The organism is Arcicella rosea, assembly GCF_040543805.1.
In the GTDB taxonomy this organism is placed as follows: Bacteria; Bacteroidota; Bacteroidia; order Cytophagales; family Spirosomataceae; genus Arcicella; species Arcicella rosea.
Window position 1 is genome coordinate 288,357 of sequence record NZ_JBEUMS010000007.1, and the last position, 49,359, is coordinate 337,715.

General features: G+C 33.7%; 41 protein-coding genes, 3 tRNA genes and 1 pseudogene (1 of these 45 cut by a window edge). 32 read left to right on the top strand and 13 right to left on the bottom strand.

Annotated features, from left to right (window positions below):
* A pseudogene (locus ABID42_RS11615) lies at window positions 1–404 on the bottom strand (4Fe-4S binding protein); its annotated part reaches 670 nt to the left of the window's first position; the annotation flags it as partial.
* Between the two features lie 5 nt (window positions 405–409).
* Entirely contained in the window at window positions 410–1,750 is a 1,341-nt protein-coding gene (locus tag ABID42_RS11620; RefSeq protein ID WP_367283790.1) for an NAD(P)/FAD-dependent oxidoreductase, read from the bottom strand.
* A gap of 169 nt (window positions 1,751–1,919) precedes the next feature.
* Between ABID42_RS11620 and pyrR the strand changes: the two genes are divergently transcribed.
* The 3 genes from pyrR to glgB all read left to right on the top strand — a co-directional run bounded on the left by pyrR (window position 1,920) and on the right by glgB (window position 5,743).
* Window positions 1,920–2,456 (top strand): bifunctional pyr operon transcriptional regulator/uracil phosphoribosyltransferase PyrR, encoded by a 537-nt coding sequence (gene pyrR / locus ABID42_RS11625; RefSeq protein ID WP_367283791.1) that lies wholly within the window; start codon window positions 1,920–1,922, stop codon window positions 2,454–2,456.
* A 1-nt stretch (window position 2,457) separates the two neighbouring features.
* A complete protein-coding gene (locus ABID42_RS11630) occupies window positions 2,458–3,384 on the top strand; it encodes an aspartate carbamoyltransferase catalytic subunit (protein ID WP_323328936.1) in 927 nt (308 codons plus the stop codon).
* Between the two features lie 340 nt (window positions 3,385–3,724).
* Window positions 3,725–5,743: a 1,4-alpha-glucan branching protein GlgB gene (gene glgB, locus ABID42_RS11635; protein WP_367283792.1), complete on the top strand. Its 2,019-nt coding sequence runs from the start codon at window positions 3,725–3,727 to the stop codon at window positions 5,741–5,743.
* A gap of 859 nt (window positions 5,744–6,602) precedes the next feature.
* Here glgB and ABID42_RS11640 read toward each other — a convergent pair.
* From ABID42_RS11640 to ABID42_RS11650, 3 genes are all read right to left on the bottom strand, one after another.
* Window positions 6,603–7,274, bottom strand: coding sequence for an acetoacetate decarboxylase family protein (locus tag ABID42_RS11640; RefSeq protein WP_367283793.1), 672 nt, complete (start codon window positions 7,272–7,274; stop codon window positions 6,603–6,605).
* Window positions 7,275–7,300: 26 nt separating this feature from the next.
* Window positions 7,301–8,128 carry an orotidine-5'-phosphate decarboxylase gene (pyrF, locus tag ABID42_RS11645; RefSeq protein ID WP_323261174.1) on the bottom strand — a complete coding sequence of 276 codons (828 nt, stop codon included), beginning with the start codon at window positions 8,126–8,128 and terminating at the stop codon, window positions 7,301–7,303.
* Window positions 8,129–8,415: 287 nt separating this feature from the next.
* Window positions 8,416–9,999 carry a putative maltokinase gene (locus ABID42_RS11650; RefSeq protein ID WP_367283794.1) on the bottom strand — a complete coding sequence of 528 codons (1,584 nt, stop codon included), beginning with the start codon at window positions 9,997–9,999 and terminating at the stop codon, window positions 8,416–8,418.
* Window positions 10,000–10,269: 270 nt separating this feature from the next.
* Between ABID42_RS11650 and ABID42_RS11655 the strand changes: the two genes are divergently transcribed.
* The 4 genes from ABID42_RS11655 (at window position 10,270) to ABID42_RS11670 (ending at window position 12,661) form a co-directional block, all read left to right on the top strand.
* Window positions 10,270–10,341, top strand: a tRNA-Glu gene (locus ABID42_RS11655).
* A 99-nt stretch (window positions 10,342–10,440) separates the two neighbouring features.
* Window positions 10,441–10,512: transfer RNA gene (locus ABID42_RS11660), tRNA-Glu, on the top strand.
* 62 nt (window positions 10,513–10,574) lie between these two features.
* A tRNA-Glu gene (locus ABID42_RS11665) sits at window positions 10,575–10,646 on the top strand.
* A 257-nt stretch (window positions 10,647–10,903) separates the two neighbouring features.
* Complete coding sequence (locus ABID42_RS11670) at window positions 10,904–12,661, top strand: hypothetical protein (protein WP_367283795.1); 1,758 nt, start codon at window positions 10,904–10,906, stop codon at window positions 12,659–12,661.
* Between the two features lie 71 nt (window positions 12,662–12,732).
* Here the strand turns inward: ABID42_RS11670 and ABID42_RS11675 are convergent, their stop codons facing one another.
* On the bottom strand, window positions 12,733–14,403 hold the full coding sequence (locus tag ABID42_RS11675; RefSeq protein WP_367283796.1) for a dihydrolipoyl dehydrogenase family protein: 1,671 nt from the start codon (window positions 14,401–14,403) through the stop codon (window positions 12,733–12,735).
* A 431-nt stretch (window positions 14,404–14,834) separates the two neighbouring features.
* On the opposite strand from ABID42_RS11675, the gene ABID42_RS11680 reads away from it, so the two are divergent.
* From ABID42_RS11680 to ABID42_RS11715, 8 genes are all read left to right on the top strand, one after another.
* Entirely contained in the window at window positions 14,835–16,100 is a 1,266-nt protein-coding gene (locus ABID42_RS11680; protein ID WP_367283797.1) for a hypothetical protein, read from the top strand.
* Window positions 16,101–16,168: 68 nt separating this feature from the next.
* Window positions 16,169–17,212, top strand: coding sequence for a DUF6807 domain-containing protein (locus ABID42_RS11685; RefSeq protein ID WP_435521474.1), 1,044 nt, complete (start codon window positions 16,169–16,171; stop codon window positions 17,210–17,212).
* A gap of 48 nt (window positions 17,213–17,260) precedes the next feature.
* Window positions 17,261–17,926 carry a CAP domain-containing protein gene (locus ABID42_RS11690; protein WP_367283798.1) on the top strand — a complete coding sequence of 222 codons (666 nt, stop codon included), beginning with the start codon at window positions 17,261–17,263 and terminating at the stop codon, window positions 17,924–17,926.
* Between the two features lie 135 nt (window positions 17,927–18,061).
* The gene (locus ABID42_RS11695; protein ID WP_367283799.1) at window positions 18,062–19,489 is read left to right on the top strand and encodes an MBL fold metallo-hydrolase RNA specificity domain-containing protein; all 1,428 of its coding nucleotides are present in this window, start codon (window positions 18,062–18,064) and stop codon (window positions 19,487–19,489) included.
* Between the two features lie 166 nt (window positions 19,490–19,655).
* On the top strand, window positions 19,656–20,606 hold the full coding sequence (locus ABID42_RS11700) for an acetyl-CoA carboxylase carboxyltransferase subunit alpha (RefSeq protein WP_367283800.1): 951 nt from the start codon (window positions 19,656–19,658) through the stop codon (window positions 20,604–20,606).
* Window positions 20,606–21,226: an HAD family hydrolase gene (locus ABID42_RS11705; RefSeq protein ID WP_367283801.1), complete on the top strand. Its 621-nt coding sequence runs from the start codon at window positions 20,606–20,608 to the stop codon at window positions 21,224–21,226. Before ABID42_RS11700 ends, ABID42_RS11705 begins: the two co-directional genes overlap by 1 nt.
* Window positions 21,216–22,406, top strand: coding sequence for a site-2 protease family protein (locus ABID42_RS11710; protein ID WP_367283802.1), 1,191 nt, complete (start codon window positions 21,216–21,218; stop codon window positions 22,404–22,406). Before ABID42_RS11705 ends, ABID42_RS11710 begins: the two co-directional genes overlap by 11 nt.
* 84 nt (window positions 22,407–22,490) lie before the next feature.
* Entirely contained in the window at window positions 22,491–23,048 is a 558-nt protein-coding gene (locus ABID42_RS11715; RefSeq protein ID WP_367283803.1) for a 1-acyl-sn-glycerol-3-phosphate acyltransferase, read from the top strand.
* A 44-nt stretch (window positions 23,049–23,092) separates the two neighbouring features.
* On the opposite strand, the gene lpxB is transcribed toward ABID42_RS11715, so the two are convergent.
* Both lpxB and ABID42_RS11725 read right to left on the bottom strand, forming a co-directional pair.
* Window positions 23,093–24,202, bottom strand: coding sequence for a lipid-A-disaccharide synthase (gene lpxB, locus ABID42_RS11720; protein ID WP_367283804.1), 1,110 nt, complete (start codon window positions 24,200–24,202; stop codon window positions 23,093–23,095).
* Window positions 24,203–24,291: 89 nt separating this feature from the next.
* Complete coding sequence (locus ABID42_RS11725; protein WP_323261197.1) at window positions 24,292–24,714, bottom strand: 6-pyruvoyl trahydropterin synthase family protein; 423 nt, start codon at window positions 24,712–24,714, stop codon at window positions 24,292–24,294.
* Between the two features lie 352 nt (window positions 24,715–25,066).
* On the opposite strand from ABID42_RS11725, the gene rfaD reads away from it, so the two are divergent.
* Window positions 25,067–26,032, top strand: coding sequence for an ADP-glyceromanno-heptose 6-epimerase (gene rfaD / locus ABID42_RS11730; protein WP_367283805.1), 966 nt, complete (start codon window positions 25,067–25,069; stop codon window positions 26,030–26,032).
* 122 nt (window positions 26,033–26,154) lie between these two features.
* Here the strand turns inward: rfaD and ABID42_RS11735 are convergent, their stop codons facing one another.
* From ABID42_RS11735 to ABID42_RS11745, 3 genes are all read right to left on the bottom strand, one after another.
* Entirely contained in the window at window positions 26,155–27,165 is a 1,011-nt protein-coding gene (locus tag ABID42_RS11735; RefSeq protein ID WP_367283806.1) for a glycosyltransferase family 2 protein, read from the bottom strand.
* A gap of 109 nt (window positions 27,166–27,274) precedes the next feature.
* The gene (locus ABID42_RS11740; RefSeq protein WP_367283807.1) at window positions 27,275–27,547 is read right to left on the bottom strand and encodes a hypothetical protein; all 273 of its coding nucleotides are present in this window, start codon (window positions 27,545–27,547) and stop codon (window positions 27,275–27,277) included.
* Window positions 27,548–27,715: 168 nt separating this feature from the next.
* Complete coding sequence (locus ABID42_RS11745) at window positions 27,716–28,108, bottom strand: hypothetical protein (protein WP_367283808.1); 393 nt, start codon at window positions 28,106–28,108, stop codon at window positions 27,716–27,718.
* Window positions 28,109–28,283: 175 nt separating this feature from the next.
* On the opposite strand from ABID42_RS11745, the gene ABID42_RS11750 reads away from it, so the two are divergent.
* From ABID42_RS11750 to ABID42_RS11780, 7 genes are all read left to right on the top strand, one after another.
* Complete coding sequence (locus ABID42_RS11750; protein WP_367283809.1) at window positions 28,284–29,087, top strand: Cof-type HAD-IIB family hydrolase; 804 nt, start codon at window positions 28,284–28,286, stop codon at window positions 29,085–29,087.
* 258 nt (window positions 29,088–29,345) lie between these two features.
* On the top strand, window positions 29,346–29,975 hold the full coding sequence (locus tag ABID42_RS11755; RefSeq protein WP_367283810.1) for a hypothetical protein: 630 nt from the start codon (window positions 29,346–29,348) through the stop codon (window positions 29,973–29,975).
* 65 nt (window positions 29,976–30,040) lie between these two features.
* A complete protein-coding gene (locus tag ABID42_RS11760; RefSeq protein ID WP_367283811.1) occupies window positions 30,041–30,316 on the top strand; it encodes a hypothetical protein in 276 nt (91 codons plus the stop codon).
* Between the two features lie 7 nt (window positions 30,317–30,323).
* Window positions 30,324–31,526: a hypothetical protein gene (locus ABID42_RS11765; protein ID WP_367283812.1), complete on the top strand. Its 1,203-nt coding sequence runs from the start codon at window positions 30,324–30,326 to the stop codon at window positions 31,524–31,526.
* Between the two features lie 310 nt (window positions 31,527–31,836).
* Entirely contained in the window at window positions 31,837–32,634 is a 798-nt protein-coding gene (locus ABID42_RS11770; RefSeq protein WP_323261207.1) for a hypothetical protein, read from the top strand.
* 608 nt (window positions 32,635–33,242) lie between these two features.
* Window positions 33,243–33,947 carry a hypothetical protein gene (locus tag ABID42_RS11775; RefSeq protein ID WP_367283813.1) on the top strand — a complete coding sequence of 235 codons (705 nt, stop codon included), beginning with the start codon at window positions 33,243–33,245 and terminating at the stop codon, window positions 33,945–33,947.
* Window positions 33,948–33,991: 44 nt separating this feature from the next.
* Window positions 33,992–34,810 (top strand): N-acetylmuramoyl-L-alanine amidase, encoded by an 819-nt coding sequence (locus ABID42_RS11780; protein ID WP_367283814.1) that lies wholly within the window; start codon window positions 33,992–33,994, stop codon window positions 34,808–34,810.
* 220 nt (window positions 34,811–35,030) lie between these two features.
* Here ABID42_RS11780 and ABID42_RS11785 read toward each other — a convergent pair whose 3' ends face one another.
* Window positions 35,031–36,200, bottom strand: a complete 1,170-nt coding sequence (locus ABID42_RS11785; protein ID WP_367283815.1) for an acetyltransferase domain-containing protein — start codon at window positions 36,198–36,200, stop codon at window positions 35,031–35,033.
* A gap of 170 nt (window positions 36,201–36,370) precedes the next feature.
* On the opposite strand from ABID42_RS11785, the gene ABID42_RS11790 reads away from it, so the two are divergent.
* The 9 genes from ABID42_RS11790 (at window position 36,371) to ABID42_RS11830 (ending at window position 47,242) form a co-directional block, all read left to right on the top strand.
* Window positions 36,371–36,862 carry a YMGG-like glycine zipper-containing protein gene (locus ABID42_RS11790; RefSeq protein ID WP_367283816.1) on the top strand — a complete coding sequence of 164 codons (492 nt, stop codon included), beginning with the start codon at window positions 36,371–36,373 and terminating at the stop codon, window positions 36,860–36,862.
* A 118-nt stretch (window positions 36,863–36,980) separates the two neighbouring features.
* On the top strand, window positions 36,981–37,358 hold the full coding sequence (locus ABID42_RS11795; protein WP_367283817.1) for a TY-Chap domain-containing protein: 378 nt from the start codon (window positions 36,981–36,983) through the stop codon (window positions 37,356–37,358).
* Window positions 37,359–38,462: 1,104 nt separating this feature from the next.
* Entirely contained in the window at window positions 38,463–39,164 is a 702-nt protein-coding gene (locus tag ABID42_RS11800) for an NUDIX hydrolase (protein WP_367283818.1), read from the top strand.
* A gap of 115 nt (window positions 39,165–39,279) precedes the next feature.
* Window positions 39,280–40,926 carry a ribulokinase gene (locus ABID42_RS11805; RefSeq protein WP_367283819.1) on the top strand — a complete coding sequence of 549 codons (1,647 nt, stop codon included), beginning with the start codon at window positions 39,280–39,282 and terminating at the stop codon, window positions 40,924–40,926.
* A 154-nt stretch (window positions 40,927–41,080) separates the two neighbouring features.
* A complete protein-coding gene (locus ABID42_RS11810) occupies window positions 41,081–41,779 on the top strand; it encodes an L-ribulose-5-phosphate 4-epimerase (protein WP_323261224.1) in 699 nt (232 codons plus the stop codon).
* A 134-nt stretch (window positions 41,780–41,913) separates the two neighbouring features.
* Entirely contained in the window at window positions 41,914–43,458 is a 1,545-nt protein-coding gene (locus tag ABID42_RS11815) for an alpha-N-arabinofuranosidase (protein ID WP_367283820.1), read from the top strand.
* A 46-nt stretch (window positions 43,459–43,504) separates the two neighbouring features.
* Window positions 43,505–44,998, top strand: a complete 1,494-nt coding sequence (araA, locus tag ABID42_RS11820) for an L-arabinose isomerase (RefSeq protein WP_323261228.1) — start codon at window positions 43,505–43,507, stop codon at window positions 44,996–44,998.
* A gap of 207 nt (window positions 44,999–45,205) precedes the next feature.
* Window positions 45,206–45,865, top strand: a complete 660-nt coding sequence (fsa, locus tag ABID42_RS11825; protein WP_367283821.1) for a fructose-6-phosphate aldolase — start codon at window positions 45,206–45,208, stop codon at window positions 45,863–45,865.
* A gap of 225 nt (window positions 45,866–46,090) precedes the next feature.
* Window positions 46,091–47,242 (top strand): aldose epimerase family protein, encoded by a 1,152-nt coding sequence (locus ABID42_RS11830; protein WP_367283822.1) that lies wholly within the window; start codon window positions 46,091–46,093, stop codon window positions 47,240–47,242.
* 759 nt (window positions 47,243–48,001) lie between these two features.
* On the opposite strand, the gene ABID42_RS11835 is transcribed toward ABID42_RS11830, so the two are convergent.
* Window positions 48,002–48,736: a hypothetical protein gene (locus tag ABID42_RS11835; RefSeq protein ID WP_367283823.1), complete on the bottom strand. Its 735-nt coding sequence runs from the start codon at window positions 48,734–48,736 to the stop codon at window positions 48,002–48,004.
* Between the last annotated feature and the right edge of the window lie 623 nt (window positions 48,737–49,359).

Consider the following 49,359-nt stretch of genomic DNA (forward strand, 5'->3'; position numbering starts at 1 on the left):
TAATCAAAAAAGAAGGCATAATCTAAAGGGAATATATTTTTAAAGTCTTGATAAGGTAAATTCAAACGAGCAAGTAATTCTGGAATTAAAAAAGCGAAGCAGGTTTGAAAGAACATCACCGAAATGGTTCTTATTTTCTGATAATTGTTGTGGCGATATTTACGAATCATTCTGATTCCCATTCCTAAAATGGCAATCGTGTAAATGAAGCCATAAAAAAACCACTGATCAGCCACTTTTCCTTTAATGATTAAACTTATCGGGTCTGTCAAGGAAATAAGCCCTTGAATGGATGCAGGAAACCAGTAAAGAAGTATGTAGAAGATAATTAGCAGACTGCCTATCAGCATTCCAAGCCATCCTCTATTTGTTGCTGGATTTTGAAAAATATAATTATTATTCATTGCGTCTAATTAAAAATCCTTGAAATAAGATTTGCGATATTTTTCTTCTTTTTTATCAAAATGGGCTTTTCAGGATGCTCCAGATTGTACTTTTCAAGTATAGCATTAATAAAAGGTTTTGAAAACTCTGGATTAAAATTGGCTTCGTCTAAATGTTCTAGCACATATTTGATTGTACTTTTATTTCGAATCCATTTTTCACAAGTTGCTTGTCTCAAACGAATGCCCAAAGCATGAATTCCAATAATCCTTTCACTTTCAGCATCATAATTAATTCTTAAACAATTATTATTCTCTGGATTCTCCCAATAGAATGTTCGTTCATTCGCAGTTAATATCTGTGCTATTTTACCATAAACTTGGTATTCTATCTCGAAAAACTTGGCAGAATTGTAAAAAATGTTAGGTTCGTACTTCGTTGGACTTCCGCAAATGCTTTTAGCGACAGTTTCTCCCATTAATTTTCCGGAATACCAAATCTGCTCAATCGCCTTTCTTTCATTCGGAGGATTTCTGTGTTCTACACAATCGCCGATGGCAAAAATATCTGGCTCACTCGTTTCTAAATACTCATTCACTAAAATACCTTTTCGACTTTCAATTGAAGTATTTTTCACTAAATCAATATTTGGACTTACTCCTATTGTCAATCCAATAAATTCACAATCTATCTTTTTATCTTTTGACGTCAAAACACCAATAACACACTGATTTACAGAACAATAAACCTCCTTTAATTCAGTATTTATTAATACTTTAACACCCTTTTTTGTTAGATGTTGAGTAACAACATTAGCCTCTTCAATCGGCAGTACATTTCCCCAGAAAGTATTTTCACGGATTAGAAAAGTAACTTCAATATTTCTAGAAATCAATATTTCTGCTAATTCTACTCCAATCAAACCTCCTCCTACAATTACTGCTTTTTTAATGTTTTTAGTATTCTCTTCTAACTTCTCTAAATCTTGTAAATGATAAAGCCCTTGTACTCCTTTTATAGCAGGATTAATATTGGGCAAAGTATTATAATTTGAACCTGTTGCTAAAATCAATTGATCGTACTCAAGTAATTCTTTAGTTAACTGAAGATTTTTTCTTTCAATATTGATTGATTCTACTTTATCATACTTTAATTCAATGCGATTTTTCTCCCAAAACCAATCTTCATAAGGTTTAGTATGTTCGTACTTCATTTGTCCCATATAAACATACATGAGTGCTGTTCTTGAAAAAAAATGTGTTGATTCTGATGAAATAACCGTGATTTTGTAATCGCTTAGTTTTCTGATGTGCCTAGCCGCAGTAATTCCCGCAATTCCATTTCCTACAATGACAATATGTTTCATACTTGATTCTTAAAAATCTTTTTCGAATTTACAATAAATTGATGGCTAGTGATTGTTCAGAAGTATCATAAAATAAAAATTTCTACTTCCATCATTCAGCAATCCGCAAAGGATACTATCTTTGTGCCACGATTCTCTGGCATCGAGGTCAATTAATCACAAAAACTCAATGCAACACAAACTCATCCTATCCAGTCCTCTACTAGGTATTACCATTAGTCGTCTCTGTCAAGAATTGATTGAGAATCATCAGGATTTCGAAAATTCTGTGATTATTGGCTTACAACCAAGAGGTATTTTCTTTGCTGAAAGAATACATCAAGAACTAGAATCAATTACTGGTGTTAAAATTCCTATTGGTTATTTAGACGCAACTTTCTATCGTGATGATTATCGTCGCCGTGAATTAGTGAAAGCCAATGCTACCAAAGTACCTTTCATCATTGAAAACAAACAAGTAATTTTAGTTGATGATGTTCTGGCAACTGGCCGAATGGTAAGAGCAGCACTAGATGCTATGACAGCTTTTGGGCGTCCAAGTAAGGTTGAATTATGTGTATTGATTGACAGAATTTACAACCGAGATTTACCCATAAATCCTGATTATGTTGGTAAAAAAGTAAATACCCTTGCTACCGAAAAAGTATTAGTAGAATGGAAAGAACAAGGGCATGAAGCCGATAACATTTGGTTAATTACAAAATAGCATGCAAAAACTAAGTACTCGACATCTTTTGGGGATTAAGGATTTAACACCCGACGACATCGAACTCATTATGGCTACTGCCAAGGAGTTCAAAGAAGTAATTAATCGCCCCATCAAAAAAGTACCTTCCCTACGTGATGTAACAATTGCAAACGTATTTTTTGAAAACTCAACTCGTACTAGGCTTTCTTTTGAACTAGCAGAAAAACGCTTATCTGCTGATACTATCAATTTTTCCGCTTCTGGAAGTTCTGTTAAAAAAGGAGAAACACTTCTTGATACTGTAAACAATATTTTGGCAATGAAAGTAGATATGATTGTGATGCGTCATGCTAGTCCTGGCGCTCCTCATTTTCTTTCAAAACATATTTCTGCCAATATTGTCAATGCTGGAGATGGAACCCACGAACATCCAACACAAGCATTGTTAGATTCTTTTTCAATGCGTGAAAAGTTAGGAACAGATTTAGCTGGAAAGAAAATCGCAATTATTGGTGATATTTTACATTCAAGAGTAGCCTTATCAAATATTTTTGCGCTTCGCAAACAAGGAGCCGAAGTAACACTTTGTGGACCATCAACCTTGATTCCACGTTATGTGAATGAATTAGGCGTAAAAGTTTCACATAATGTAAAAGAAACCTTAGCTTGGTGCGATGTAGCGAATGTACTGAGAATTCAATTAGAAAGACAACAAATAAAGTATTTCCCTACGCTTAGAGAATACTCTTTATATTTTGGTATCAACAAAAAGATGTTGGATGATTTAAATAAAGAAATCATCGTAATGCACCCGGGACCAATAAACCGTGGGGTTGAACTTACTTCTGATGCCGCAGATTCTCATCATTCAATTATCCTTGACCAAGTTGAAAATGGTGTTGCTGTAAGAATGGCAGTACTTTATTTATTGGCTGGTCAAAACTAATTTCTATTCTTACTCATAGTATTCCTACAATGCTATGAGTAAGCTTCTTTCTTCCTGTTCCTTTTCTCATTTCTTTTTTTCTATTTTTTATAAAATTACCATTCAAGCTCTAAAAAAGGCAAAATATTGTATATTTGATAAAAAAATAGACTATTCCACGAAATTGTAAACAAAAAAGGACAATCAAACTCATTTCAATTTTATTATCGGTATTTTACGCTTCACTAACTAATGATGAAATAAAATTCTATGAGCTTAACCGAATCTATTTCAAAAGAAATTTTATATTTACAAAAAGACATCAATTCGCTTTGCAAAAAATCCATTAACCATAATTAAAATGGCAAAAACGTCCAAAACAACTACTCAACCAACCGAAACAACTAAGAAAAAAGTAAGTAAAAAAGAAGTTGTAGAAGTACCAGAAGTAATCCAGACTCAAAGTGCTCCAGTAATTCTTAAAAATGTAGAAGTATTCAGTCGTTTTTCTGATTTCGACATTGATCTCTTTAAAGCTGGAAAACATTACCGATTATTTGAAAAGTTTGGCTCACACATTACAGAATGTCAGGGCGTACAAGGTGTCTATTTTGCAGTTTGGGCTCCTTCAGCAAAATCAGTATCTGTCATCGGGAATTTTAACTATTGGGATAAAGGTAGCCATCATTTATTTGTACGTTGGGATGCTTCAGGTATTTGGGAAGGCTTTATTCCTTACATTGGTAAAGGAGAAACCTACAAATTCTGTATCCAAACTCAGGATAACCGTTTTATTGAAAAAATGGACCCTTATGCTCAACACTTTGAAACACCTCCACGCACCGCTTCAGTAGTTTGGGACAACTGGTATGAATGGACAGATTCAGACTGGATGGCAAAGCGTCATACAAAAAACTCTTTGACTTCCCCGATGTCTGTTTATGAAGTACATGTGGGTTCTTGGAGAAGAAAAGAAGGAAATGAAAAACTTACCTTCGTAGAATTAGCAGACCAATTGGTGAATTATGTGAAAGAAATGGGCTTCACGCACATCGAATTCATGCCAATTATGGAACACCCTTATGAGCCTTCGTGGGGTTACCAAGTACTTGGATATTTTGCTCCTTCGTCTCGCTTTGGAACACCTCAGGATTTCATGTATTTGGTAGAAGAATGCCATAAAAACGATATTGGAGTATTACTCGACTGGGTTCCTTCTCATTTTCCGGGCGATGCACACGGGTTATACGAATACGATGGAACTCATTTATTCGAACACCCAGATATGCGTAGAGGCTATCATCCAGATTGGAAATCTTATATTTTCAATTATGGTAGAAACGAAGTGCGTAGCTTTTTGATTTCTAATGCTATTTATTGGTTAGAACGCTACCATGCTGATGGTTTAAGAGTTGATGCCGTTGCTTCAATGCTTTATTTAGATTATTCTAGAAAACATGGTGAGTGGGAACCTAATATTTTTGGAGGAAATCACAACCTTGAAGCCATTTCTCTTTTCAAAGAATTGAATGAAACGATTTACTCTCAGTTTCCAGATATTCAAATTATCGCAGAAGAATCTACTTCATTTACGGGCGTTTCAAGACCGATTTATGCTGGAGGTTTAGGCTTTGGTCAAAAATGGATGATGGGATGGATGAATGATACATTAAATTACTTCCAAAGAGACCCAATGTATCGTCGTCATCATCAAGACCAATTAACATTCTCTACGGTTTACGCATTCACCGAAAATTTTATGCTTCCGCTTTCTCATGATGAGATTGTTTATGGCAAAAAATCTTTAATAGGAAAAATGCCAGGCGATGAATGGCAAAGATTTGCGAATTTAAGGCTTCTCTTTTCATACATGTTTACTCACCCAGGTACAAATCTGATTTTTATGGGTGGAGAGTTCGGTCAAACATCTGAATGGAATTTTGAAAAAGGATTAGATTGGTGGTTATTAGATCATGCCCCGCATATAGGTATCCAAAACCTTATGAAAGCACTAAATAATTTATACAAAACAGAGCCTGCTTTATACGAAAAGCAATTCTCACATGAAGGTTTTGAATGGATTGATACTTCAGATAGAGATAATTCAGTTGTTGTATATGCAAGAAAAGGAAATGTCAATAAAGAACAGCTTATCATTATCTTGAATATGACGCCAGTTCCTAGAGATAATTACAGAATTGGCGTACCAATGCAAGGAATTTGGAATGAAGTTTTGAACTCAGATGAACACCATTTCGGAGGAAGCGGAAAAACCAATAAATCAGTAATTATGGCTGAAGAAATTGCTTGGCAAGGAAAAGCCTATTCCATTTCTTTAACGATACCTCCACTCGGAGCAAGTATTCTTAAAGTTAAATAACGTAAAAAGGGATGATACGAAGAAAGTATCATCCCTTTTTTTTTATAGAGTATAAACAAAAAAAAGACCTATGAATCCGCCAATTCAAGGGTCTTTTCAAAATCATCATACAACAAATAAAATAAATTTACTTGTCTGTAAATAATATTTTAGAACTCTTTTTTACCGCCATAAAATAGAATCTAAAAATATTACTGTAGTAATCAAATAGTAAATTACCGCCATAATTTTGTTATTTGATTAAGTAAAATTAACACAAATCCACCGATGTTGTATTTAAAATGCTATGATTTTTACAAGAATTACACGAAGTAAGAATTTAGCCATTCCAAGCTAAAATTTTGATGTGAATTTTAAGAATTTGTTGTTTGAGCGAAAAAATATGATGATTTAAGTGTCTTTTAATTTAGATTTCTTAATCAAATATTCATCAATAAGTCTATTAGTGGTTGTGAAATTTATAAAAAAATAAAGACTCGATGCATTGCTCCGAGTCTTTACACAATCCGCCTAAGTAGTAATCTTTAGGGCATAGCCCAATATTTTTTCTCGTATTTTTAGATGAAATACTTTATAAGTAAATCACAGAAAATTAATTGTTCGTAATGTTAGATTGAGACCGCAAGTTGAGAGGATTCTATAAAAGAAGAAATCAATAAAGCTATCAAAATGATGTAAGCTTTTTCTTATCTTTTCCTAACACTTGGCGGAATGTTATTAAGTACAAGTATAGAGAATATTAACTACTCTTAATTGTCAACCATAACTTGATTAATAATCTCTTTAACAAATATATAACTCATTTTACAATCAACAAAAATTTCAGGGATTATTTATTAGATAAAACCAATAAGTATTATCAAAAATAATTTTCTTTCATCTTCGCTGCCTCAAAGTTCATCTTAAAATTACTTACTTGAATAGTTAATAATGGTGATAACCGTGAAACATCAGGAAAGTGAGTTCCATCAACCAATACTTTATTAACTTTTGAAAGTTTAATTTTTCCATTAAAACTAAAAGGAGTAATCATTAAATTATTCTCTGATTTTTGAGCCAATTTAAAAGTGAACCAGTTATTTTTTAATGGAATAGACAAAAAGTTTTTATTAAATTTTGCTTCAAAAATAATTTTATTATCTAACCTTACCTTTACACTTGTTTTACCATCTGCTTCATTTAACCATTCAAAATCAGCTTTTTCTTTTGGAATTCCCCAATTTTTTCTTCCGTTTAAAACACTTTCATCAGAAGAAACATATATTTTGCTGATTGAAAATACTTTTGCCCAATCAAAAGTAAACATACCAGGAATAAAAAGTAATTCTTGATATTTACCAACATTTGAAGATTGGTAATCGACTAACATTACTGTTCCAAAATATCCTAGAAATCTACTTTTTTGAAAATCTTCCATAAATCCATTTCCAATAACAAACTCTTTCGGAAACTTATAAATCATTGCGTAAGCATTCCCTGTTAAATGCCAAGGAGCTTCAGCAAGAAGTTTTATTTCACTTTGATTTTGCATATTGATAGGTTTAATGTCCAGTTTTTTTATAAATAAGTAGCCAAATACGTTTGCATTTCTGTTTGTACTTTTTTCGCTTCTTGAGCTGCCTTCTCAGCAAAATCTTCACCAGATGAAGCATAAATAATTGCTCTTGATGAATTAACTAATAAACCGCATTGTTTATTCATCCCAAATTTAGATACTTCTTCTAAACTTCCTCCTTGTGCTCCAACACCTGGTACTAATAAAAAGTGTTCAGGAACAATACTCCTAATTTTCTGTAACATTGCTGCTTTAGTAGCACCCACTACATACATTAATTGTTCTGAACTGCCCCACTCCTGAGATTTTGTAAGAACTTCCTCAAAAAGTTGTTTTTCATTGGTTAACGAAAGTGTTTGAAAGTCTTTACTCCCAGCATTTGACGTTAGTGCTAGCAAGATAACCCATTTATCAGCGAATTCAAGAAAAGGTTTTACAGAGTCTTCGCCCATGTATGGTGCCACAGTAACAGAATCAAAGTTTAATCCCGATGATTGTTCATCAAAAAATGCTCTAGCATATAAACCTGAAGTATTTCCAATGTCACCTCTTTTTGCATCAGCAATAGTAAAGCATTCTTTTGGAATGTATTCTAATGTTTTTTGAAGACTTTCCCAGCCTTTGGCACCAAAAGCCTCATAGAAAGCGATATTGGGTTTATATGAAACCGCATATTGATGAGTAGCATCAATAATTTGTTTGTTAAACTCAAAAATTGGGTCTTTTGTTTGAAGTAAATGTCGGGGAATCTTCTGAATATCAGTATCTAAACCAATACACAGATATGATTGTTTTTGTAAAATTTGCTCAAAAAGCTGCGACTTTGTCATTTATAAAATCTTAGTTTTCTTTCTAAAAAGTGCTAAGTTTAATTGGAGAAAGAAATTTGCTTAATCTTCTGAAGAAGCAAATTTTGTGGACAATATTAATCTGTTCGTGGTCAAAAAACAAAAAAACTTACATATCTAATCTTTTTTTTACTTAATACAATTTAAAAAACACCAATTACAAGCCTTGTTTAAAGGAATTATGAAACAAAAGTCAAAGTACTTTGTCTTCAAAAACACTAAAAAAACCTAAGCTTGTTTGAGGCTTAGGTTTTTTGCAGTTAAATATCTTACATTTTTAATTTCTCAATTTCACGAATCACATTCACAATTCCTTTCAATGGTATTTTAACCCAATCGGGTCTATAATTAATTTCATAGCCCAATTCGTAAACGGCTTTTTCTAATAAGTAAATCAACATTAAAAAATTTATTTCATTATTATTCTTGAACAATGGATGTGGATGCCCAAAAGTATCCAAATACTTATCCATAAAAGTTTGCTGAATCAATTTATACCAGCGGTCTGCTACAGTTTGTACTAGATGAGGTTCAAATTTTAATGCAATAGCATCATTCAACATTTTTGCTGAAATAGCATAATGATAGCTCCTAATCATTCCAGCTACATCTTTTAAAGGAGAATGTTTAATTTTCCTGTCGGTAATAGAGCTTTCTGGCTCTCCTTCAAAATCAATAATTATATAATCGTTTTGTGTAGCTAATACTTGTCCTAAATGATAATCTCCATGAATTCTGATTCTTTGAGAAAGAATTGGTTTGGTTAAAATTCCATCTGCAAATTCATCAATCAATTCTCTGGCTTCCATAAAATCCCAAGCTAATTTTCGGGTCACGACATCTGTGATTTTTGTATAATTATCAATGAGTAAATTATATCTTTTATCTAAAAGGTTGGTTAATCTATCGTGCAAAAACTTCCGATAAGTATCATCAAAATTTACAGGAACAAACATTTTTTCAGCTTCAGTATTGTACAAAGCCAAGTGCATTTCAGCGGTTCGTTGCGCCAGTAATTCTACTTGTTGAAATACTTCCTCCTTAATTGAAAATGATTTTGCCATAAAAGCTTCAACAAAATCTTCCAATTGTTCGCCCGTTTGTATCCAACTATCTGCTTGGTTTTCTACCATTCTCTGCATCATACCAAGCGTAATATCTGGATTAAGGTCTTCTTTCCATACCAAACTCCCTGCAAAAGCAGGAATAAAAGCAAAATTGGAATGTTCAGTAATAAATTCAACCATATCTACTTCTGGATTGGTTTCTGTAAACAATTTCCTGTAAAGCTTCAAAAAATATTTATCGCCAAAAACAATCGCAGAATTTGAAGAATCAACAGGCAAAACTCTTGAAGAAATCGGTGCATTGATATCTTCTCCTAAAAAACCCTTGCCACGAGTAAAATCTACTTTCCCTTTAGCTTGTCCAATATTTTCTGCATGTGCTAAATGATAAAAAATAGCTTGTTGAAAACGTTCATCATAAATCGCATCCACAATAATTCCTCTTTTATTATTGATATATGCCAAAGTGATGATTCCTTTTGGAGCAATATCTTTATTATGGCTAGCATCAATAAATGAAACAGGTAATAAATAATTTTCAATCTCACCATCTTCATAAGAAACAGTAACAATCATCAACAATGCCATTGATTCTTCAATTGGAATTTCCAAAGCTGTTGTTACTTTAAAAGCCTTTTGAATTCTGGCTTTTCCAGCAAACCATCTACAAGTATTCATGTAAGCCGGTAAAACATTTTTTTCAAAATTGTCGAAAAGCTCTGTGTCTGCACGGATTTTTTCCCAAGCAATCTTTGAATTTAGTGAGTTTATTTTTGACTGAATCATTATTTAGGAAGGAATTTTGATTTATAAAAATGGTATTTTCTGAGTTTAAATTTAGAATATATTTATATTTAAAAAAAGTAGAATATTGGTTTCATTATCATAAAAAATATTTTTCAAAAAAAATACCCTACAATGTTTTGATTATCAACAACTTTAACAATTTGTTTGCTTTTTTTTCATTTTGTGGTTGTGTATTCTAAATATTCTCTCTACCTTTGCACCACGAAAAACGAACAGCGATACCAAATATCGAAAAAGTTTTAACCCAATGGTCCGTTCGTCTAGGGGTTAGGACACGTCCCTTTCACGGATGAAACACGGGTTCGATTCCCGTACGGACTACAAGAAGTTAACAAGCCCTTCATATCAATATGGAGGGTTTTTAATTCTAATCACAAAAAATGTTTTGTGATAGTAAAGTAAAAATTATTATAACCCAATGGTCCGTTCGTCTAGGGGTTAGGACACGTCCCTTTCACGGATGAAACACGGGTTCGATTCCCGTACGGACTACAAAAACAATGATAAACATTGTTTGAAGTTCATTAAAAGTAAATTTTATTATAACCCACAATGGTCCGTTCGTCTAGGGGTTAGGACACGTCCCTTTCACGGATGAAACACGGGTTCGATTCCCGTACGGACTACAAAAAATAGCTATTTTAGCAAAAGCGACATTTTCAAGGCGAAGATGTCGCTTCTTTTTTACTATAGTTTTGAAACTCTTCCTTACATATCAAGTATTCTTCAGCCTCCTTTTCCCCCTTAAAAATCTTATTTCTAGAAAATCTATTTCTAATATTTAATAAAATACGCTAGTTTGTCTTCTTGTTCGTTATCAGTAAAATTTAAGCTTACATTATAAGGCTATTTTAGTTATGAATTGAATCTAATTCCTTTAAAAATGAAAAAAACATTCTCGCTATTCTTTCTCATTTCTTTTGTTTCATGTGCACAACAATCGGATAAAAAGATTAATGATGTTTCAAAAAAGACACTGCCACTTCCTACAAAAACAATCACCAATACTCTTTTATCAATTAGTAATGTAGCAAAGGAAATTGCCATCCAAACAAAAGTAAATGAACTTCCTCTACACCTAATCGGTACTTTTAAAATACCTAGTTATACAAATGCCCAAGGTTATATCAGACCCAAATGGGCTGTATGGTGGAATTTTTGGGGAAAACCTTTTTCAGATAATCACCTTAATCCTTGGGAAGTTGGTTTGATGGGCAATGCTACTATTGTACCAGAATTTTATCATGGAAATGGTAAAAGAGGTCTTGAATACATTCACTCTTATGACTTGGAACATGGAAGAGCTTGGCAAAAAGACATTGACCCTGTAGTTGGCAAAAGTTATCAAGAGTTTATTAGTACAATTCCTTATCAGCATAGATTTTTTGAAGGAAGCTTAGAAGGTGGTAAAAAATTGTCTAGTATTGGTATAGAAGGTGCTTATGATTTTGGGCGTTCTACTGTTTTTGATGCTACTATGGGTTGGGGAGATAATATCAAAGGAAAATCACACAGAGGATTGGTGGCGATTGATGTTGAAGATGGAACAGCCGATTATGGTGATGAACTTCACAGAGCATTACTTATCGGCATGGCTGAAAATACTACAGGCGATATTTCTTCAGATTATGGTGGTCCAATAAATACTTTAGGGTATATCCATGATAGAGATACTGGCGAAAATGCAATGTTCTATTATCCAGATAGTGAGGGCAATTATACCAGTAGAAAAGCTAAATTCTCTGAAGATTGGCAAGCTTCCACCCCTCCTATTTCAATTCCTTCAAAGGGAGTTGTCAATAAAAGACCGATTGATTACCCCAATATTATTCCAAGTAACGAAGTTTCGTTTTATTCGAATGAATTTTCAAGACAGGGTGAAAATTTTGATTTAGGCAATGGAAATAGCATCATTATTAATAAATACGGAGTAACGAGAAACACTGAACATTTCTTAGCCAGAGCAGGGACTTTGCTCGAATGGCAATCTTGGTACTGTAGATACAAACTTAATAATCGCCGAAATAAGATGTTAACGAAAGTGATTGCTGATAAAGGTCCAATAGGCTTAAATCCTTATGTAAAATTAGCTAATGGGAATATTGTTCCAGATGCAGTAATGGGGCATAGAGGCAGAATGGCAGGAAGACACTATGCTTTTGATATTGTTACAATCAATTACATGAATAATGTTGATTTACATCAATGGGATAAAAATTCATTTATTGATAATAAAGCGCATGACACTTATATTGGTTTTTTTGCAGGAATAAAAATGTTAATGACAAATGGTGGTGCTGATGCTTATCTTGACATGGTTCCTCAATATTGGGAAACCGAACAAAGTTACGACCATGTTCATTGGGTTAAACATAAGGCTGTAGAATGGGCAGATTCACCAAATATTCTACCTTGCCGTACAAAAGTAGGAAAGAAAAAACTAGAGGCTATGTGTTGGAGAGCCGAAGGTGTCGAACCAACTGAAGTATGGCTCAGAGCTAATGTAGATGGTGTTTACCAAGAAATACACATTACTCCAGACGCTTGGGAAACAACCAATCCTACTTATAAAAACACAGCATTAAAACAAATTCCCAAAGCTGATAAAGATTATTTTTATACTTTCCTGAATTTTAAGTAACAGAATCTCATAAAAACAAAGCGGGTGAAGAAATAAATCTTCACCCGCTTTTACTATATTGTATCTAAAGACTAGACTAACAATTTGTATGGATCTTCCAATAATTGTTTGAAAGTCTGTAAGAAAGCAGCTCCTGTTGCACCATCAACTGTACGGTGGTCGCAAGTAAGTGTTACTTTCATTACGTTAGTAGCATAGAATTGTCCGTTTTTCACACCAACAGTTTCCTTGATACCACCAACTGCCAAAATACAAGATTCTGGTTGGTTAATGATAGACGTAAACTCGTCGATACCGAACATCCCCAAATTACTTACCGTGAAAGTATTTCCTTCCCAATCCTTAGGCTGTAATTGTTTATTTTTAGCTTTTCCACCTAAATCTTTGGCTTCAGCAGAAATCTGAGAAAGTGATTTAGTGTTAGCAAAACGAATTACTGGTACTAATAAACCATCTTCAACAGCCACAGCCATACCGATATGTACGTGGTGATTGATTCTGATTTTATCTCCTAACCAATAAGAATTTACTTTTGGATGTTTAGTCAATGCAGCAGCAGCAGCTTTGATTACCATATCGTTAAATGAAATTTTTACTGGTGAAATTTCATTCATTGATACTCTTGCTGCCATTGCTTTATCCATGTTGATTTCCATGGTTAAATAGAATTCTGGCGCAGAGAATTTAGATTCTGATAAACGACGTGCAATCGTTTTACGCATCTGATTCACTGGGAATTCTTCATAACTTTCTTCGCCAGTAACTACTGGAACAAAAGCTGGTTTAGCCGCAGCAGCTTTTGCTGGTGCTTCTGCTTTCGGAGCAGCCGCAGCTGGAACAAAGCTATCAACATCGGCTTTAACTACTCTTCCGTTTTCACCAGTTCCTTTTACTTGTGCAATATTAATACCTTTATCTTTCGCTAAAGCTTTTGCTAATGGAGAAGCTTTTACTCTTCCATCTGCATCAGATACAACTACAGCTTCTTCCGCTTTTGCTGCTGGTGCAGGCGTTGCCGAAGCAACTGGAGCCGCCGCCGCTGGAGCAGAAGCTGTTTTTCCACCACTTAATAAAGCTTGGAAATCAGCACCAGGTTCTCCGATTACTGCAATAACATCATCTACATTTACTGTTTTACCTTCTTCAATACCGATGTACAATAAAGTACAAGGATTGTATTTAGTAACATCAATGAAATTATCTAAATCAAATTCCATTGTAGCTTTATCGGTTTCAACTTCAGCCAAAAGAGCATCTCCCGCTTTAATTGAGTCACCAACTTTCTTTAACCAAGTAACCAAAGTACCTTCCATCATCGTGTCCGACATCTTAGGCATTCCAATTACTTCTGCTTTAATATTAGAAGTATCTACAGCTGGAGCAGCTGTTTCAGCCACTGCCGCTGGTGCTTCTGGAGTAGCAGGAACATCCGCTTTGGCAGGAGTACCGCCAGTCAAAAGATGTTCGTAAGCTTCACCGTTTTCACCGATAATAGCGATAATGCTATCTACTGGTACGGCCTTACCTTTCTCTAAACCAATGTATAAAATTCGGCAATCTTTGAAATTGCTCAAATCCATTCTTTCGTCCAAATCAAGCTCCATAGTCGCTTTATCTGTTTCGATTTCTGCAATCAAGCCGTCACCAGTCTTTAAAGGGTCACCAACTTTTTTGAGCCATTCTGCAACAACACCTTCTGTCATGGTGTCGCTCATTTTGGGCATGGTTATGATTTCTGCCATTTTTATTATTATAGGAAAATTTACTGTTTTTGGTAAATGGTTAAATAGCTATTTGCCAAATTGTGATTAACTCTGATAAAATTTGGGTAAATCAACAACTAAAAACTAATAAAAACAACTACACAACCAATTTAGAATTCAAAAATAAGGCTAAACACTTGCTTTCAAAAGCTATCTTGAAAAAATATAATTTTGTCTTCATTTTTCAATGTTTATTTATTTTATTTAGTCTTCCAATAAAAGCAGTCAATGTATTTTTATTACTTGAAACTTATTAAAATTCAATTTTTAAATAAAACAGCCCTAAATTTGTCTATGCTTAAACAAGTAATTTATTTAAAATCTTTCCTTACCCATTATCTTTGATTTCCCTCAAATAAATCAAAAGCCTAAAAAGAAACCCTATCGGTATAAATAATAATATTTAAAATATGATGGACATCTCTACTTATGGAATTGTTTACCTTAAAGTACTAATCGCCTCAGGACTTTGCTTTCTTGCTTTCTTATCGTTCAGATTCAGAACAACCCTAGAACAACTTTTTAGTAATCTGGGAAAATTAAAATCTTTCCTGCTAATATCAGTCTTGTTTAGGATAATTCCATTTGTTATCATTTATATTGTACTTCATCTAAAGGCACAATCTGATGTTTATATTTTCTGGAAATCAGCACAAGAAGCCAGTAAATTCAAATTAGTTTACAGAGATTTTGAATCCTTGTACTCGCCTTTCTTTCCATATATTACTGCTTTGTTATTATATATTTGGGATACTGCCGAAGCCGTAACTTTAACAATGGTTTTAGTAGAATTATTGACTTTATGGCTTACTCTGCATACTTTCTCTTCTAAAAACCAAGCTTCTGATTTATTTAAAACATTAATTTATTTACTATTACCAGCTCCTTTTATTTTTTGTATTATTGGTGGACAAGAAGATATTTGGATGTGGGGCTTCGCTTGTTTGATGATTTATTGTTGGCAAAGAAAAAAATCTGATTTGATATTAGGCATTATCACAGGTTTAGGATTATTAACCACCAAAGCCTTTTTTGTTTTATTTATTCCTTTAGTATTTCTGAAGGTCAATAATAAAATAAATTTTATCATTGGTAATTGCATCGTTGGTTTGCCAGTACTTATCTTTTTATTTTACTATGGTGGTACTTCTTTCTTGATGCCTATTCGCCTTGCTCAAGAACCGATGGCGCCTAATTTCTGGTCGATCGCTAATCCTTTTATTTGGTCATTAAATCTTACTAATAATATCAAACTTCTTAATTGGCTTGGGCTTTTCGTTATTCTTTCTTTTGCTTTATGGCAAACGTATTTAAGTAAGAATTTAAATATTCAGCAATTTGTACCAAAAATCTGGATAGTAATTTTTGGTTTGATGATGATTATTCAAATTGGTTCTTATGCCAATTATATTTTCATCTATGCAATGCCTTTACTTTTCGGCTTTAATTTTTTTAAAGATAAAAAATTCTTAATCATTACTTTTTTCATACAATTTGTCGCTGCTTTTCAACCTTCTTTATGGTTCAGAACGGGCAAACCTTTCCTTCAATTTAAAGATTTTGCTGAAATACGTTTCACCTTAGAATACGCTTTTGAAATTATTATTTTCATTGGAGTATTATATTGGCTGAATTTGGTCATTAGAAAAGAGGGAAGTTTTGACTCTTTCAAGTAAAAAAAAAGCATTTTTTGCTTTGAATAGCATAAAACAATTAAATGAAATAACTCTCAAACAAAATACACATGAAAAAAAACGTTTTATTGCTTTGTTCACTTTTATTTGGCTATCAATTCGGAATGGCTCAACAGAAAAAAGACCAAATCAAACTTGTTGTTAAAGAAGCTGAAAACAAAGTAGATGTATTGGTAGATAACAAACCTTTTACTTCTTATTTCTATCCAAGTGATGCTATTCTAAAAAAACCAGTATTATTTCCTATTCTCACATCGAAAGGAACGACCATTACACGTGGATATCCTTTTGCTACTCGTGCTGGTGAAAGAGTTGACCACCCGCATCATGTTGGAATGTGGCTTAATTATGAATCAGTAAATGGATTCGATTTTTGGAATAACTCTACAGCAATCAAAGACCGTTCTAAGTATGGAACAATTAAACATACTGGCATCGTAGAAAGTAAAGGTGGAAATGGCAAAGCTAGTTTAGCTGTTACGGCAGATTGGATTGATAATGACGGAAAAGGCAATTTATTATTGAAAGAAAAAACGACTTACGTTTTCCATTCGAAAGGCGACCAACGTATTATTGATAGAATTACGACTTTAACGGCTCAAGATAAAGAAGTTGTTTTCAAAGACGTAAAAGATGGCTTCTTTGCCATCAGAGTAGCTCGTGAATTAGAACATCCATCAGATAAACCTGATGTTTTTGTTGATGCAAGTGGTATTGAAACCAAAGTTGATAAATTAGACAATACGGGCATTACTGGTAATTACAGAAGTAGCGAAGGCATCGAAGGTGAAAATGTTTGGAGTACTCGTGGAAAGTGGACAAACTTAGCTGGAAAAATCAAAGATGAAGATATTTCTATCGCTATTATCGACCATCCAAAAAATGTAAATTATCCCACTTTTTGGCATGCTCGTGGTTATGGTCTTTTTGCCGCCAATCCTTTGGGTGAAAAAGTTTTCAGCAAAGATAAAAAAGAATTAAATTTTACTTTAGCGCCAAAACAATCGGTTACTTTCCGTTATCGCACCGTGATTACTTCTGGAAAAGCTTCTGATGAAACGTTAAATAAATTAGCGGCTGATTTTGCAAAATAGACTATCATAGATACTTCATACGTTTAAATAATAAAACATTTAATAGGTATGAAGTATCTTTTTTTAATCGCAATCTGTTTTGAAAGTATCTTTTTCCAATCAGATTCTTCTTTTTATGAAAGCAATGCCGACGCTTTTCTGAAATCTGCAATTGCCAATCAAGTCATTGATGCTCGAAATCCGAATTATGAATTATTAGATGCTGCTCTATTTCAGGCTAGTAATTTGCAAAGAAAGAAATATCGTCTCCCGCTCTTTTCATATTCTCCGATATTACACCGTATCGCTAGTGAACATTCAGAAGCCATGATTTCCAAGAATTTCTATAGCCACGAGAATCCTTACAGTAAAAACAATAGAAATTTATCGAAAAGAGTATTGAGCCAAACCAACGAGTTTTCTCAAATGGCTGAAAATATTGCGGAATTTGACATTATCCAGTCGAAGTACGATACTTTTTGTATTATTGAACCCAAAAGAAAAGGTGGAGATTTTCAATATATTGATTGCGACACAGAAAAAGTAATCCCAATGCAAACCTATAAAGAACTGGCAACCAATATTGTAAACGAATGGATGAGTTCGCCCGGACATCGTGCCAATCTTTTAAACAAAAATTATAAAGTAATGGGATGCGCCATTCGTCTTAGTAAAAATCCATACAAAACTGAAAACAGTCCTTTTAGTAGAATCACACAAAATTTTGGAGGATAAATCACAGATTGACAAATACTTTCGGTTATATTTTCAATTTTGAGAAAATACATCCATGACTTTTGAAGCTCTTTTTAATATCTTTGTAGGATTGCACTAATTACCAACAAGGATTTAAAACATAAAATACATATAATGAAATTAACTTTTTGGGGAGCTACGAGGCAGGTGACGGGTAGTATGTATTTACTTGAATTAGATGATGAGTTTAAGATTCTAATTGATTGTGGAAGAAATATGGGGCGAGAAGTTGATTATACACAACCTGTTACCAATAAAGCATTTTTCCCTTTTGAGGCCTCTCAAGTAAATTTAGTTCTACTTACACACGCACATATAGATCATTCTGGAAATATACCCATGTTATATCGTGAAGGTTATGAAGGACAAGTACTTTGTACTTCAGCAACCGCCGATTTAACTAGTCTTTTATTATACGATGCGGCTAACTTAAACTTAAAAAAAGTAAAACAAGCCGAAGGAGATAGCAAGAAGAAGAAAAAAAAGATGGATAGATTGCTCATCAAGGGCGATTTATATTTACAAAAAGATGTTGAAGATGCCATGACAAATTTTGTCACACTTCAATTTCATAGACGTTTCAGAGTTGCAGATAATGCTTGGGTGACCTTTATTCCTGCTGGACATTTACTTGGTGCAGCACACATTATCGTTGAAGTGCAAGAAAATGGTGAAATGAAAAGTATCTGTTTTTCTGGAGACATTGGTAGAAAAGATTATCCACTTCATATTGACCCTTCTACTGAAATTCCAGAAGTAGATTATTTACTCTGTGAAACTACTTATGGTGGCAGATTGCACGAAGATAAAAAAACACCTGAAGATGCTTTAGCGGAAATTATTCAACGTACTTGTATTGATATTCCGGGAAGATTAATTATCCCAGCTTTTTCAATTGGTAGGACGCAAGCGTTACTTTATACTTTAAACAGATTGTATTCTGAAAAAGGCTTTACTCCTATTAAAGTATTCAGTGATAGCCCTTTAGCTTATGCTTCGACTAAAGTTTATCAGAAAAATATCAAGCAACTCAACAAAGAAGCCAGAGATTTTCAAGAAGAAAATGATTCTTTATTTGATTTTGAAAATTTACAATACATTCAAAGTGAAAAATCTAGTAAAGCCATTTCGAATTATGCCGAGCCTTGTATTATTATTTCGGCTTCAGGAATGATTTCTGGTGGTAGAGTTGAACAGCATATTGCAGCCAATATCAACAATGTATATTGTACTATTTTATTGGTAGGTTATTCTTCTGAAGGAACTTTAGGTTGGCGTTTAATGAACGGACAGAAATCCCTAAAAATCAAGGATGTAGAATATCCAGTACTAGCAAATGTTGAGAAAATAGATATTTTTTCGGGTCATGGAGACCAAACAGATTTACTTAATTTTGTCAAAAAACAATCGCCTAAAAAGCTTAAAAAAGTATTTTTAATTCATGGCGAAGAAGAAAGTATGAATACTTTCAAAGCTTTGCTTGAAGACGAAGGATATTCTGATATCGAAATTCCAGAAATGGGACAAGAATATATTTTATAGTAAAAGAAAAGACTGCTCAAATCTCAAAAATTTGGTCAGTCTTTTCTTTTAGGTTGATATTTGTCTAATTTTGCGAGAATATTTTTTAAACTTCAGTTAAAATCACTGAAATTTACCTTTCCTAAAAATAGTCAACGGATAATTTCATAACCGTAAAAAACTAAATATGCGTACTTTATTAGATTTTGAAAAACCCATTGCCGAGCTAGAGTCGAAACTAGCTGAAATGAAAAAATTGGCAATTGATAATAATGTTGATGTTACTGTTGCGGCTTCGCAATTGGAAGCAAACATCGAACAATTAAAAAAAGAAACTTTTACAAATCTAACCCGCTGGCAAAGAGTACAGCTTTCTCGTCATCCAGAACGCCCTTACACTTTAGATTATATCGAAAATATCTGTGATGAATTTATCGAAATTTATGGCGATAGAAACGTTGCAGACGATAAAGCAATGGTTGGTGGTTTTGGTAAAATTGATGGCGAAACGGTCATGATTATCGGTCAGCAAAAAGGTAGAAATACCAAACAACGCCAATTACGCAATTTCGGAATGCCAAATCCTGAAGGTTATCGTAAAGCACTTCGCTTAATGAAAATGGCGGAAAAATTTGGAAAACCTATCGTTACTTTAATTGATACTCCAGGTGCATTTCCAGGCTTAGAAGCCGAAGAACGTGGTCAAGGTGAAGCAATCGCAAGAAATATCCGTGATATGTTCATGTTGAAAGTACCCGTAATTTGTATCATTATTGGTGAAGGAGCTTCGGGTGGTGCATTAGGTATTGCCATTGGCGACAGAGTATTGATGCTAGAAAACACTTGGTATTCTGTAATTTCTCCAGAATCTTGTTCTTCAATTTTATGGCGTTCTTGGGATTTCAAAGAACAAGCAGCAGAAGCATTGAAACTAACAGCAACGGATATGTTGAACAATGGTTTGGTTGATGGAATTATTCCTGAACCACTTGGTGGCGCACATCTTGATTATGCAACTGCCACACAAACCGTTAAAAAAGTAATTCTAAATACTATTTCTGAACTTCAAAAACTTAGTCCAACTGAAAGAATCAATCAAAGAGTTGACAAATTCGGTGGCATGGGTGCATACAATTAGTGAAAAATATCATCTTCGATTTAGGAAACGTAATCATTGACATTGACTTTGAAAGAACATTCAAAGCTTTTACTGAAATCTCTGAAAATGTAAATTGGCGAGAAAGTGAAAGAATTTTGAAAGAAAAACAAATCTGGTCGAGATACGAAAAAGGGCAATTGACTGATGCTGAATTCAGAGCGGAGATTCGTGAAGAACTCAAAATCAGTGCAAGTGATGAACAAATTGATACTGCTTTTTGTGGTTTATTGATGGACATAGACCCTGCGAGAATTGAACTCATCAAAAAATTAGCAACAAAATATAAAATCTATATCCTTTCAAATACTAGTCATATCCATTTTTTGGAAGTTGAAAGAATTTTAGAACGTTGTGCAGGCGTAAAACACTTCAGTGAAATTTTTGATTATGTTTTTCTATCTTATGAAATGGGAAAACTAAAACCTGAAGTGGATATTTATGAAGAGGTTCTCAAACAAGCAAACCTTGTTGCTTCTGAAACCTTATTCTTGGATGACCTGTTAGCAAATTTAGAAGGAGCAGCTACTTTAGGTATTCAAACCAAGCAAATTGTTCCCCAAGAATTTACGATTTTAGATTTATTTTCAAATGAAGTATAAAAAAGAGATTATTCAAGCGGTTCTTTTCATCGTTACTTTAATCACAACAACCTTGGCAGGCGCAGAAGCAATGACTGCCAAGGCTTTTTTCTTTGTACCAGAACCCTACCTCCTTCATTTTCCTGACGATTTCTGGCAAGGATTAAATTTCTCTCTACCCTTCTTAGGCATTCTTACTTGTCATGAATTTGGTCATTACTTCACCGCAAGGTATTACAAGATTAAAACCTCGTTACCTTACTACATTCCAATGTTTCTAAGCGTTTTTTCTGCCATAAATATTGGTACTTTAGGTGCTGTTATTCGCATTACAGGAAAAACTCGTTCAAGAAAACAATATTTTGATATTGGTATTGCTGGCCCATTAGCTGGTTTTGTGGTGGCTTTAGTTGTTCTATACTATGGTTTCACACATTTGCCCCCATTTGAACATATTTTTTCAATTCATCCAGATTATCAACAATTTGGAAAAAATTATCCGAGTGAGGTAATGAGAATTCCGAAGTTTATGAATGGACAAATGGTTTTGGGTGATAATTTACTTTTCAAATTCTTCAAAAATTACGTTGCTGACCCCAATCTTTTGCCTCCTAATTTTGAAATCATGCACTATCCTTTGATTTGGGCTGGATATTTGTCATTATTTTTTACGGCATTGAATTTGTTCCCAATCGGACAATTAGACGGCGGGCATATTTTGTATGGATTAATTGGTAAAAAGAATTTCAATATTGTTTCTCCAATCATTTTTGTAGCTTTTGCCTTTTTTGCTGGTTATGGAATGTTCACGATTGAAGACATTAAAAACATCGGAGCAACAGGTTATTATCAATCTGAGTCAGATTTTTTTACTTGGTTATTGGCTTATGTACTTTTCCTAAGAATTTGTTTTTCAAGAATTTCCGATAATCAACTTACTTCTTGGGTATTAAGTTTAAGCGTAGTTGTTGGTCAATTATTGTTAACTTACATACCATCTGTTGCAAGCATACAAGGTTTTTCAGGCTTTTTGCCATTTTTATTTTTACTTGGTAGATTTTTGGGCATTTACCATCCAGAAGTTGAAATTGATGAACCTTTAGATTTCAAAAGACAATTATTAGGTTGGCTTTCATTGATTATTTTTATCCTTTGCTTTACCCCTTATCCATTTATGCAAATTGATTTTTCTGCTAAATAATTGACTATTGGTTTTGAAAGCATTAATTTCAAAACATAGCCAATCGTTATTGAACGCAAATATTAATTTTCAATTCATATTAAAATGTTTAATTTTTTATTCAAATTTCTTTTCAAACTAGCTGGCTGGAAATTAGTTGGTGAGTTTCCCAAACATATTAAAAAAAGTATTTTGATTGTTGCTCCACATGCGCAATCAGTTGATTTTCCAGTAGGAATTGGTGCTCGTGCTGCGATTGGTGTAAAAATGAGCTTTCTTGGCAAAAAAGAATTATTTGAAGGTCCGTTTGGTTGGATGTTCCGTTGGCTTGGTGGTTATCCTGTCGATCGTTCAAGTAATAATCAAGTAGTAAAAGCTGTGACTACTTTATACAATTCTAAAGAGGAATTACATTTAGTAATTGCACCAGAAGGAACAAGAAAAGATGTCGATAAATTAAAAATGGGCTTTTACTTTATTGCAAAAAACTCAGAAATCCCAATTGTAATGATTGGTTTTGATTACTCTATTAAAGGAATTGTAATCAGTGAACCTTTTTATACAAGCACTGATTCTCATGCTGATTTAAAACAAATTGCGCTATTTTTCGATAAAATAGGTGGCTACAAAAAAACTTGGGTGAGCAATTACTTAAAATACTAAAACAAAAAAGGCTTCATCGAAATGAAGCCTTTTTTGTTTGAAGATTACTGTTTCAGATAATTCACCATCAAAGCGCCAGCTTTTTCGGATGCGCCTTTTGTGCCAAGTAGATTTCTGATTTCTTCGTAGCCTTTCAATTGTTCTTCTCTACTTTCTTTATCAATTGTGATTTTTGTCAATTCTGTTTGAAGATTTTCTTTCGTCAAATCATATTGGAGTAATTCAGTAACAACCTTTCTCTCAGCAATTAAATTCACTAAAGAAACAAAAGGTACTCTAATCACTCTTTTGTAAACTTGATAAGCCGCCCATCCTCCTCGATAACAAACTACTTGTGGCACATTAAACAATGCCGTTTCTAATGTTGCTGTGCCAGAAGTAACCAAAGCGGCATCAGCTACAGATAGCAAATTATAAGCATCATCCACCACAATTTTCACTGGGAAAATCGATTGCCAACGGGCGTATAATTCCTTGGGCAAATTAGATACTGCCGCAATTACAAACTGATATTCAGGAAATTGATATACTTGTGTCAGCATCATCGCCAACATTCCTTCAATTTCTTGTTTCCTACTTCCCGGCAAGATGGCAATGATTGGTTTTTGTCCTAATCTTGCTTCTTTTCTAAAATCTTTGGCTGGCGTAAAATCTGCAATGGCATCAAATAATGGATTGCCTACATAATCTACTTCATAATCATACTTTTTAAAAAAATCTTTTTCGAAAGGAAAGATGACGAATAATTTATCGACATACTTTTTCAAATTCAAGGCTCTCGATTGATTCCAAGCCCACACTTTTGGAGAAATATAATAGAATGTTTTGATGCCTTTGAGCTTCGCAAATTTGGCAACTCGCATGTTAAATCCTGCATAATCAATCAGAATCACAACATCGGGTTGAAATTGCAAAATATCTTTTTTGCAAAAAGAAAGAAATCCTAAAATGGTTGGAAGATTTTTTACGACCTCGAAGAAGCCCATAAAGGCAAGGTCTCTATAATGTTTTACGATTTCTGCACCAGCATGTTGCATCATATCGCCACCCCAAGCACGGATTTCTGCAGATTCATCGTGCTTTCGAATACCTTTAATCAAATTCGAGCCGTGTAAATCTCCCGAACGTTCACCAGCAATGATATAATATTTCATTTGATTTTGGATTTCGGATTTTGGACTTCGGAACTTTTCCCAAAATACATCGAATTTCGTATTTCCGAAATCCAAAATCAATAGTATCATTACTCTTCACCGAAGTACTCTACAAAATTCTTTTGTGTTTCGTATAATTGAAGACTATGCAATTTAGCTGTAGCCGAAGCTTCTAATACTTTTGGTGCTAATATTTTCCAGATTTCCATCACAAAAATTTCACAACTTGCCATTTTACCTTGCATAAAATCTACGTCAAGATTCAGGTTTTTATGATCTACTTTTTCAATGACTTCTTGTTTGATAATATCGCCTAATACTTTTAAGTCAATCACAAAACCAGTGTCTGGGTCTGGTTTACCTTTTACTGTAACAATTAATTCAAAATTATGCCCATGCCAATTAACATTAGCACATGGTCCAAATACTTCACGATTTTTCTCCTCAGACCAACTCAAATTATACAATCTGTGCGCAGCATTAAAATGCTCTTTACGACTTACATAAACCATTGTTTTCAGTGTTTACAAGTGAAGGTATTATTGGGAAAACAATAGCAATAAGTACCTATAAATATGAATAGGGTGCAAAATTACGATGAATTTATTCTCAAAAAAATTAAATCAAAGAATATGCGCTTTTCATGAATAAATTCAATCTTCATCAATAAGCATTTTTACTTAGCGATTTTGAACAAAATCAGTAAAGAACTTAATTATAAAAGTAAAAAACTCACACAAATCTTGGAAAGATTATATTTTTTCCAAAATCAGTGTATAGTTTAAATGGAAACTTAATTTTAATTTTGATAGTTTTTTAAAATTACCTAACACGTATAAATACAATTTTAATAATTGCTACTCTATGATTATTGTTACGGGTGCCGCAGGATTTATTGGAAGTTGCTTGATTCAGCGTTTGAATCAAGATAATTTCAATTATATCATCGCCGTTGATGATTTTTCTGACGAACAGAAAAATAAAAATCTTGATGGTAAAAAAATTCAGGAAAGAGTTGATAGAGAACACTTTTTTGAGTGGCTAGATGCAAATTATCAGGAAGTTGAGTTTTGTTTTCACATCGGTGCGAGAACAGATACTACTGAATTCAATATTGATATTTTCAATAAATTGAATTTGAATTACTCAAAGAAAATCTGGAAGAAGTGTCACGATTACCAAATTCCATTAGTGTATGCCTCGTCGGCTGCTACTTATGGGTTGGGTGAATTTGGCTATGATGATAACGAGTCTTTAATTCCACAATTAAAGCCTTTGAATCCTTATGGCGAATCTAAAAATGATTTTGACATTTGGGCATTGAAACAAGAAGAGCAACCTTTCTTTTGGGCTGGCTTAAAATTCTTCAATGTGTATGGACCAAACGAATTTCATAAAGGTAGAATGGCATCAGTGATTTGGCATACTGTTAACCAAATCAAAAATACTGGCGAGATGAAGCTTTTCCGCTCGCACAATGATGACTTCAAAGACGGTGAGCAAATGCGTGATTTTATTTACGTGAAAGATGTAGTAGAAGTATGTATTTACTTAATGCACCATCGCCGTAATTCTGGTATTTATAATCTTGGTTCTGGTAAAGCTCGTACTTTCTTAGATTTGGTAAAAAATACTTTCAAAGCATTGGATGTTCCTGAAAACATTTCATTTATCGATACTCCTGAAGATATCAGAGATAAATACCAATACTTTACAGAAGCAAATATGTCTAAATTACAATCAATAGGATATGATAAAAACTTTACAACATTAGAAGAAGGCGTGAACGACTATGTACAAAACTATTTAGTCGCTGAGAAATATTATTAGTAGCTATCAGCTTTGAGTTTTGAGCAATGAGCGAATATAAATATAAAGACCAGATTGAAATTTCAATCTGGTCTTTATATTTATATTCGAAACTCAACATTCATCATTCACAATTCACCACTTTAAGAAGGGTATTCTATCTTTTCTCCCGTCTGTTTAAAATCTTTTTCTTCAAATAATTTCTTCCAGCCTTCTGTGATAAAACCGATACCGTAACCAATTAATTGCACAAATACTGCCACAATACTCAGCAAGCCAACTTCAATACTTTTATTTTTTATCGTTGAATCTAGGAAATTCAGTAAAACATAAATACCTAATATCACAATTCCTAAGTAAAAGAATGGCGTAAAAATGAAGTACCAAATCGGAATCGAAAAGCACCCTAGCGTAAAAATCATTGGAAAAGTATGTACAAGCTTTAACTCTTTCGGAAAATAACGGCTAATGTTAATTCTTGCTTTACCAAAAAATCTCAACTGACGATAAAACTGTACAAAACTGGTTCTACGTTTATGATAAATAAAGGCTTCTGGAATTAAGCCCGATTTAAAACCTAAAGAAATAGCCCTGATACTAAACTCTATGTCCTCTCCCATTCTGGTAATGATAAAACCTTTAGTTTTTTCATAGACTGCTCTGGAAAGTCCCATATTAAAACTTCTTGGATGGAATGTCCCTCCTAAATTATTTTTACTTCCTCTGATTCCTCCTGTAGTAAATACCGAAGTCATAGAGTAGCTAATGGCTTTTTGGATGGGCGTAAAATTAGGATGGTCACGGTCTGGGCCACCGTAGAGGTCTAAAAATTCAGTATTTAGTTGTTGCTCAACAATTGCCAAATAATCATTTTCTATCAAAGCATCAGAATCTAAAATGATGAAGTACTCGCCCGTAGCTTTACTAAAACCTGTATTTCGGGCAAAGCCTTGTCCTGTGTTTTGTTGATAATAATAATGAATGTCTAAGCTATCTTTAAAAGTATTTACTACCTCCTCGCATTTGTTGACAGAACCATCTTCAATAATTACTACCTCAAAAAAAGAGTAAGTCTGCTTTACAAGACATTGAAGTAATTCCTCCACTTCGTCGGGACGATTATAAACAGGAATGATAATAGAATATTTGCGCATCAAGGGATTTTAAATTTGTTGGCAAATTACAAGCTTTTTTAGAGAAATGAACCTTTAACAAAGATAAAGTACTTGAAAAAATAGCTAGCTCTAAATTGCAATGATAGATTTAAAATCTACTTAAAAACATTATATTGTAGATTTTAGGCGCTTTCCTTTTATCTGTTTTTACTATTTTAATATCATGCACACAATGTTTTAAAAATACTTCATATTTATTGATGATATTATCCTTTAAATCATTTCCCTCTGGATATGAAATATTCACTTTTCCTGAAAGCTTAAGTTTTAACAATGTTATTTGTTTTAGCTTGCCTGAATGCAATGTTATTTTAAACCCTGCAAAACCTTTTACATCTTTACCGCCTAAACTATCAGGCAATGTTATGTAAGGACTTTTCCTTTGTATGATATAATATGGAATCTCAGTAGGACAAACAATGGCCTGTCCTACTGAAGATTGTATTGTAAAAAAGAAAATTATAATTCCCAGAAATCTCAACATTGTATAAGTAATAAAAGAATACTACTCTATTTCTATTTTATAACCTCAAGGCTTCCCTTCCCTCACCTCTTTTTCTTTCACCGTCATCTCCCAATCTCCAAAACTGCCATACAAAACAAAAGAGCCAAACCTGAATTTATCAACTAGCTCTGTGCCTTCTGAGACAGAATCAAAAAATTCTTTATCTACAGGCAACTCAAATTCTACAGCATTCACAGCGTCTTTAATATGCTTCTTGATACTTAATGAAAAATGTGATTGCTTTAAACGTATCTTCAAAATATACTTGGGTGCATTTGCCACGCCATTTGCCTTCAAGGCTTTTAACTCAGCAATTAGTGCTTCGTTTTCTTGTCTTAGTGTTTTTACTTCGGCATTATTCCCACAAGAACTTACTAATAATGCACTAATGAGTAATAGATAAATAGGATTTTTCATAATATTGGATGAAATGGTTGATAAGGTTTTTCCTTTTTTATGATATTTTTCTTTTCATGAAATATAAACAATAACTGATTGATAATCTATCAATATCAGGAAAGTATATAATCTTTTTGAGATTATGGCTAGTCTTCAATACTTCAATCGTAATTTGCAGAAAAAATCCTTACGAATGAAATATAAAATGCTGGTGTTGGATATGGACGACACCCTTCTTAACGACGACCATCAGATTTCTGAGAAGAACAAAGAGATGATTTTGAAAGCCCAAGAAAAGGGCGTTTATGTAGTACTTGCTTCTGGAAGACCTACTCCTGCCATGACGCATTATGCCAAAGATTTATCCCTGCATACCTTTGGTTCTTATATTGTTGCCTACAACGGTGGTGAGATTGTAGATATGACCAACGAAGAAGTACTCTTTGAACAAAGTATAAGTACTGAACATCTCCATGAATTATACGATTTTAGTGTAGCGCACAATGTACATATTTTAGCCTATCTCGACGGTGCTATCATTACTGAATCGGAATCAAAATATATTGACCTTGAAGCCTATTTGACTGGTATGCCTTTGCGCAAGGTTGAAAGCTTTAAAGAGGCCATTAATAAGCCTTCCATTAAGTGTATCATGTTAGAAGAACCAGACTATCTGGCAACAGTGAGTGATAAACTAAAAGCGCATATCGACCATAAAAGTATTACAACCTCTAAGCCTTTTTTCTTGGAAGTAATGCAAAAAGGCATTGATAAAGCCGCAAGTTTAGCGAGATTAGCCGAAAGACTCAACATTCATCCTGCTGAAATTATTGCTGTAGGAAACGCCAACAATGACTTAACCATGATAGAATACGCTGGCTTAGGTGTTTGGGTGGACAATGTAACACCAGAAATTCGCCATAAAGCTGATGTAATTGTAGCCTCTAATAATAATGACGGAGTAGCTGAGGTTATTGAACGTTATATTTTGAATTAGATATTAATATTCCTCTTCAAAAAGAGCTTACAGGTTTTGTGAAACGCAAAACCTGTAAGCTCTTTTTGGTTATATAAATTTAAAAATATCACTTCGAAGAAGGCCATTGACCGAATAATAAAAAAAAGATTAGATTTTCCCTCAGTTTTTATCAGAATATTCTTCAAAACACTAAGTTTACCTCCACAATTAAATCACTGAAAATCAACCCGTAAAGCCGAAAAGGGGTTTAGAGTAGGCGGTAAACTATTTACATACATGAAAAAAATATTAATTCTTTGTCCCATTATTTTTTTATTAAGCTTCTCCAGTTTTGGGGATAGTACTCAGTCTGATTTTTCTCGAGCAAAACCTGATACGGGCTTAGTTAATTCTGTATTAAAGCTTCAAAAAGAACTTTCATTAATTGGCAATAAGGTAAAAGATATTGCAAAAAAAATTGAAAGCCCAACTGAAATTACCATTGAGGAGTGGCTTATAATTATGCTTCCAGCAATTTTATTCCTTTTATTGTTTTTCTACTTTATGTCTTGGTTAAAAAAGGAAAACTTCAAACTTTCAGATGCACTCTCTGCGGATGAAAGTGTAAGTAAATCTATATCTTCTGAAACAAAACAAGACCCTACTGATTCACTGAAACCAACAACCACAATCACCGAAACTCCCAATTATGCAAGAAGTTCAAGTAGAGTGATAGCATTCTTAACAGGTATTACAGCAATAGTGGTTGCAATAAGCGTTGTGACTATTTATAATTATGCACAAATATCAGGACATACTGCCTTAATTGATTTGGATGGTATTTGGAAAATAATTGCAGGATTAGGAATTGGAGTAGTTCCTTATGTTGCAAAAACGATTAAAGGTACAACTCCCCCTATACAATAAACATTTAAACCATACCCGTAAAGCCGAAAAGGGATTTAGAGTAGGCGGTAAACAAATAAGAAACTATGGAAAATATTCAATTAATAGTAGAGATTCAAGGAGGTACTGGAAGTGTTTTTATTGATTTTGATTCAAAAAACACATTTCATTTCAAAGGGAGTGGTATATTCAAAAAAGAGATTGAGATTAAGGAAGGTGAAAGAGCCATTGTTATTGCAGGCTCAGAACCAAGTGATGGTTTCGTATCAATTACAATAAAAAAACAAGACGAAACATTAGCGACTGCGAAATTTACACAAACTGTTTTTTATGGCATTTTACCATTTACTGTTAATTCTTAATAATATCATGAAGACTTATATTTTACGAGGATGGACATTCATTATAATTTTAATAGCTGTGTTATCAACTATTAGAAATAATAGCTTTGCTCAACAGAGCGACTTCAAAGAAGACTTATATAACTTAGAAAAAAATGCAACAAAAAATAAAGCAAATAAATCCATTTTAACTGAAATACTATCTGAAAAATTACAATTTGCTTTTGACAACAAATTGGTAAACTCAAGTGATAACAAATTAGAGTTCAAGGGTTCTCTTCACGGTTGGAAAACATTATTTAGCCATACTGATAAAGCTAAAACGGCATATTTAGAAAATGTATTTAATAGAAATTTTGAAATTGGTGGTGGTATAACTTTTGACAGCCAAAACCAACAAAAAGTAAAAGGGCTAAATTTAAATTTAAAATATGCCATTATTAATAATAGAGACCCTGAGACATATAGGTTTTATGCAAAGACTGAAAAATTTAGCAAGCTTGTTAAGAATCTATTACCCACATTAATTCAAATAAACTACGATTACCAATCTCTTGCAAATGATCCGTCTATAGATACTACAGTTAAAAATAGGCTTAAAAATAGTTTAATCAAATTCACGGAAAAACAAGATTTTAGTTTGCTAGACCCTTTACTTTTAACTAAAGTTTATAAATCTTCTATTCAGGCATTTGAAGCTAACGTTGCAACTGCTACAAAAAGCTATGATTCGACTATTAACAAAATGAATAACGCTTCTATTTGGACAATAGCATTGAATTCTAACTATGCAAATAAAAAATGGTCTGAAATAACATTACAAACGGAGTTCATTAAAGGTTTGGGAGGTATCGAACAGGAAAGAGAAGATTATCCTTGGGATTTATATGGAGGTGTATTTTTTAAAAATCTCCAAGATACTACCAATCTCGAAAAGTCAATTAATCGAACAGTATTAACTGGAAAATTTGGTGTAAACAAAGTTTTAGCATTGACTAAATCTGACATAAAATCTTCAGCACTTGAAGTCCTATTAAATGTAGAATATAATTACATTCCTAGAGGAAGATATAGTAATGAAGAAGAAAAAACATTTATGTTAGCTTCAACAATTAGTATTAGGCTTGCACAAAATGTATATTTCCCTGTAGAAATTAAGTATGACCCCAAAAATGGAAATTTCTTTGGTTTCCTAAAGATTAAATGGGATATGCTAAGATTTAATCAATAATCATTATCAAACCTTTTAATCACACTACCCCAATAAACCGTAAAATCAATACCGTTTATTGGGGTAGTTTTTTTCCCTCCTCCCCTATTTTCTTTACAAAATCCCCCTCCACAATTCCCTCCATTTACCGTTTAATAAAAATTGGTGTAGATATTTTGTCTTTTATTTGACCTGAATTAGATAAATATTTAGATTTACTCAGCTTTAATATACTGATAATCAAGCATAATAGTACTACATTTTTTCTTTACTTGATTTTCCTGATATTAAGCAATACGCTATCTGATAAACCATTTAACTTTCTCCTAAAATGTACTTTCAATTTCAGTTAAGAGGTATCAAAGCCTTAAAAATTAGCGATAATAGTTTTAATCCTTTCGATAGAGATATTGAAGTATTTCAAACTTGGCAGATACATGCTACTCAGAGTTTAGTGCCTTCTAATGAACCTCCTGTTTATATGACTCGTAGTGGTTTTAGTACTACTGGAGGATATGAGAATGGTGTTAGATTCAGAAAAGGTGATTCCCGACAAAACCTTTTTGACCCTACTATTTCTTTTTCTTTACCCAAAATGGCTACTGACGATGCTCCAATGCAATTTCAGATTGACTTTCATTTTTGGGAGTCTGATAATGCAAAAAGTACTAAGAAAGTAAGGGCTTTGTATTCTAATGATTTGCTAAAACATCTAATCAAAACTTGGGAGGATGCTTCTGAGGATAGTGATAAGGCTTTACAAGATGTATTAGGCTTCTTCTCTGATGAAAACAAGATGATTAAAGCTATTACTAATACGATGTCCTATACTTCTATCGGTAACGCTCCGTGGGTAAGGGTTGCGGAGGAATTGTATCCCTTAGTTCAAAAAATTGGGAAGCTAATTGCTGCCAATTCTACTGATTATATTGCTCAACAAACCTATTGGCTAGAGATTAGGAATAATAATGGTGTTTACGAATGGCGATTTTTTAGCAATGACCTTGATAAAATTGTTTTTGATTGGCAAATCGCCAATGGGAAGTTGGTACTTCCATCTCAGATTATAGGAGATGCTAATAATAATATTGAATTAGAAGTTAGCTTCCAAGGGGTAATTCACGACTAAGTACTTAGAAACAAATGAGTTATTAATTCAAAAACTCATCATCTGTATTTACAAGTAATGGGATATGTCTAAAATTCAAATTTTATATATGTACAAATTCAGACATAGACCTAAAAATTGAATTTCATATATGTACGATTTCAGACACATACCTAAAAATTAAATTTCATATATGTACAATTTCAGACATAGACCTAAAATTTGAATTTTATATATGCACGATTTCAGACACATACCTAAAATTTGAATTTCATGTATGTACGATTTCAGACATAGACCTAAAAATTGAATTTCATGTATGTACGATTTCAGACACATACCTAAAAATTGAATTTCATGTATGTACGATTTCAGACACATACCTAAAAATTGAATTTCATATATGCACGATTTCAGACATAGACCTAAAAATTGAATTTCATATATGTACGATTTCAGACATAGACCTAAAAATTGAATTTCATATATGTACGATTTCAGACATAGATCTAAAATAAAAAATTATATATAGTCGCCTTAAAAAATAGACTACAAAAAAGTTTAAAGACAATTCTATAGTAATAAACAATAATTAAATAAATCAATAACACTTTAAATTTTATTTGCCAATGCTACAACCTTTAAAAATTTTCGAAAACTTTTTTGGAGACAGAAAGATTACTTCTCCTCGTCTCTATGAATTTACAATTGATGTTATTGCTAAACTGCAAGCAGCTAATGTCAACAATCAATTTAATGACTTTATTAATGCTTTGAGTCCTGCCGCAAATGCACTTGGTGATGAAGTTGGTGTCATTAAAACAGCCCTAGCTTTGCAGAAGGGTAAAACATTAGGTTTGAATGAAGTCATTAAAAACTTCAAGACCTATATGAGTTTAAATCATGGTGTAATTGCCAGAGCCGTAGGTGGTACAAATACTGCTGCCTATCAAGCATTTTATCCGCAGGGTATTAGTGAGTATTCTACGGCAACACAAACAAAATTACCAGCCTTATTAATCCAAGTAAGTAATGCCGCAGATTTGTATGCTAATCAAATTGGTGACGAAATCAGGAATGAATTAAAAGCATTTAATAGTCAGTTTCATGATACCCGTAATGCACAATTATTACAAAAGGGAACAGTAGGTGAAAGTCGTGTAGAACGTTCAAGCAATAGGAAAATACTTGAATTAGAGCTATTAAAAACAATTCATAGCATAGCACTGATGTTTCCGGCAGATGTAGAAAAATGTACCTCCTTATTTAATTTTAATTTACTAGAAGCCCCTAAAAAAGGGAAGAAAGTAAATCCAGAAATGGCTAAACCTTAAAAATAGCCATAAGCTTTCCATCATTACTCAAAACTAAAACGCTAATGAAAATTTTAAATCATTTACTTTTTGCCGATGATGGCAAACAAGTGAGCTACCGTGCTACACCCAACAAGGGTAGCAAATACACGCCCACTTACTTAGTAATGCACTATACTGCTGCCACAAAAGCGGCGGGGTCTATTGCATGGTTTCTGAAGCCAGAAGCAAAAGCTTCGGCACATTTGGTGATTGACAGAGATGGCACCATCACACAGTTTGCCCCATTTAATATTGTTACGTGGCATGCAGGTGTTAGTCAGTGGAATGGTTTGAACGGATTAAATAGTTATTCGATTGGAATTGAGTTAGTAAATGGTGGAAGATTAGCCAAGCAAGGTAGCAAATGGGTATGTCCTGTAGATAAAACGACTGTACCAGATGATGATGTGATTATTGCTAAACATAAAAACGAAAATTCAGAAGCAGCTTGGCATGAATATTCAGAAAAACAATTAGCCATAGCAATAGATGTGGCTACTTTGTTAGTGAAGACTTATGCTTTGAAAGATGTAATAGGACATGAAGACATTGCCCCTTTCCGCAAAAGTGACCCTGGACCTGCTTTTCCGATGGGTAGCTTCAAGTCAAAAGCAATGGGTAGAAAAGACGAAACTTTAGACCTCTACAAAACCAGTACCGAAGTAAATATCAGAAAAGGTGCAGGTACACAATTTGAGACCGTGACTAAGATGTTACCAGCCAATACCAAAGTAACTGTACTAAAGCGTGAAGGTAATTGGAGCTTTGTAGAAGTATTAGACACCGTGCATGGGCTAAACGATATAGAAGGTTGGATTAGCTCTAAGTATCTAGTGAAGTAATTGGATTATCACATAATAGAATTGCCTCAAAAATCTTGGTTTTTGAGGCTATTTTGTTTTTATAGTATTCTATACAAAAGACCTCACCCCCGACCCCTCTCCTGTTGAGAGGGGAGATTTAAAACTAAAAAGCCCCCTCTTAACAGAAGAGGGGGTTGGGGGTGAGGTTGAGAGCCAAAAAAGATTTGGTATCGCTTCTTTTTTTAGACAGCCTCTATTGTTATAAATAGCGTAGCCATTTATTTTCTTTGTGTGCCATTTTATAATCTCCGTACCATTTACAAAGTGGAAATAATACGATAACTATTAATAGCCAAATAAGGTAAATCATGGGTAATTCTACGCCTGAAATTCCTTTAGGTCTGCCAAAAGCAAATGGACCAAAGTCCATTTCTTTCCAAGTAAAGCCCTGCAAAAACATTACAATAATCATTGTAATGTGTACTAAATACCAATGAATTAAGTAATAAAACAAAGGTACTTTCCCATAGACAGTAATGATTTGGACAAACTTGTTTTTCAAGCTATCTACACTTGCTAAAACTAACATCATCACTCCCAAAGTCACCAAAGTATAAAATAATGAAGGTGGATACTTACTTAGATTTATAAAAGACAAAAACGTAAATACAGCATCTTTCTGAACCGACCATTTTGCTCCATCTCCATAAATATCTATCCATCTCAATGCGGTAAAGAGTACTAGCATCGAAATCCCTATCTGAAATAATAATTTCTTTCTTTTTTCAGGTGAAAGCTCAAAGATTAATCCACTTGCATAGCCTAACAACATAATTCCTAACCAAGGAATAATTGGATAAGAAATCAAGAAAGTAAAATGTGGCGTAACCTGAAAAAGATTAGAGGCAAAAAGGTATGAAGCAATAAATCTTAAAACAGGGTTTTCGATAGCAAAAGGCAATTGTGTTACTAAATCATGTCCAAAGACAATAATTAAGCCTATAATACCAATTTTTTTAGGGGCTAGTCTTAATAAAGCAGCAAGTAATATAAAACTAAAACCGATTGCACCTATCACTTGCGACATGATGATGCTAAAATGAATATTGAACCAAATACCAAAATTAATAATGGTGTATTCTAAAAGAATCAGCCATAATCCTCGACTTAATAAGAACTTTTGATTCGCCTTAATATCTAATTGTTTTTTAAAAGACAAGTACGCAGAAGTACCTGATAAAAAAACAAAAGTTGGCGCACAAAAATGTGTAATGAAACGAGTAAAAAACAAAAAAGGAGTGGTAGTAGCTAAATTGGTAGGGTCATCGGATAATGAAGAGACGTGCATTAAATCTCTTACATGGTCTATCGCCATAATAATCATTACCAAACCTCTTACAAAGTCTATTGAATGTATTCTTTTGTCCATAGCAAATTTTGTTTAGGCTTCAATTTATCAAATTTTTAATTAAAAAAATATAATTGAATGTGGAATAATTTCCTCACATTTTCCCAGAAAAATTAAAATACGCAATCAAGTAAAGTATGGAATAATTTTTTGAGGAATTATTACAGATTATTCTTAAACAAAAATATAATATGAAAAATACCCTAATTATCTTATCTGCTTTCTTCATCATGGTTTCTTGTAACCAAAATTCTAAAACAGAAGTAGAGCAAGCCAAACAAATGGCGATTGATTCAATGAAAAACCAAGCAGCTTTAGAAGCTAAACAAATGGTGATTGACTCAATGAAACTAGAAGCGCAAAAACAAGCAAGTATTGATTCCTTGAATGCACTTAATGCAACTGCGAATAATAGAAGCACTCCTAGCAAAGTGTCAGCAGGCGGAAGTACAAGTACTAGCAATAATACAGTAGCCTCTGCTCCTACGGTAGCCAAAAAGAAAAAAATGAGCGGAGCCGTAAAAGGTGCTTTGATTGGTGGCGGTGTTGGTGCAGTATCGGGTGCAATTATTTCAAGAAATAACAAACCATTGAAAGGTGCATTAATTGGTGGTGTTATCGGTGCTGGCGTTGGTGCAGGAACAGGTGCAATTATTGATGCTCAAAATAAAAAGAGCAACTAGCATACTTTCAAATTCAGCTTAAAGCCCCAAAACTTTTTCAAGCAATGAAAAAGTTTTGGGGCTTTATATTATACCAATATTCTTGGATTCGACTTAACTTTGGCAAAAAGTTAAAAATATGAACACAGCACTCATTAAAACAGCTATCAATAAAATTCTCAAAGAAGGTGGTGATAGTAATTATTTTGTCATTGATATTACAAAAGACTATTATATACAAGCAGCAAGCTCTAAAGGAGCTGAAGATGTATTTTGTGAAGCAGTTTCTAATCAGTATTTATCGAAAGAAAGTAAGCTTACTGATGAACAATTGGCGAAGTTGAAACAAATTGGTTGGAATACTCCTACCGAAAGTAATGTTAATTTTTTCACAGAACGTCCTGCTAATAACAATGTAGCTATAGAAGCCCTTGCAAACTTTATTGCGACTACTGTTTCTGCTGTTTATTCTTCAAAAACACTCAGTAAAGAGTCCTTTCAATTCCATTTGGAGTAATTTGATTTCTTAGAAAAATCAAATTACCATTATTTTGGATTAAATCACCCAACTAAGCATTTCTTCTATCGCCTCAGCCCAACATAAGCAATATCCTAAGTATTTTATCTTATATTATCTTATTAATTCCTTAACCTCCGAGTTAAAATATTAGCTTAGTTTTGCACTAAAATTCAAGCCCCAAAAAACATTTCTTTGAATATTCAATCTACCCTTTATTCTTAAATAAAACAAATCCAAGATATATTAACACTTTACAAAGCGGCTTATTGCAAAAAAGTACCAGCTAATAAATTCTTGTACTTTTTAGGGCTTTTAAGTCAAAAATTAAACGATTCAATATTGCATTTAAAAAAAAAATATAGAACTTAGCAAAAAATCAAAGGACAAGAAGTTATTGTTAATCATATAAGTTTGAGTATAAACTGTTGATTTTTACTCATTTCCGACAACATACTTTATTTAATATTTCATTGTTGATGAAATATATGAGTAACACATGACAACTTTTGTCTTTAATATAACTGCCACTTAAATTTAATTTTTAAAACAGGTAAGCAAGTATTTCGATTTGACTACCGCCCATTAACACACACAAAAAATTATGACAAGTTTACTTAACAATCCACTGTTATTGTCGGTTTTGGCAATAATAGCTTTGCAGGCATTCTTTCTTTTATTCTATTCTTTAAGAAAGACAAATGTCAACAAATGCCCTAGCTGTGGAAACCTCCACTGTGACAGGGTAAAAAGACCTTTCCACATAAAATTATTTCTATCTTACTTTTCTGACCTGAAATACTACAAATGTCCAAGTTGTAACGCAAACTTCTTTATTGTTCAAACAAAGGATAATAGTGTAGATCAAAACTCTAAAACTTTAAAAGTTTAATTTTCATCATTAATCTTTTAAGTTAAAGACTCACATTCGAATAAAAATTATTCGAATGTGAGTCTTTTTTATTAAAGCCCAAATTAAAATTCAAGTCTAATTTTTTAGAAATCAATTTATTACATTTGTATGATAATTTTCTTTTTAAAAGAATTTGTTGTATTAAATAAATTGTGTTACATTTACACAATTTATTACTCTTACTCTTAATTATGCTTCAAAAATACACACATGATACTCGGATTCTGTTAGCCATCGACTGCATTATTTTTGGTTTTGATGGTGACGAATTGAAATTACTCTTGATTAAACGAAACTTTGAGCCTGAAAAAGGGAAATGGTCATTGATGGGAGGATTTTTAAATGAAACTGAGGATTTAGAAGAAGGAGCTAAAAGAGTATTGAATGAATTAACAGGTCTTGAAAATGTGTATATGGAGCAACTACAAGCCTTTGGGGAAATCACTCGTGACCCCGTAGAGCGTACTGTTTCAGTTTGTTTTTTTGCTTTGATTAATATTCATGCCCATGATTCTGAGTTATCACGTTCAATGAATGGATATTGGTTTAATTTTAAAGATAAACCTGATTTAATTTTTGACCACAATAAAATGGTCAATATGGCACTTTCTCAGTTACGCTATAAAGCTGCCCTACACCCACTTGGTTTTGAATTATTGCCAGAGAAATTCACGATTCCACAACTGCAAAAATTATATGAAGCAATTTATGATATGCACTTGGATCGTAGAAATTTTAGCAGAAAAATTATTTCTACAGGATTATTAATTGATACTGGTGAGAAAAATGAAAACTCTGCAACAAAAAAGGCAATGCTTTATCAACTTGACGCTGAAAAATACAAAAATAATTTCAACGATTTCCACAACTTTATTTCTGACTTTAAATGGTAAAATACCATGAAAATTAATCTCACATTTCGGTTATTTTCTATTTTTTATCAAAAAAACTAAAATCAATCTTATTACAATTAATTGTGTCATGATGACACGAAAAATTATTTAACCAATGAAAAACCAATACGTCATCGGTGTTGATTATGGAACAGATTCTGTTCGCTCAGTACTCATTGATACTTCAAACGGCAAAGAAATCAGCCAATCTGTTTTTTATTATCCAAGATGGAAAGCTGGAAAATATTGTGTTCCTGCCAAAAATCAATTCCGTCAACATCCTTTAGATTATCTTGAAGGTTTGGAAGGTACAATTAAAGATTGTTTAGCGAAAGCTCCCGAAGTAAATCCTGCTTCTGTGAAAGGAATTTCTGTTGACACCACAGGCTCAACACCAGTGGCTGTTGATAAAACAGGTACTCCATTAGCATTAACAGCAGGTTTTGAGGAAAATCCAAATGCCATGTTTGTACTTTGGAAAGACCATACTTCAGTGAACGAAGCAGCAGAAATCAATCAGGTTTCTCGTACTTGGGGTGGCGTTGATTATACGCAATTTGAAGGAGGAATTTACTCATCAGAATGGTTTTGGGCAAAAATTTTACACATCACTCGTGAAGATGAAAGTATTGCTAACGGGGCTTATTCGTGGATGGAACATTGCGACTGGATTCCTTCGGTTTTAATTGGAAGCAACGATGTTGATGCAGTCAAGAGAAGTAGATGTGCGGCCGGTCATAAAGCGATGTGGCATGAATCATGGGGAGGTTTACCTTCAGAAGAATATTTAGGAAAATTTGATAGCCGTTTGGCAGCATTGCGTTCACGACTATTTGAAGATACTTATACAGCCGATGTTTCAATGGGCAATTTATGCCAAGCTTGGGCTGATACATTAGGATTAACTACTGATACTATCATTTCTGTAGGAACTTTTGATGCACACGCTGGTGCAGTAGGTGTTGAAATTGAATCTGCTACTTTGGTAAAAGTAATGGGTACTTCTACTTGCGATATGATGGTTGCTCCTTTTGATGAAATTGGCGACAAACTCGTTCGTGGTATTTGTGGACAAGTAGATGGCTCAATTATTCCAGGTATGTTAGGTTTAGAAGCTGGTCAATCTGCTTTTGGAGACTTATTGGCTTGGTTTAAAAACCTAACGATGTGGTCTGTACAAAATGCTGATATTGCTCCAGAAATCAAACAACAAATTGAAGATTCTATCATTGTAAGTCTTTCTAAAGCAGCGGCAGCCATTCCTATTTCAGAAAAAAATGTAGTTGCTCTTGACTGGGTAAATGGTAGAAGAACACCAGATGCAAACCAAGCCTTGAAAGGTGCTATTATGGGTTTAGGCATGGGTTCTGATGCTCCTGCTATTTTCCGTGCTATGGTTGAAGCCATTTGCTTTGGTTCAAAAGCGATTGTTGACCGTTTCAAAAATGAAGGTGTTGACATTAAACAAATTGTAGGTATGGGTGGTGTGGCTAAAAAGTCAGACTTTGTGATGCAAACACTTGCTGATGTATTAGATATGCCTGTAAAAATCGCTACTTCTGAACAAGCTCCTGCTTTGGGAGCGGCAATGTATGCTGCTGTTGCCGCTGGAATTTATCCAGATGTAAATACTGCTGTTTCGGCGATGGGTAACGGTTTTGATAAAACGTACTTCCCAATTGCAGAAAATGTAGCTTTGTATGCAAAGCTTTACGAAAAATATGGGGCTTTAGGTGCATTTGTTGAATCACAAACTTTGTAGGAGACTTTAGGACTTGAAGACTATAAGATTAAAGAGACAAGAAGCAAGATACAAGACTTTAGGAATTTGGAGTTTGCCATAAATCTTGTTTCTTTTCTCTTGCTTCTTGTCTCTCTCAATAACAATTCATAATTACTATTTCATATTTAACAATATGTATCAAGACATTAAACAAGCCTGTTTTGAGGCTAATATGCAACTTCCTAAATTGGGTTTAGTTGTTTTTACTTTTGGAAATGTAAGTGTGGTTGATAGAGAAAAAGGTGTTTTTGCTATTAAACCAAGTGGTGTGCCTTATGAGTCTTTGCAAGCTGACCAAATCGTAATTTGCGATTTTGATGCTAAAGTAGTTGAAGGGACTTTCCGTCCTTCTTCTGATACCAAAACGCATGCAGTATTGTATAAACATTGGACAGAAATCGGTTCAATCGTTCATACACATTCTACTTATGCTACTTCATTTGCTCAGGCACAAATGGATATTCCTATTTTGGGAACTACCCACGCTGATCACTTGACAGTTGATGTTCCTTGCGCTCCGCCGATGAGTGATGAAATGATTAAAGGAGATTACGAATATGAAACGGGCTTCCAAATCATGAATCATTTCGAAAAAAAAGGTTTCTCTTACAAAGAAGTAGAAATGGTTCTTTTGGGAAATCACGCTCCGTTTACTTGGGGAAAAAATGCTGAAAAAGCTGTTTATAATGCGGGTGTTTTAGAAGCTGTTGCACAAATGGCTTATTTAACTTGTACTTTAAATCCAAGAGTAAACCGCTTGAAAGATACGCTTATCGAAAAACACTACGAGCGTAAGCATGGTAAAAGTGCCTACTACGGTCAAGGATGCTAATGAGTGAGGAGTTTTGAGTGATGAATATGGAGTAAAATTTAACTCTTAGACTATGCTTACATTCAAAACTCACCATTCACTAACTCACTCATTCACAATTAAATGTTATTCCAATTAAATCCTCAAAAAACTCGATGAAAAAACAACTATTGGCAGTGGCTTGTTTAGGGCTTTCTTTCGTAGGAAATGCTCAAAATACAGCAACATTGCAAGCTGATTCAGGAAAAGTAACCATTAACAAACACATTTACGGACATTTTGCCGAACACTTAGGTACTTGTATTTATGGTGGTTTTTACGTGGGTGAAAACAACACTAAAATTCCTAATAAAGACGGTGTAAGATTAGACATTGTTGATGCCCTTAAAAAATTAAAAATCCCTAACCTACGTTGGCCAGGTGGTTGTTTTGCAGATACTTATCACTGGAAAGACGGTATCGGGCCAAAAGCTCAACGCCCAGCGATGGTTAATACTTGGTGGGGTGGTGTTACTGAAGATAATTCTTTTGGCACACACGATTTCTTAAATATGTGTGAGCTATTAGGTACTGAACCTTATATTTCGGGGAATGTAGGAAGTGGAACTGTACAAGAATTAAAAGACTGGACTCAGTATATCAACTTGGCCGCTGGCACAAGTCCGATGTCTAAACTACGTGAGCAAAATGGTCGTGAAAAACCTTGGAATGTTGCTATCTGGGGTGTTGGTAACGAAGCTTGGGGTTGTGGTGGAAATATGACTGCTGATTATTATGCTAACATCTATCGTCAGTATGCTACTTTCATGGCAGGTGCAGATAAAAAAGGACTTTTCAGAGTAGCCTCTGGTGCAAGTGATGCAGATTATAAATGGACAGAAACCTTGATGAAAAACATTCCTCATCAAATGCTTGAAGGGGTTGCCATTCACCATTATTCAGTATTGAGCTGGGGCGAAGGTAAAAAAACTTCTGCTACGGAATATACAGATAAAGAGTATTTCAAAACAATGCAACAAGCTTTGTTGATGGATGAATTGGTAACAAAACATTCAGAAGTAATGGACAAGTACGACCCGAAAAAGAAAGTTGCTTTAGTAGTTGACGAATGGGGCGGTTGGTACAATGTAGAAAATGGAACAAATCCGGGTTTCTTGTTTCAACAAAATACCATGAGAGATGCCATGATTGCAGGAGCTACTTTGAATATTTTCAATAACCACGCTGATCGTGTTAGAATGGCTAATTTGGCACAAGTAGTGAATGTTTTGCAGGCGGTAATTCTTACAAAAGAAGAAAAAATGTTGCTCACTCCTACTTATCACGTCATGGAAATGTATAATGTTCACCAAGATGCTACATTACTTCCAATCAAAGTAAAAACGAATACTTTTGAATTTGAAGGAGAAAAATTACCTGCAGTTTCAGTTTCGGCTTCAAAAGATGCTAAAGGTTTAACGCACATTTCTTTAACGAACGTTGACCCGAAAAATCCTCAGGAAATTACAATTGATTTGAAAGGTGCTAAATATGTTTCAGTTGCTGGAAGAATTTTGACTGCTGAAAAATTAAGAGATTACAACACGTTTGATAATCCAAACAAAATTCAACCAAAGGCATTTTCAGGAGCTACCATTGCTGGTAATCAATTAAAAGTAAAATTACCTGCTTTCTCAGTAGCAGTATTAGAATTAAAATAAATTTCAAAACAGCATTCTTGCGTTCACCAATTTTATATTTATTAAAATGATTGATTTAAAACAAAACGAAGTTTGGTTCATCACAGGTAGCCAACATCTTTACGGAGAGGAAACACTTAAACAAGTAGATGACCACTCTAAAATTATTGCAGACGCTTTAAACAAGTCTTCAAAAATTCCAGTAACTGTTGTATTTAAACCTGTTTTAAAAACACCAGAGGAAATCTACAATATGGCAATCCAAGCAAATTCTGATGCAAAATGTATCGGTTTAATTTGTTGGATGCACACTTTCTCCCCATCTAAAATGTGGATTAATGGCTTGAAAATCTTGCGTAAACCACTTTGTCATTTACATACGCAATTCAACGCTGAAATTCCGTATGCTGATATTGATATGGATTTCATGAACTTGAACCAATCTGCTCATGGCGACCGTGAATTCGGTTTCATCGGTGCTAGAATGGGTATTGCTCGTAAAGTAGTGGTTGGTCACTGGCAAGACGAAGAGGTTCATGAAAGAATCAACGTTTGGAGTAGAGTTGCTTCTGGTTGGAATGATTTACAAGGTGCTAAATTTGCTCGTTTTGGCGACAATATGCGTTTTGTTGCCGTTACAGAAGGCGATAAAGTAGAAGCTGAAATCAAATTTGGTTATTCTGTCAATACTCATCCAGTAGGCGATTTAGTCGGCATCATCAATGCTATTTCAGATGCTGATATTAACGCTATGATTGAGCAATACGAAGCTCAATATACTTTGATGGATTCATTGAAAGTAAATGGTAGCCAAAGAAGTAGCTTAGTTGAAATTGCTAGAATTGAAGCTGGTTTGCGTTCATTCTTGACGCAAGGTAATTTCAAAGGTTATACAAACACTTTTGAAGATTTGCACGGAATGGTTCAATTACCTGGTATTGCTTCTCAGCGTTTAATGGCTGATGGATACGGTTACGGTGGCGAAGGCGACTGGAAAACTTCAGTTTTGGTGCGTACTTCAAAAGTAATGGCAGCAGGTTTGGCAGGTGGAACTTCATTTATGGAAGATTATACTTACCACTTCTCGCCAAACAATAACCAAGTATTGGGTTCACACATGTTGGAAATCTGTCCTACTATTGCTTCAGGAAAACCAACTTGCGAAATTCACCCATTAGGTATCGGTGGCAAAGCTGACCCAGTTCGTTTGGTATTCAACTCTCCTGCTGGTCCAGCTTTAAATGCTTCAATGGTTGATATGGGCGGACGTTTCCGTTTAATTGTTAACGAAGTAGAAGCCATTGAACCTGCTGCAGAATTACCAAAATTACCTGTTGCTCGTGTGTTATGGAAAACTAAACCTGATTTGAAAACCGCAGCACAAATGTGGATTTTGGCAGGTGGTGCACACCATACTGTTTATTCACAAGCACTTACACAAGAATTCTATGCAGATTTCGCTGAAATCGCTGGCATCGAATATGTTTTGATTAATGATAAAACAGATTTATACCAATTCAAAAATGAATTGCGTTGGAATTCAATGTTTTATAGAAGATAAATAAAATTGGGTTTTTGTATTGGTACCTCTCATTGAGAGGTATCAATCTTTCTTCTTGATTTGAAGTAACAAGCTGTGAGCTACGAGCCCTGAGCTTTTAGCTTTTTAAGTGAACATTTTAAGTATAAGTTATAAAGCTAAAAACTCAAAGCTCATTGCTCACAGCTTTTAGCTCAAAACTAACTTTCAACCTTTAACAATAAGAAAATGAAATTTTTTATCGATACAGCAAATCTGGCTGAAATTAAAGAAGCTCACGATTTAGGAATTTTAGATGGCGTTACAACAAATCCATCTTTAATGGCTAAAGAAAATATTAGCGGACAAGAAAACGTAATCAACCATTACAAAGCAATTTGTGATATTGTTGATGGCGATATTTCTGCCGAAGTAATTGCTACTGATTATGATGGAATGATTGCTGAAGGTCTTGCTTTAGCGGCACTTCACCCGAATATCGTTGTGAAAATTCCAATGATTAAAGATGGTATTAAGGCTATCAAATATTTTTCAAGCATCGGTATTAAAACCAACTGTACACTAATATTCTCGGCTGGACAAGCATTATTAGCTGCCAAAGCTGGTGCTACTTATGTTTCTCCGTTCGTAGGTCGTTTAGATGATATTTCAATGGATGGTATGAAATTAATCGAACAAATCCGTTTGATTTTTGATAATTACGGCTTTGAAACTGAAATTTTAGCGGCATCAGTTCGTAATCCAATTCATATCTTGAAATGTGCTGAAATAGGTTCGGATGTTATTACTGCTCCACTTTCAGCAATTTTAGCCTTATTGAATCATCCATTGACAGACAGCGGTTTAGCGAAATTCTTAGCTGACCATAAAAAATCTGCGGGTTTATAAGAGTGAGGAGTTAGTACTGTAAAAAGTTTACCTTTTATTCACTCCTAATTCAAAACGTTATCAATTTCTAAAGATTGATGACGTTTTTGAATACATTATGAAACAATGAGCATGATGTTTTTAAATGATACTTTATAAGTTTGCGAACAACATGGTTATCCATAACAGTCTTATGTATTATTTACCATACTTTTAAACAAAATCACTCAAAAACAATATTTAACAATGAAAAAACAAGTAAAAACAGCTGCTGTTTTGTTTTTATTAGCTTGTGTTAGTATGACATCTTGCAATACCTCAAAAAAAGAAAACAACAATAATATGATTGAAAAAGTAAGCTTTGGTAAATTACCTGACGGACAAGAAACAGAACTTTATACCTTGAAAAATGCTTCAGGTATGGAAGTGAAAATTTCAAACTTTGGTGGAACAGTTGTTTCATGGACAGCCCCAAACAATAAAGGAGTATATGAAGATATAATTCTTGGTTGTGATTCAGTATCAGGTTATTTAAAAGGCGTTCCATATTTCGGTGCTTTAATCGGTAGATATGGCAACAGAATTGCCAACGGAAAATTCACGCTTGAAGGTAAAGAATATTCTTTAGCACAAAACAATGGTGTAAATGCTTTGCATGGTGGCTTAAAAGGTTTTGATAAAGTACTTTGGACAGCTACGCCAATTGAAGGTGAAGAGCCAGGTTTAAAATTAACTTATACTGCTAGAGACGGCGAAGAAGGTTATCCTGGAAACTTATCTGTTGAAGTAGTTTATACTTTACAAAAAGATAATTCTTTAAAAATCGACTACAAAGCAACTACTGATAAAACAACAGTAGTTAACTTAACAAACCATACTTACTTCAATTTGAATGGTAATTTAGATAGCGATATTCTTGAGCACGAAGTAACATTAAATGCTGATAAATTCTTACCAGTAGATAAAACTTTGATTCCTACAGGAGAATTAAAACCTGTAGTAGGAAATGTATTCGATTTCTTGAAATCTAAAAAAATCAGTGCAGGTATTAACGATACTACTGATACGCAAATCAAAGCTGGAGGTGGCTATGACCACTGTTGGGTATTAACAGATTCAACTAAAACGTTGAAATCTGCGGCAACAGTTTATGAACCAAAAAGTGGTAGAGTATTAGAGGTATTAACAACAGAGCCAGCGATTCAATTCTATACAGGAAACTTCTTGGATGGAACAATCAAAGGTAAAAACGGAATTATTTATAAGCACCGTTCTGGTTTATGTTTAGAAACACAACATTACCCAGACTCTCCAAATCAATCTGCTTTCCCAAGTACGGTATTAAAACCAAACGAAACGTATCAAACTACTACAGTTTATAAGTTTTCTGTGAAATAAATAACTGTCAACTGATATTTATCTCCAATAATTAAAAATCCCCAAAGCTGAAACCTTTTTCAACTTTGGGGATTTTTGTTGACTATTGACCAATATTATTTGACTATTACTTACTCACAAATCACTACAGGATAATATCAATTAGCTACAGTATTCCACCAATTAACTACCACCTTTACACCAATCACTACGGCATTATACCAATTAACTACCACCTTTACCCTAATCACTACAGCACTTTACCTATTAACTATCGCCTTTACACTAATCACTACAGCACTTTACCTATTAACTATCGCCTTTACACTAATCACTACAGCACTTTACCTATTAACTATCGCCTTTACACTAATTACTACAGCACTTTACCTATTAACTACCACCTTTACACCAATCACTACGGCACTTTACCAATTAACTATCGCCTTTACACCAATCACTACGGCACTTTGCCAATTAACTACAGGCTTCGGACTAATCACTACTACCTTTATTCACGATGCAACTGTTTATGCACAAATTACTATTATCTATGTTCAAATTGATATTGAAAGTTTTCAATTGACAAAACATGTAACAACCTCACCCCCAACCCCTCTCCTTCAGAGAGGGGAGCTTTCGACCCTAAAGTTTGCTCCCCTTCTCTACAGGAGAAGGGGCTGGGGGATGAGGTTTTCTTTAAACACATTAAACTACTCCTAAAATTAAGGCATACAAAAGCCCCTTCTTTCTCTATATTGAAGGGGCTTGCCAATAAAGTTAAACGAAACGTTTAAAAGAAATTCCTTTTATTTTATTGTACTCCAAACTATTAATACCAAAAGCTATTTTAATATAAGTTTTCACATCCATCGCAATATCTACTAAACCTGTTTTCTCGCCATATAATACTTGTTGTCTTTTGCCCCTTGCCAAATCCAAGGCAACATGACTATTAATTACACTTGTGTTTGCCTGTTTTAATTGATTAATATATTGTGTAAGATTAGCCACTTTTAGCTCCTCCTCATTAGGATTATACTCAGGATGATTAGCTACTACAGCCACCAAAGCACCAAAATGTTCAATCAAATAATTAAAACTTGTCTGAGAAGAAGAATTTGTTTTAGGTACTGTAGCCACACCATCAATCATTATTGGTTCAGGTTTTTCAGAGGCTCTTTTTCCATGAATCTTACGTTTAAAAGATTTTGCCCCTTCCAATACCGCATCATCTACCCCAGAAATCGACAAAGTATTAAACACTTGGTTAGTTAAAGGACGAACATTACTAAAAAGTTTTTTTCGGTTTTCTAAAGCTATATCATATACAGCAATGAGTGCCATAATTTCAGCCATAACCGTTTGTGCTTCGCTCAATAAAGTTTGTAATTGTGGAGATTTGAGGGCATCTCTAGAGGGATTATAAGTAGCGCCCAAATTGGAACAATAAGTAATAAGATTTTCGAAATTTGCGATGTTTGCAGCATTGCCACCGTCTTGTAGATTTGCCATGAGCATATTTGTTAAAGGTTGATAAAACAATGGATAAAAAGATAATTACTCAATAATAAAGTAATTAATATATGTTGAACCAATTATAGTGGTGTATCAGCTAAAATATTATCAACTGATTGTTAGATAGTTAAATTTAAAAAATAAACAATTACAAAAACAAAATAAAACTCAATATTTTTCCAGAAACTTATTATACGGTAAAAAATAACACGTAGAAAAAACAATAATTGACCATTTAATAAGTTTTGAGGATATTTTGATACGGAAGTTTTGAAAAGTTAAAGGGATTAAACTATTTGCGGAAAGTTCTTGAAATACAATATTTTGTTTTCTCTTGGCGTAGTGAAACACACTACGCCAAGAGAAGGTAAATTTGGAATAAATGATATTTATGATTGAAAAACAAGAAAATTATTTTTCATTGTACAAAAACATTAACATTTAACCACAAAACAAAATGTATAGAGGATTTAATCTGAAATTAACTGATGCTTTAGATAATGGAATAACACATAAAGAATTTTTGCCTTCGATTTCTATGACAAAAACAAGGGAAATTTATCGGAATTTTCATATTTTTCTTTTCTTTGGACGACCGAAATAACTCGATGCAAAAGTTT

Bases quoted from the DNA above. Each gene is read 5' to 3' on its own strand.
- lpxB (WP_367283804.1), bottom strand. From the start codon at position 24,202: ATGAAATATTATATCATTGCTGGTGAACGTTCGGGAGATTTACACGGC.
- ABID42_RS11765 (WP_367283812.1), top strand. From the start codon at position 30,324: ATGAAGACTTATATTTTACGAGGATGGACATTCATTATAATTTTAATA.
- araA (WP_323261228.1), top strand. From the start codon at position 43,505: ATGATTGATTTAAAACAAAACGAAGTTTGGTTCATCACAGGTAGCCAA.
- ABID42_RS11810 (WP_323261224.1), top strand. From the start codon at position 41,081: ATGTATCAAGACATTAAACAAGCCTGTTTTGAGGCTAATATGCAACTT.
- ABID42_RS11775 (WP_367283813.1), top strand. From the start codon at position 33,243: ATGCTACAACCTTTAAAAATTTTCGAAAACTTTTTTGGAGACAGAAAG.
- ABID42_RS11755 (WP_367283810.1), top strand. From the start codon at position 29,346: ATGAAAAAAATATTAATTCTTTGTCCCATTATTTTTTTATTAAGCTTC.
- ABID42_RS11630 (WP_323328936.1), top strand. From the start codon at position 2,458: ATGCAAAAACTAAGTACTCGACATCTTTTGGGGATTAAGGATTTAACA.
- ABID42_RS11640 (WP_367283793.1), bottom strand. From the start codon at position 7,274: ATGCAAAATCAAAGTGAAATAAAACTTCTTGCTGAAGCTCCTTGGCAT.
- pyrF (WP_323261174.1), bottom strand. From the start codon at position 8,128: ATGACAAAGTCGCAGCTTTTTGAGCAAATTTTACAAAAACAATCATAT.
- glgB (WP_367283792.1), top strand. From the start codon at position 3,725: ATGGCAAAAACGTCCAAAACAACTACTCAACCAACCGAAACAACTAAG.
- ABID42_RS11795 (WP_367283817.1), top strand. From the start codon at position 36,981: ATGAACACAGCACTCATTAAAACAGCTATCAATAAAATTCTCAAAGAA.
- ABID42_RS11805 (WP_367283819.1), top strand. From the start codon at position 39,280: ATGAAAAACCAATACGTCATCGGTGTTGATTATGGAACAGATTCTGTT.
- ABID42_RS11690 (WP_367283798.1), top strand. From the start codon at position 17,261: ATGAAGTATCTTTTTTTAATCGCAATCTGTTTTGAAAGTATCTTTTTC.
- ABID42_RS11790 (WP_367283816.1), top strand. From the start codon at position 36,371: ATGAAAAATACCCTAATTATCTTATCTGCTTTCTTCATCATGGTTTCT.
- ABID42_RS11685 (WP_435521474.1), top strand. From the start codon at position 16,169: ATGAAAAAAAACGTTTTATTGCTTTGTTCACTTTTATTTGGCTATCAA.
- ABID42_RS11650 (WP_367283794.1), bottom strand. From the start codon at position 9,999: ATGATTCAGTCAAAAATAAACTCACTAAATTCAAAGATTGCTTGGGAA.
- ABID42_RS11745 (WP_367283808.1), bottom strand. From the start codon at position 28,108: ATGAAAAATCCTATTTATCTATTACTCATTAGTGCATTATTAGTAAGT.
- ABID42_RS11700 (WP_367283800.1), top strand. From the start codon at position 19,656: ATGCGTACTTTATTAGATTTTGAAAAACCCATTGCCGAGCTAGAGTCG.
- ABID42_RS11670 (WP_367283795.1), top strand. From the start codon at position 10,904: ATGAAAAAAACATTCTCGCTATTCTTTCTCATTTCTTTTGTTTCATGT.
- ABID42_RS11735 (WP_367283806.1), bottom strand. From the start codon at position 27,165: ATGCGCAAATATTCTATTATCATTCCTGTTTATAATCGTCCCGACGAA.
- ABID42_RS11780 (WP_367283814.1), top strand. From the start codon at position 33,992: ATGAAAATTTTAAATCATTTACTTTTTGCCGATGATGGCAAACAAGTG.
- fsa (WP_367283821.1), top strand. From the start codon at position 45,206: ATGAAATTTTTTATCGATACAGCAAATCTGGCTGAAATTAAAGAAGCT.
- ABID42_RS11695 (WP_367283799.1), top strand. From the start codon at position 18,062: ATGAAATTAACTTTTTGGGGAGCTACGAGGCAGGTGACGGGTAGTATG.
- ABID42_RS11815 (WP_367283820.1), top strand. From the start codon at position 41,914: ATGAAAAAACAACTATTGGCAGTGGCTTGTTTAGGGCTTTCTTTCGTA.
- ABID42_RS11715 (WP_367283803.1), top strand. From the start codon at position 22,491: ATGTTTAATTTTTTATTCAAATTTCTTTTCAAACTAGCTGGCTGGAAA.
- ABID42_RS11760 (WP_367283811.1), top strand. From the start codon at position 30,041: ATGGAAAATATTCAATTAATAGTAGAGATTCAAGGAGGTACTGGAAGT.
- ABID42_RS11680 (WP_367283797.1), top strand. From the start codon at position 14,835: ATGATGGACATCTCTACTTATGGAATTGTTTACCTTAAAGTACTAATC.
- ABID42_RS11750 (WP_367283809.1), top strand. From the start codon at position 28,284: ATGAAATATAAAATGCTGGTGTTGGATATGGACGACACCCTTCTTAAC.
- rfaD (WP_367283805.1), top strand. From the start codon at position 25,067: ATGATTATTGTTACGGGTGCCGCAGGATTTATTGGAAGTTGCTTGATT.
- ABID42_RS11830 (WP_367283822.1), top strand. From the start codon at position 46,091: ATGAAAAAACAAGTAAAAACAGCTGCTGTTTTGTTTTTATTAGCTTGT.
- ABID42_RS11770 (WP_323261207.1), top strand. From the start codon at position 31,837: ATGTACTTTCAATTTCAGTTAAGAGGTATCAAAGCCTTAAAAATTAGC.
- ABID42_RS11725 (WP_323261197.1), bottom strand. From the start codon at position 24,714: ATGGTTTATGTAAGTCGTAAAGAGCATTTTAATGCTGCGCACAGATTG.
- ABID42_RS11620 (WP_367283790.1), bottom strand. From the start codon at position 1,750: ATGAAACATATTGTCATTGTAGGAAATGGAATTGCGGGAATTACTGCG.
- ABID42_RS11710 (WP_367283802.1), top strand. From the start codon at position 21,216: ATGAAGTATAAAAAAGAGATTATTCAAGCGGTTCTTTTCATCGTTACT.
- ABID42_RS11835 (WP_367283823.1), bottom strand. From the start codon at position 48,736: ATGGCAAATCTACAAGACGGTGGCAATGCTGCAAACATCGCAAATTTC.
- ABID42_RS11675 (WP_367283796.1), bottom strand. From the start codon at position 14,403: ATGGCAGAAATCATAACCATGCCCAAAATGAGCGACACCATGACAGAA.
- ABID42_RS11800 (WP_367283818.1), top strand. From the start codon at position 38,463: ATGCTTCAAAAATACACACATGATACTCGGATTCTGTTAGCCATCGAC.
- ABID42_RS11785 (WP_367283815.1), bottom strand. From the start codon at position 36,200: ATGGACAAAAGAATACATTCAATAGACTTTGTAAGAGGTTTGGTAATG.
- pyrR (WP_367283791.1), top strand. From the start codon at position 1,920: ATGCAACACAAACTCATCCTATCCAGTCCTCTACTAGGTATTACCATT.